Consider the following 57,671-nt stretch of genomic DNA (forward strand, 5'->3'; position numbering starts at 1 on the left):
TTTTTTGCTGAACGCCCACAGCAGATCGCTGATGTTGAGCTGCATCGTCAGCAGGATCAGTCCCGCCGCCAGAATCAGCAGACACACCGGCAGCGCGCGGATGAGATCGATCAATATTGCTTTCGGCGTATGCAGCTGGCTGTCATTGCGCAGCTGTCCCACTTCATGGGCGAGCTTAGCCTGGTATTTTTTAAGCCAGCCCAGACGCCAGCGGATCAGTCCCGCAATCAGCAACAACGGCAGACCGGCGAGAAACGCAATCATCACCGCAGGCCAGGCTTTCTCCCAGTTGACGGTGATTTTCATGCTTTTGATCTGGGATTTCAGCGTCTCCGGGAAGGATTTAATCCAGTCCCAGTCCATCGGTTTGTTGCTGTTTACCCAGAAGATTTGCTGGGTCAGAATTTCTTTCAGGCTTTTCGAGACGCTCACCAGCTGCTGCTGGTTGATTTGCAGGTTGATCGCCATCATCAGCTGATTACCCAACTGTTTGTTGAGCTGATCCAGCAGCTCGCGGCGCATATCCACCACCTGCAGCAGCGCGTCGTGGACTTCATCGTTCACTTCGCTGTTATGACCCTCTTCCACTTTGGCGACAAAGGCGTCGCTCTGGAAAAGCGCGTCGCGCTGTTGGTTGATCTCAAACTGCTCCAGACGCAGGTCCGCGATGCGGTTGGTCATGTCTTCCAGCTCGTCGGCGGACGGCAGCGTCTGCTGCTGCTGATACAGAATGCGCGACAGCAGCAGGCTGCCCTTCAGGACGGCAATCTGTTCTTTGATATTGCGCTCCGCCTGCAGGGCGCGATCCAGCCAGTTCTTCACTTTGATATTTTGCTGAACCAGTGAGTTACCGCTTTCGGTGGCCTGAATCAGACGCTGGCTGAGCTGATGGTTGATATCCAGCTCCTGCTTCACCAGCGGGTTACTCTGGATGCGGGTGGTTTCGTCCGGCGAGACGGCTTCCTGCGCCGTTTTCTCCGTCAGGGTCAGGCGTTTGCTGTTAACCGCCTCCTGCAGCAGCTGGAGCTGATGCTCCAGGCGATTAATATTGGCGGTGACATAATCCCGCTGTTTTTGCAGCGTATCCTGCAAAATGGTGTTGCCTTCGAGGCTCTTACGCTGCTGGTCGATCTGCGAATTGAGCAAGGTTTGCTGGGCCAGGAGCAGCGTTTGCTGCGTCGGACGCAGCGCGCCTTCGCCCACCGTGGTGCCATTCAGGCGGTTACGGATCTGCTGCAGCTGCTGCGAGGCCGAATACATGGCGTTCTGCACGCGTTCCGGCTGAGTTTGCAGGGAGACGAGCTGGCTGTTGTAGGTGGCGAGATCGCTCTGCCCGGTTTGCAGATCGTCCAGCACCTGGGTCATGCGGGATTCCAGCTGGCGCAGGGAGAGCGTCGCCAGAGTCTTGCGGGTCTCGTCGTCGTTATCGACGTCGCTCAGGGCGTTCAGCGCCGCCGTCGCCTGACGCATTTTGTCCGGCGCTTCGGTCACTTTCTGGCGCAGCTGCGTGGTTTCTGTTTTCACGCGCTCGATTTTATCCAGCGTCTCGATGGTCTCGGCCAGATCGGCCTGCACCAGCTTTTCCTGCGGCGTCAGCTCTTTTTGTTTGTTCAGGGTGTCCAGCTGAGACTGAATATCCGCCCGCGTCGGGCCGTCGCTGTTATTGTCAGCGCGGGCATGGACGGCGGGAGCCGTGGCGAAGAAAAACAGCACGGCGAAAATCAGGACAAAAACGGGGTTTTGCGAGCGTGTGTAGTGCAGCATAGTGATGATTTTGATGTCAGAAATGACCGGAAATAGTCTGGCGCGAAGAATATCACGGCAGGTGCAGGCAGAATAGCGCGAAGGCCAGCGTCCAGGAAAATTCCTGGCACCAGTCAGGCCGGAAGGGAATCAGGGTCGCCGCGCAGCGTCGGGCAGAACTGGCACATCTCCAGCAAAATGGCGACGTAGTTGCGCGCCTCCTGTCTCAGGTCGAACGACTCGGGGGCAAAGAGCCAGTTTTCCATCAGCCCGGAAATATAGCTGCGCATCAAAATAGCGGTACGACGAGTCAGCAAATTTGCCGGGAGCATGTTAGCCTGAATACATTGATTTAGCGTATATTCGATGCGATCGTAGCTTTCGAGGCACAGACTGCGCTGCGCCTGTTGTACAACGGCCATTTCGCCGACAAACTCGCATTTGTGGAAGATGATCTCCATCATCAGGCGGCGTCGTTCCTCAATCACTGTCGCCTCAAGAACATGAACCAAAATTTCTCTCAATACTGAGAGTGGATCGTCAGGGAATTTTGCCCGATACTCAGTCTCAAGATCGGCAATACTGGATTCTGATAACTCCCAAATTTCACTGAACAAATCTGACTTGTTTTTGAAATGCCAGTAAATCGCTCCCCGTGTGACGCCAGCGGCCTGAGCAATCTGCGCCAGAGAGGTCGAAGAGACCCCCTGCTGCGAAAACAGACGTAATGCCACATCCAGAATGTGTTGACGTGTCTCGAGCGCTTGTTGTTTGGTTTTTCGTGCCATACGTCAATGAATTTACAGGAGTCAGATTTACATACATTTATGAATGTATGTACCATAGCACGACGATAATATAAACGCAGCAATGGGTTTGCGGACTTTTGATCCATTGATCAATTTGAAATCGGACACTCGAGGTTTACATATGAACAAAAACAGAGGGTTAACGCCTCTGGCGATCGTTCTGATGCTCTCAGGCGGCTTAGCGCTTACAGGATGTGATGAGAAACAGGCTCAACAGGGAGCACAGCAGATGCCAGAAGTCGGTGTCGTTACGCTGAAAACTGAACCTCTTCAAATCACCACAGAATTACCAGGCCGTACAAGCGCTTACCGCGTTGCGGAAGTTCGTCCTCAGGTTAGCGGGATCATCCTGAAACGTAACTTCACCGAGGGTGGTGATATCGAAGCGGGTGTGTCTCTGTATCAGATTGATCCGGCAACCTATCAGGCCGCGTACGAAAGTGCGAAAGGCGATCTGGCAAAGGCCGAAGCAGCTGCCAAAATCTCCCAGCTGACGCTGAACCGTTATAAAAAGCTGCTCGGCACGCAGTACATCAGCCAACAGGATTACGACACGGCGCTGGCCGATTCTCAACAGGCGAACGCTGCGGTACTCGCGGCAAAAGCAGCGGTTGAAACGGCGCGCATTAACCTGGCGTACACCAAAGTGACCTCCCCTATCAGCGGTCGCATTGGCAAATCTTCCGTCACAGAAGGTGCGCTGGTTCAGAACGGACAGGCCACTGCGCTGGCTACCGTTCAGCAGCTTGATCCGATCTATGTGGATGTCACGCAGTCCAGTAACGATTTCCTGCGTCTGAAACAAGAGCTGGCAAGCGGTGCGCTGAAACAAGAAAACGGCAAAGCCAAAGTGGAGCTGGTCACCAATGATGGTATCAAGTTCCCACAGGCTGGCGCGCTGGAATTCTCTGACGTGACCGTCGACCAAACCACCGGTTCTATCACCTTACGCGCCATCTTCCCGAACCCTGACCACACGCTGTTGCCAGGTATGTTCGTGCGTGCCCGTCTGGAAGAAGGCACCAACCCAACCGCACTTTTGGTTCCACAGCAGGGCGTAACACGTACGCCGCGCGGTGATGCCAGCGCGCTGGTGGTGGGTAAAGATGACAAAGTCGAAACGCGTCAAATCACTGCTACGCAGGCGATTGGCGACAAATGGCTGGTGACGGACGGTTTGAAAGATGGCGATCGCGTGATTGTCTCTGGTTTGCAAAAAGTACGTCCTGGCGCGCAGGTGAAAGCCCAGGAAGTCAAATCTGACGATAAACAACAAGCCGCAGCCGGTGGCCAGTCAGAACAAACCAAGTCTTAACTTAAACAGGAGCCGTTAAGACATGCCTAATTTCTTTATCGATCGCCCCATATTCGCATGGGTGATCGCCATCATCATCATGCTTGCAGGGGGACTGGCGATCCTGAAGCTGCCCGTAGCGCAATATCCAACGATTGCGCCACCGGCCGTTTCGATCACCGCGACCTATCCTGGGGCTGATGCAAAAACGGTGCAGGACACCGTGACACAGGTTATCGAACAGAACATGAACGGTATCGATAACCTGATGTACATGTCCTCCAACAGTGACTCAACCGGTACGGTTCAGATCACGCTGACCTTCCAGTCTGGTACCGATGCGGATATCGCGCAGGTTCAGGTGCAGAACAAACTGCAGCTGGCGATGCCGTTACTGCCGCAAGAAGTCCAGCAGCAGGGCGTGAGCGTGGAGAAATCCTCCAGTAGCTTCCTGATGGTTGTCGGCGTTATCAACACCAACGGCACCATGACGCAGGAGGATATTTCCGACTACGTGGGCGCCAACATGAAGGACGCCATCAGCCGTACTTCTGGTGTGGGTGACGTGCAGCTGTTTGGTTCGCAGTACGCGATGCGTATCTGGATGGACCCGAACAAACTGAACAACTTCCAGCTGACCCCGGTGGACGTGATCAGCGCGATCAAAGCGCAGAACGCCCAGGTGGCAGCCGGTCAGTTAGGCGGCACGCCGCCGGTGAAAGGGCAGCAGTTGAACGCCTCGATCATCGCGCAGACCCGTCTGACCTCCGCCGATGAGTTCAGTAAAATTCTGCTGAAAGTGAATCAGGATGGTTCACAGGTTCGCCTGCGCGACGTGGCGAAGGTCGAACTGGGCGGTGAAAACTACGACATCGTGGCGAAGTTTAACGGCCAGCCGGCTTCCGGTCTGGGGATTAAACTGGCGACCGGCGCGAACGCGCTGGATACCGCAACCGCGATCCGTGCAGAACTGGCCAAAATGGAGCCGTTCTTCCCGTCAGGTCTGAAAATCGTTTACCCGTACGACACCACCCCGTTCGTTAAGATCTCGATTCACGAAGTGGTGAAAACGCTGGTCGAAGCGATCATCCTGGTGTTCCTGGTGATGTATCTGTTCCTGCAAAACTTCCGCGCGACGTTGATTCCAACCATCGCGGTACCGGTCGTTCTGTTGGGGACCTTTGCCATACTGGCGATATTCGGCTTCTCGATAAACACCCTGACGATGTTCGGGATGGTGCTCGCCATCGGCTTGCTCGTGGATGACGCCATCGTGGTGGTCGAAAACGTCGAGCGTGTGATGGCCGAAGAGGGGCTCCCGCCGAAGGAAGCGACGCGTAAGTCAATGGGCCAGATTCAGGGCGCACTGGTCGGTATCGCGATGGTTCTGTCGGCGGTATTTATCCCGATGGCCTTCTTCGGCGGGTCAACCGGTGCGATTTACCGTCAGTTCTCCATCACCATTGTGTCGGCGATGGCCCTGTCGGTTCTCGTGGCATTGATCCTGACGCCAGCCCTGTGTGCCACCATGCTGAAGCCCGTCGCGAAAGGCGATCACGGCGACAACAAGAAAGGCTTCTTCGGCTGGTTCAACCGCATGTTTGATAAGAGCACGCACCACTACACCGACAGCGTGGGCAACATCCTGCGCAGCACCGGTCGTTATCTGCTGCTCTATATCATCATCGTGGTCGGCATGGCGTTCCTGTTCGTTCGTCTGCCAAGCTCCTTCCTGCCAGACGAAGACCAGGGCGTGTTCCTGACCATGGCGCAGCTTCCGGCGGGTGCATCGCAAGAGCGTACCCAGAAAGTACTGGATGAAGTGACCGATTACTACCTCACCAAAGAGAAAGCGAACGTTGAATCCGTGTTTGCGGTTAACGGCTTTGGCTTTGCGGGTCGTGGTCAGAACACCGGTATTGCCTTCGTCTCTCTGAAAGACTGGAGCGAGCGTCCAGGCGAAGAGAACAAAGTCGAAGCGATCACCGGGCGTGCGATGGGCACCTTCTCGAAGATTAAAGATGCGATGGTGTTCGCCTTTAACCTGCCAGCGATCGTGGAACTGGGTACCGCGACCGGCTTCGACTTCCAGCTGATTGACCAGGGCGGTTTGGGTCACGAAAAACTGACTCAGGCGCGTAACCAGCTGTTTGGTGAAGTGGCGAAACACCCTGACCTGCTGGTCGGCGTGCGTCCTAACGGCCTGGAAGATACCCCGCAGTACAAGATTGACATCGACCAGGAAAAAGCACAGGCGCTGGGCGTTTCTATCAGTGACATCAATACCACGCTGGGCGCAGCCTGGGGCGGTAGCTACGTCAACGACTTCATCGACCGCGGTCGTGTGAAGAAAGTGTACGTGATGTCAGAAGCGCAATACCGTATGTTGCCGAACGATATCAACAACTGGTACGTGCGCGGCAGCGAAGGTCAGATGGTTCCGTTCTCCGCCTTCTCCACCTCACGTTGGGAATACGGTTCACCGCGTCTGGAGCGTTACAACGGCTTGCCGTCGATGGAAATCCTCGGTCAGGCAGCACCAGGCAGAAGTACCGGTGAAGCGATGAACCTGATGGAAGAGCTGGCGGCGAAACTGCCTTCCGGCATCGGCTACGACTGGACGGGGATGTCCTATCAGGAACGTCTGTCCGGTAACCAGGCCCCTGCCCTGTACGCCATCTCGCTGATTGTGGTGTTCTTGTGTCTGGCAGCCTTGTACGAGAGCTGGTCGATTCCGTTCTCGGTCATGCTGGTGGTGCCATTGGGGGTTATCGGTGCGCTGCTGGCCGCGACATTCCGTGGCCTGACCAACGACGTTTACTTCCAGGTGGGCCTGCTGACAACCATTGGCTTGTCGGCGAAGAACGCGATACTTATCGTCGAATTCGCCAAAGATCTGATGGATAAAGAAGGTAAGGGCCTGATTGAGGCAACGCTTGAAGCCGTACGTATGCGTCTGCGTCCAATTCTGATGACCTCCCTGGCGTTTATCCTCGGGGTAATGCCGCTGGTTATTAGCTCCGGTGCAGGCTCCGGCGCGCAGAACGCCGTCGGTACCGGTGTCATGGGCGGGATGATTACCGCAACCGTACTGGCTATCTTCTTCGTTCCGGTGTTCTTCGTGGTGGTTCGCCGCCGCTTCAGCCGTAAGAATGAAGACGTGGAACACAGTCACTCAGTAGATCATCACTGATACCGGTTTCACATGCTAAAAAGGCCGCAATTTGCGGCCTTTTTCTTTGTCTGAACAAAATCATAAATTACGCTTATTGTTGGTTTATTTATTTTACGTCAGCCTCATTACGCGTATGTTGTTTAATGAATTCGTGAATCAATGAAACGCCGAATTTTAATTTCATCTCCTGCGGAAGAATATTAGGATTATTCCTGGCTAAATTTGTCGTGTAATCAACAAGTCCGAATCCTGATTTCATGCGAAAGTTTAAGGTAACTTGATGAATCCTAAGGTAGCAGCCAAATTGCCAGCCTTGATTAGGCTAAAAATGGCCCCATTAATGATGGACAATCGCTCAACGTTTGGTGGCTTAAGTTTTAATTGTAATTTTTCGTAATAGCGCGGTGAAATCTTGATCAGGCTGGTTTATAGTTAAAGACATCAGGAAAAAGCACCCGTTAAGGTAAGCTAGTTGTATCCATCCCGACGTTGATGTTCGGTGAGTAAAGAATCACTCAAAAGGGGATGCGCTATGGACGAGTACTCGCCAAAAAGGCATGATATCGCGCAGTTGAAATTTCTCTGCGAATCCTTGTACCATGACTGCCTTGCCAATCTTGATGAAAGTAACCATGGCTGGGTTAATGATCCGACCTCCGCTATCAATTTGCAGCTCAATGAACTCATTGAGCATATAGCAACCTTCGCACTTAATTATAAAATTAAGTACAATGAAGATAATAAATTGATTGAGCAAATTGATGAATATCTGGACGACACCTTTATGTTGTTCAGCAGTTATGGCATTAACACACAGGATTTACAAAAATGGCGTAAATCGGGAAATCGCCTATTCCGTTGTTTCGTCAACGCGAGCAGAGCTAACCCGGTCAGTCACTCCTGTTAAAATTATTACAAATACTAAGGTGAATTTATGTCTGATAAACCATTAACAAAGACAGATTATTTGATGCGCTTGCGACGTTGCCAGTCACTGGACACCCTGGAACGTGTTATTGAAAAAAATAAATACGAGCTGCCCGATCATGAACTGGCTGTATTTTATTCAGCCGCCGACCACCGTCTGGCCGAGTTAACCATGAATAAGCTGTATGACAAAATCCCTGTTTCTGTGTGGAAATTTGTCCGTTAATTCCAGAACTCTGTTTTTAAGATTGTATTGTTACCTTCTTACGCTGAATTCACCTTTCGATTTACGATCCCTGTGTGACAGACAGACCCATCGTTCTAAATGTGCACGTCGGCAACAATGTTGTGACTATCATCACATCAGCCCAATGGGAACGTTCCCTTTCACGGTGAGGTTCTTTACGCTATGGCGCAAAGAGTATTCCAGTGAGGTGTCCCATGAGTGAAGAAAAACAAAAGATGATTGCCGGTGAGCTATATCGCCCCTCTGACGAAACATTGCGGGCAGATCGCCTGCGCGCTCGCCATCTGGTTCACCGCTACAACCACACCGGCCCCGATGCCAAAGCAGAACGCAGTACGCTGCTGACTGAACTCCTCGGCCAGGCCGAAGGCGCGTATATCGAGCCAAGTTTTCGCTGCGATTACGGCTATAACATTTTCCTCGGCAAAGCGTTCTACGCGAATTTCGACTGCGTGATGCTGGACGTCTGCCCGATTCATATCGGTGATAATTGTATGCTGGCGCCAGGCGTGCATATTTATACCGCCACCCATCCGCTCGATGCGACGGAACGCAATAGCGGCGTTGAATTGGGTAAACCGGTGACTATCGGTCATAATGTCTGGATTGGTGGCCGCGCGGTCATTAATCCCGGCGTAACTATCGGTGATAACGTGGTTGTGGCGTCCGGTGCTGTGGTCACGAAAGACGTTCCGGCGAACGTCGTCGTCGGCGGAAACCCGGCTAAGATCATCAAAACGCTTTAAGCCTGAAATCGGTAACTGTTATGGTTTTTATGCCCATAACTGTTACTTCTTTCACCTCCGCCGCTCCCCTAAAATGGGCAGATCCCCTGTATTTTGCAAAATTCATGAAGGTTATAAATGACAGAGATACAGCGCCTGCTTACTGAAACCATCGACGATCTGAACTCCCGCGAAAAGCGCGACAATCGCCCGCGCTTTAGCATCAGCTTTATCCGTAAACACCCTGGCCTGTTTTTAGCGATGTATGCCGCGCTGCTGGCGACGCTGGTCGTCATGCTGCTGTCTGAAACGCTGATCGACTCGGTCTGGCTGCTGGTGGTGTTATTCATCGTCTTCAACGCCTTTTTCTTCTTCGACATTAATCCTCGCTATCGCTACGAAGATATCGACGTGCTGGACTTCCGCGTCTGCTACAACGGCGAATGGTACAACACGCGCTATGTGCCGTCGGAACTGATCAGCAATATTTTGCATTCGCCGAACGTGGAAGAAGCGCAAAAAGCCAAACTGCAGAAGATGATCTCCACCAAAGGCGAACTGTCGTTCTACGACGTGTTTACCCTTTCTCGTCCTGCCACTGCGTAATCAGTCTCTGCAAGCGCCTGATCCCAGGCGCAAATTGCGACGCCGACGTATTCCCGTATCCCAGCACCAGACCGGTTTGCCCCCACTGCGTATCCAGGTAATAGCCGCTCAGGGCAGCCGGAGCCAGCTGATACTGTTTTGCCTGCTGCACAATCGCCGTATCATCCACGCCATCAATAGCAACGGTCAGATGCATCCCGCCCTCGCCGGCCAACACCCGGTGCGGAGTGTGCAGTTCTGCGGCCAGCGCCTCGCGTAATTGTCGGTAACGCTTGCGATACAGCCGACGCATCGCCGCCAGATGTCGCGCGTAATGCCCCTCTTCGATAAACAGCGCCAGCGTCCGCTGCTCAGCCCGATGCCCGCCGCGCAGCAGCGAACCAATCGCCGGATGTGCGGCGTGGGCCAGCGCCTTCGGCAGCACCATAAATCCTGTGCGCAGTGACGGAAACAGCGTTTTGCTGAAGGTCCCCAGATAGACCACCGGCGGGTTATCCTGCATGCCCATCATTGCCGGAACCAGCTCGCCGCTGTAGCGAAACTCGCTGTCGTAATCATCTTCGATAATCCACGCGTTATGCTGACGGGCAAACTCCAGCAGCGCCAGGCGACGGTTAATGCTCAGCACGCTTCCATAGGGGAACTGGTGCGAGGGTGAGGTAAAGATCAGTTTCGGCGAGAGCTCCTGCGTCTCCAGGCGCATACCCTCTTCATCGACCGGCATCCCGACCATCGTCAGGCCCGATTTGGCAAACACGCTTTTCGCCCCGGCATAACCCGGATCTTCGGTCCAGGCGATATCCCCCGCCTCGCTCAACAGCTGCGTGCAGAGGCTCACCCCTTCCAGCGCCCCTTCGGTGATCACAATCTGGCTGGCATCGCACTGAATCCCGCGCGACAGGGCAAGATGCCGCGCAATCGCCTCGCGCAAAGATAACTCCCCCGCCGGCGATCCGTACCCCAGCAGCGCGCTGCCCTCTTCCCGCAGCACGCGATCGTACAGTCGTCGCCAGAGCGGCAGCGGGAAATAGTTAATCGCCGGTGTCCCGGGCGTGAACGCGGGAACCGGAGTCCCGCGCGGTGTCGGTGCGGGAAGAGAGGCCATCCGGCTGGCGAGCGTCACATCCAGTGCGGGCGGCGACTGCCCGGTCGCGCGATGCCCCAGATGCGCCACCCGCGTCCCCTGGCGACTGCGAAGCAAATAGCCTTCGAGCGTCAGCTGTTCCAGCGCGGCGTTGACCGTATTGCGGGAAACCGCCAGCTGGGAGGCGATCAGCCGCGAGCCCGGCAGGCGACTATCGGCCTGCAATCTGCCGCTCAAAATCGCCTCGCGCAAGGTGCGATACAGCGAGCGCTGGAGCGTCCCGGACCCACGGCTTTGCAGCGCCTGAGTGATTAATGCGTAAAAGTCATCGCCTGGTATGTTCATCTCGTCCTCCGTGGTACCACCATAACACACTCAGGTGGACCTTTTTGCAGGACCACAATTTCCTTACTCTGAGCTTCTACTTAAGCCAACGAGAATCAACATGAACCAATTCAATCAGTTTGGGCAGCCCGTGGGCGAGGAACTACTCGACTGGCAGCCGCGACAGCATCCGGAGCGCGTGGAACTTAAGGGGCACTATTGCTCGCTGACGCCGTTACGCCCGGAGCACGCCGCCGCGCTGTTTGCCGCCTACCAGCTGGCGGAAGATACCCGGAGCTGGACGTGGCTGCTGCGCGAACCGGATGCGAACGCAGAAGCGTTTACCGCCTGGGTCGAGAGCGTTTGCGAGCTCGCCGATCCGATGCATTTCACGGTGATCGACAATCGCACCAACGCCCCCGTCGGCACGCTGGCGCTGATGCGTATCGACCCGAAAAATGGCGTGATTGAGGTGGGCCATGTGCATTTTTCCCCGCTGCTGAGCCGCACGCCGATGTCCACGGAGGCGCAGTATCTGCTGATGCGCTACGTGTTTGATGCGCTGGGCTATCGTCGCTTTGAGTGGAAATGTAACAGCCTGAATGAGCCGTCGCGCCGGGCGGCGCTGCGTTTAGGGTTCCAGTATGAAGGGCGTTTTCGTCAGGCACTGGTGGTCAAAGGCCACAACCGCGACACCGACTGGTTTTCAATTATTGATACGGAGTGGAAAGCCCTGGATCGCGCCTTCCAGAACTGGCTTGCCGCCGACAATTTCAGCGCCGACGGCAAGCAGTTAAGATCCCTGGAAAATTGGCGAAAGGAGTTCAGTTAACGTCTTTTCTTACGTCCCTGCACCGCTTTAAAGCGCGGGTTAGATTTGCAGATCACGTACAGGCGGCCTTTGCGTTTCACAATCTGACAGTCCGGGTGGCGCTGTTTGGCACTGCGCAGCGAGTTAAGTACCTGCATGATTAACCTCGCTTCGCATTAATGAAACCGCCAAAACGCTGACGGAAACGGGCCGCGCTGCCTTCGGTCGAGAAGGTTTTCTGCTTACCGGTGTAATAGGGATGCGATTTCGACGAGACCTCGATGGTGATGTACGGGAACGTCTCGCCGTCGAGTTCGATTTCGCGATCGGTCTTAATCGTCGAGCCTACTTTAAAATATTCGTTGGCACTGGTGTCGTGAAAAACGACGGTGCGGTAGTACGGATGGATATCTGCTTTCATGGTCAACTCATCATGTTTTGTTATAACATAACAGAATCGTATCCGAGTCCAGAACAAAAAACAACCCCCGCCACGAGGCGAGGGTTTCGCTTACTTTTCATGCGCCTGTTCTTTTCCCACCAGCATGGTTGTGAGGACAAACGACAGCACCAGCGCCATCACCACCCCCGCCAGGGCAAAGACAAAGTACGGACCGATATAGGCAGGCAGACTGAAAATACTCGACAGGATGTAGCCATAAAGACGCACGCCGAAGAAGGCAATGAACGCCGAGGCCAGCGAGCTGGCGATCGTCGCCGCGATGAACGCTTTTTTGTAGCGTGTGAGAACCCCAAACAGCGCCGGTTCCGTGATCCCGAGCAGGGCAGAGATCGCCGCTGACAGAGTGACCGTTCTCTCCTGGCGATCGCGGCTCAAACGCCAGATCGCAAAGGTCGCCCCGGCAATCGCCATGTTGGCCATAAACATCATCGGCATCAGCATGTCGTACCCGCGATCGCTAAAGTTTTGCAGCGCAATCGGCGTCATCGCGTGGTGCATCCCGGTGAGGATCGCCACCGGACGAATCGCGCCGACCACCAGCCCGGCAAAACTCGCCGATACGCCAAACAGCCCTTCGATAAACAGCGCCAGCCCTTTACCCAGCCAAATGCCAATCGGCCCGATCACCACCAGCGCCGCCAGCGCGCCGAGGAACAGCGTCAGCGTCGGGGTAAAGACCGTTTTCAGCACGTCGGGCATGATGCTGTCCACCCAGCGGTGAATGTAACTCAGCGCCAGAATGGAGAAGATCACCGGAATGACGCTGGAGGCGTAGTTAAAGACCGACACCGGGATCACATCCAGCAGCCAGATGGCGCTGACTGCGCCCTCCTGATGAGTCGCCAGCGCTTTCGCCGCCTCGATCAGCGTCGGATACATCAGGCAGGCCGCGACGGCTGCCGCCAGATATTCGTTAGTTTTGAAGATCTTCGCCGCCGACACCGCGAGGAAAAACGGCAGGAAGTAGAACACGCCGCTGGCGATAAGATCGATCACCATCACCGTGTCGCTTTTCGCCGAAACCACTTTCAGGGCGATAAGCCCGGCCAGCAGCCCTTTGATCATCCCCGCCCCGGCAATCGCCGGTACGATTGGGCCAAACACACCCGAGACCGTATCCATAAACAGCGATACCAGACTCTTACGCCCTTTGGTCGCCGCCGGAGCCGCCTCCTCGTGATTTCCCAGTACGTTCAGCATTTGCTCGTACCAGCTGTTCACCTTCGGCCCGATAATCACCTGAAACTGATCGCTTTGCAGCTGCGCGCCCAGCACGCCGGGCAGTTTTTTAATCTCCGTTTGATCCACTTTATTATCGTCAATCAGATCAAAGCGCAGGCGCGTCATGCAGTGCCAGACTTTATTGATATTCCCCTGGCCGCCGACCAGACGAATAATATTATTGATGGCTTCTTGCGTCCCCATAAAAACTCCTGCCGGGTGTTGTTGTCGTTTTAATGTTGCCACGAGGATAATTAAACCCTCACAACAAAACAAACCAATAAAATTTGATATCGCTCACAGTTAGCTATTTAAAAAGAGACAAACCCTGTGAAAATCTAAAATTGGTCTGGTTTTTAATTACTTTACCGTTAAATACCTGACCAAAATAAATAGTCAAAAAAACGGTTTACCCGTCAACATTTTTAGGGTGATGATATTCCCCATAACCTATTCCCACAGAGCCCCCAAGGAGTTATTTCGTGACGCCTGTGATGATTAAAAATATCGAATGTTTTATTACCCGACCGGACCGGCATAATCTGGTGACGGTGCGCGTGACCACCGACAAAGGCGTCACCGGGCACGGCTGCGCCACCTTTCAGCAGCGCCCGCTGGCGGTCAAAACCCTGGTGGATGAGTACCTGAAGCCGCTGCTCATCGGGCGCGATGCGAACAACATCGAAGATCTGTGGCAGATGATGAACGTCAACGCCTACTGGCGTAACGGCCCGCTGATGAACAACGCGATTTCGGGGGTCGATATGGCGCTGTGGGATATCAAAGGCCAGCTGGCGGGCATGCCGCTCTATCAGCTGCTCGGCGGCAAATCCCGTGATGCCATCCCCGCCTACAGCCACGCCAGCGGCGAAACGCTGGAAGAGCTGTTCGCTTCGGTGGATAAACTGCTGGCCCAGGGCTATCGCCATATTCGCTGTCAGCTCGGCTTCTACGGCGGCACGCCGTCGGCGTTACACGCTCCGGAGAACCCGACGCCCGGCGCCTGGTTCGATCAGCAGGAGTACATGGCGAATACCGTCGAGATGTTCCGCGCGCTGCGGGAAAAATACGGCTGGAAGCTGCATATTCTCCACGACGTTCACGAACGACTGTTCCCCCAGCAGGCCGTTCAGCTGGCGAAACAGCTTGAGCCGTTCCAGCCCTATTTCATCGAAGATATTTTACCGCCACAGCAAACCGCCTGGCTGGAGCAGATCCGCCAGCAAAGCTGCGTCCCGCTGGCGTTGGGCGAGCTGTTCAATAACCCGGCGGAATGGCACGACCTGATCGTCAATCGCCGCATCGACTTCATCCGCTGCCACGTCTCGCAAATCGGCGGCATCACCCCGGCCATCAAGCTGGCGCATCTGTGTCAGGCTTTTGGTGTGCGTCTGGCGTGGCACGGACCGGGCGACATGACCCCAATCGGCGTGGCGGTGAATACCCATCTGAATATTCATCTGCACAATGCGGCGATTCAGGAATTTATTCCCCGATCCGCCACCACGGACGCGGTTTTCCCGGGCGCCCCCGTCGCGAAAGAGGGATTTGTCTATCCGCCAGAGGCAGCGGGAATCGGCGTGGGCTTCGTTGAGGAGCTGGCGCTGGCCCATCCGGTGGTCTATCGCCCGCACGAGTGGACGCAAAGCCGCCTGCCCGATGGCGCGATTCACACGCCCTGATTCTGCCGCCAGGCTAAGTTGTCGCGGTTCCAGGGGATGACGTAGGTGCAGGTGTAGTTGATGTCGATAATATCGCTCACCTCAAACACGCGCCCCCCGTCCAGAATGCCGCGGTTGTTGATGTGCATCGCCGGGCTGCCCTTCTTGCAGCCCAGCATCACCGCCTGTTCACGGCTGACGCTTACCGCGCGATAGGTGGTCAGCATGTGAGAAATGGTGAAACCTTTGCTCAGAACGTACTGCTGGATGGAGCGTTCAATCGCCTGCTGATTGAGATCGGGAAAATCCGCCACCGGCATGCTGGACACTTCAAGCTGTACCGGCGCGTCATCCACGTAGCGCAGGCGGCAAAAATGCCAAATAAAGCTCTCCTCGTCGATGCCAAAAATCTGCTGCGCCGCGCGATCGGGCCGCGTTTTATGCAGGCTGATCATCCGGTATCGGATCTGATCGAAGCGTTTCTCGGTGATCGAGTTATAAACCAGAGGATTATTACGCGCTTGCTCGTTGATCCAGATCCCCGAACCCTGCACAATCCGCACCACCCCGATGCTGACCAGCTTTTCCAGCGCCTGACGAATGGTGAAGCGCGACACGCCGTACTCCTCGGCGAGCTGCCTTTCCGGAGACAATTTTCGGGGTCCGGGAGTCGTATCCTGGTAAATTTTGCTCAGCAGGTCTTGCGTCACAAACTCTTTTTTTTTCATTGGCCTTACCTGAATGAAATCAAACTCTGCCGCATACTATAAGATTATTATTCGGCGGTAATCTAAATCAGCGGATCAGAAAGGAAACCCAAGCATGACAACTCGCCAACTGGTCAGCCTGGTGACCGGTGTTCTGATCATTGCCGTGCTGATCCCCATCTGCCTGAGCGTCTGGCTGGCCCATCGCCAGGCGGAAGATACCTTTGTCGCCGCCCTTGACCGCTACTCCGAGCGCGTGCTGATCCGCGCAGAGCGCGTGGTGGGCCAGGGTAAAACAGCCCTCAACCAGCTCAACGAATTTCAGGATGTCCCCTGCAGCCACGAACATCTGCTGCAGATGCGCCGGGTGGCGTACTCCCTGCGCTACGTGCAGGAAGTGATGTATGTCGATGACCAAAAACCCGTCTGCTCGTCCCTCGAGCAGGTCAGCAACGCCGCCCGCTTCCCGCCACCGGCACGCGTCACCGTCGACGGCTACAGCGCCTGGCTGACGCAACAAAACGATCTGGGCTTTAAGCGGTTTATGCTGGTGCTGGGAAAGGGTCACTACATGGTGGTGATCGACCCGGCCTCCCTTATTGATGTGATCCCCTTTGGCTCCTGGCCGATTGAAGCGGCTCTGGTCGGTGAGGACAGCGGAGTGGTTTTCGCCAGCAGTAACCCACTGAATCAGGACGTCTGGAGTCAACTCCATGGCCAGCATCTCACGCAACTTCAGCACAAGGGTTCCATGTACGTGGTGAAGGATGTTCCGGAGCTGCGCTATGCCGTGGTCGCCTGGGCTTCTCTTGTCCCGTTAAAAGAGAGCTGGCACCAGCAGCTGCTGTTCTGGCTGCCCTTTGGCGCGTTAATCAGCATTGTGGCCGCCGCGTTTATCATGCGCGTGTTGCGCCGCCTGCAATCCCCGCGCTATCGCCTGCTGGATGCCATCAACGCCCGCGAGCTGGTGGTGCACTATCAGCCGATTGTGGCGCTGGATACCGGCAAAATCACCGGGGCCGAAGCCCTCGTGCGCTGGCCGCAGCCGGACGGCAGCATGCTGTCGCCGAACATCTTTATCCCACTGGCCGAGCAGACCGGGCTCACCACCCGCCTCACCCGGCTGGTGATCGAGAAAGTGTTTGAAGACATGGGGGAATGGCTGCGCCACTATCCGGATCAGCATATCTCCATCAACCTCTCGCCTGCGGATCTGTTCTGCGGCGAACTGCCGTCGCTGCTGAGCCGTCTCCTGAACCAGTGGCAAATCAAACCGCAGCAGATCGCGCTGGAACTGACCGAACGCGGCTTTGCCGACCCGAAAATCAGCGCCCCGGCCGTGGCCAGCCTGCGCCGTTCCGGCCATCCGGTCTATATCGACGACTTTGGTACAGGTTATTCGAGCCTCAGCTATTTGCAGGATCTGGACGTGGACACCCTCAAAATCGACAAGTCCTTCGTCGATGCGCTGGAGTACAAAAACGTGACCCCGCACATTATCGAGATGGCGAAGTCACTGAAGATGGCGATGGTCGCCGAAGGGATTGAAACGGAAGGACAGCTGGAGTGGCTGCGCCGTCACGGCGTGCAGTACGGCCAGGGGTGGCTCTACAGTAAAGCGATGCCAAAAGTGGAATTCATCATGTGGGCGGAAAACAATCTCGATCCCGAGTAAAAGCCCGGCCAGTCTCGCCGGGCGCAGCGATTACTCGTCCAGCAGCGGCGCGAACCCGCCGTAGATCATCCGTTTGCCGTCAAAGGGCATCGACTCGCCGAACTCTTTCATGCGCGGGTCGGACATCAGCTTTTTATTCGCCTCATCGCGAACGGCTTTCGAGGGATATTCAATCCAGCTAAAGACCACCTCTTCGCCCTCTTCGGCTTTCACCGCCATGCGAAAATCGGTCTGCTTCCCGTCCGGGACATCGTCAGCCCAGCACTCCACGATCCGTAACGCACCAAACTCTTTGAACAACGGGGCCGCTTTTGCTGCCATCTCGCGATAAGCCTCCTTATTTTCCGCGGGAACAGCGACCACAAAACCATCGACATACTTCATGAGTCAAACCTCCGAAGTGATGATGCGGCCACCGGTGTGACCGCATATAACGAGGTTAAGTTTAGTCCTGTCGCCAGCTAAACGCGTAACGCAGAGCGCGATGAGGCAGGATAAACTCCGGCGACACGCTCGGGCTCCACGAATCATCGCCGCCGACGCCCATATGGAAGGCGTCGATACTCAGCCAGCAGCCCGGCTCCGCTTCCAGCAGGTGATGATGGGTGGTGTCGCGCAGCTGCTGCTGACCGTAGCGGCTGAGGGAGAAGTGAAACTGCCCCTGCAGCAGGTGTGTGCCAAACGCCAGCTCGCGGGTGTCGCAGCGCAGGCCGTTTTCCGTCGGGAAGATGTACGGCGTATGCAGCGCATCGAGCGGCAGCGTCCAGCGGCCCTGGCGCGCGGCCAGTTTTCTGTCCGGGTAGTTCTCATCCGGCCCGAGACCAAGCCAGCTCGCGGAATCAGGCGCGTCTGCCAGCTGGCAGCTCAGGCCGATACGCGCAGGCTCCGGAATATCGCTCGCCACCTGAATCTGCACATCGCCGTGCAGCGCGCCGTGACTGTCGATAGTCCAGACCTTGTGGCTCAGGAACAGGGTTTTGCCGTTGAATTCCCAGGCATGACGCGTGGTGATGGCGACTTCGTGTGTGCGCTGCTCGCCTTCGCAGTGCAGCAGCCGCGGCGTCAGGCTATACATGCCCGCCGCTTTCCAGCGTTCCACCCACGCGTTCGGATCGATGCGCGTCGCCTCGCTGACGCCGATGTCGTTATCGAGCGGCGCGCGGGTAAAGTTGTCGGTCAGCGGCGAGCGCAGCGTTGCTGTGCCGTTATTCCACCACTGGTCGAGATCCCCGCTGGTTCGATCGAACTGCCAGCTCTGCCCCTGATGGGTCACTTCCAGAACCGCCTCTTTGACGGTCAGCGCCGGTTTCGCCGGGCCGACAACTGGCGTTGCCACGTAGAGCGGCGCAGGCAGCGGGAACTGATCCCAGGCGCAGCGATGATAGGCTGGCGACCAACGGGTGGCCGCCGTCTGGAAGACGTCGAGATTCAGCCAGACTTCCCCCGGAGCGGCGGTGATTTCCGGCAGGGCGATCTCGATACGCTGCGAGCCCTGCGGCGCAATCGACAGCACTACCTCGCCACTCGCCAGCGCCTCGCCGTCGCGCAGGATATTCCAGCGCAGAGATTCGTTGTCGCTGTGGCGGAACAGGTAATCGCTGTGGACCTCCACCACCAGCGGCGAAGTGCTCACCAGCGTAAAGGTGAAAAACTGCTGCGCGCGCTGGGCTTCAAACAGCGCCGGATGCGGCGTGCGGTCCGGGAACACTAGCCCGTTCAGGCAGAACTGGCGATCGTTGGGTGTATCGCCAAAATCACCGCCGTAGGCCCAGAATGGCTGGCCGTGGTCGTCTTTTTTGGTCAGCGCCTGATCGACCCAGTCCCAGACGAACCCGCCCTGCAGACGCGGATGGCTGCGGAACGCCTGCCAGTATTTGGCAAACCCGCCGAAGCTGTTGCCCATCGCGTGGGCGTACTCGCAGAGGATCAGCGGGCGCGTTTCGTCCGGCATGCCGATCCACTTTTTAATCGACCATTTAGGCACCGCCGGGAACGGCTGATCCTGATCGACGCGGGCGTACATCGGGCAGACGATATCCGTCGCCGCCGTGTTGGCCCCGCCGCCTTCGTACTGCACGGGGCGCGTCGGATCGGTGGTTTTGATCCAGCGATAAAGCGCATCGTGGTTCGCCCCGTGGCCGGACTCGTTGCCGAGCGACCAGATAATGATCGACGGATGATTGCGATCGCGCTGCACCATACGCGTCACGCGCTCGCTCATGGCGGGCAGCCAGCGCGGATCGTCCGCCAGACGGCTCATCGGCACCATGCCGTGGGTTTCGATATTCGCCTCGTCCACCACGTACAGGCCGTAACGGTCGCACAGGCGATACCACAGGGGATGGTTCGGGTAGTGCGAGCAGCGCACGGCGTTAAAGTTATGCTGCTTCATCAGCTCGATATCGCGGCGCATGGTGGCTTCGTCCATCACCTGCCCGTTTTCCGGATGATGCTCGTGACGATTCACCCCGCGGATCAGTAGCGGCTGACCGTTCACTTTCAGCAGGCCGTTGCTGATTTCGACGCGACGGAACCCAACGTCGCAGGCTTCCGCTTCCAGCAGGTTTCCCTTCCCGTCGCGCAGGACGAGGGTTAAACGGTAAAGCGTGGGTGTTTCGGCACTCCACAGCGCCGGGCGCTCGACCGCAAGTGTGACGTTTAACCGTTCAGCCCAGTTGCCGCGTTCGTCCACCACCGCCGAGCCCGGACGAGCCGTCGCGGTGGCGATCGATTCGTCGCCCTGCCAGAGTGTCAGCGCCACTTCGCACTCGGCAAACGCCTCGCCGCCAAGGGCCACTTCCACCTGCAATTTTGCACGATCGTAATCCGCATTCAGCTCGGTGACGTAGTGGTAATCGGCGATGTGCGTGGCGGGTTTATGCTGAAGCGACACGTCGCGGAAAATCCCGCTCATGCGCCACATATCCTGATCTTCGAGATAGCTGCCGTCGCACCAGCGCAGTACCAGCACCGCCAGACGGTTACTGCCCGGCTTCAGCACCGCGGTGAGATCAAACTCCGCAGGCAGGCGGCTGTCCTGGGAATACCCGATCCACTCCCCGTTACACCAGAGATAAAACGCCGAGTTCACGCCATCAAAAACAATGCGCGTCTGCCCGCTCTCCAGCCACTGGTCATCCACCTCAAATGTGAGCGAGTAACAACCCGTTGGGTTCTCGGCTGGCACAAACGGCGGGTTAACCATAATCGGGTAGGTGACGTTGGTGTAGATCGGCGTATCGAAGCCCTGCATCTGCCAGTTGGATGGCACAGGCGTAACGACCGCATCCGAACACTCCTGGGTTATCCAGCTCTCGGGAACCTGCTCCGGCGCGCTGAAAAAGCGGAACTGCCAGTCGCCGTTCAGCACTTTCTTGTGCGAAGGACCCTCCTCCTCGCGGGCCTGATTTTCATCGCGCCAGCTATGAAACGGCGCGTGGGCAGGCAGACGGTGCCATTGGGTGACGCCGGGGTTTTCCCAGTCGCGACGAGCTAAAACAGATTTCACAGAGTGTGGGGATGCGACAGACATAATGACCTCTTTTGCGAAGCGCTCACAATTTTAGTCACAATGCCCTGGAGGGAAGATCCGGTAAAGGATCTGACGGCGGCAAAGCGAGCCAGATCACAAAAGGATTATTGCCGGGCCAGCTGCTCGGCCATCAGCGCCAGGGATTTCAGCTGCCGGGCCAGCGCTTCGCGGTCGGCCTGCTGCGGGGCGTGACGGGCGCTGGAGTGGCGCTCCACCAGCGTGACCGGGAGCTGCGTTTGCCAGAGTGCATCCGTTGATCCCGACAGCAGCCACTCGACGCTGCGCTCTCCGGCAACACGAAAGGCCTGGCGGACGGTGGTCAGCGGCGGAGAGAACCAGGCGCTGTCGGCCGTATCATCAAACCCCACGACCGAAATCTGCCCCGGAACCGCCACTCCTTTTTCCGCGCAGGCGCGCATCACGCCGAGCGCCATCTGATCGTTCGCCACCAGAATGGCATCAGGAAGCGTGCTACCCGCCAGCAGCTGATGGCCTTTTTCATACCCGGATGCCGCGCTCCAGTCGCCATGAGCAATCGCGCACGGCACAAGATTGTCCTGCGCCAGCCGCGCCTGCCAGCCCGCGAGACGCGCGCGCGACGAGACCGAGCTTTCTGGCCCGCTGAGCAAGGCTATCCGCCGGTGCCCGAGCGAAAGCAGATGCTCCGCGCCGAGCGTCGCGCCCTGCTCCGCATCAAACGCCAGACGATGCACTTTCGCTTCGGGGGAGACATCAAAGAATAAAACCGGCACCGGCGCGGCCAGCTGACGAATGTGCTCAGCTTGCGGATCGTCGAGCGGAACGTTGACCAGCAACCCTTCCACGCGCTGGGCCAGCAGTTCTTGCAGGGCCGCCTGACAGCGTTCGGGATGCTCCACCATCGAAATCAGCACGCTGGCTCCGCACTCGCCCGCGCGGGATTTCACCGCCGAGGCAATTTGCGACGGCGCATGCAGCGCCAGGTCGGTGGTGATCAGCCCCAGCGTGCGGGTGCGTTTCCCGGCGAGCTGCTGTGCGCCACGGTTGGGGACGTAGTGCAGTTCCGCCATCGCCTGCTGCACCTTTTCCCGGGTGCGGGCGGAGACGTGCTCCGCATCGTTAATCACGCGGGAGACGGTCTGATAGGAAACGCCCGCCAGGCGGGCAACGTCATAGAGAGTGATGGCTTTCATGCTTTCAGTATCGCAACGGAAGATGCCGGTATTCTGGCACAGCGCGGCTGTTAAAGCATGTGAGCGCTTCGCAAATTAAACAATTCGCTCCGGCTCTGGCGCGAGTATCACCTGTGGCTTCTGACGAAACCACGGCAGGCAGATCTGGATCAGTGGCCCGATGGCGAGGGCGTAGAGCACGGTTCCCACGCCGAAGGTGCCGCCGAGCACGCAGCCAATCAGCAGGACGGACACTTCAATCGCGGTACGCACGCTGCGCACCGACCAGCCGGTGCGGGCGTTGATCCCGGTCATCAGGCCGTCGCGCGGGCCGGAGCCAAAGCCGGCGCCAATGTACATTCCGGTCGCCAGGGCGTTCACCACCACGGCGGAGATCAGCAGCGCACTGCGCGCCACCAGCGAGCTCATCTCAGGCAGCAGCGACAGCGATGCATCGGCGGCCAGACCAATGACAATCACGTTACTGATGGTGCCCAGCCCCGGACGCTGGCGCAGGGGGATCCAGAACAGCAGCACGGCTGCGCCGGTCAAAATCATCACCGTGCCGATGTCCATCGCCAGCAGGCGGGCGACGCCCAGGTGAAACACGTTCCACGGGTCAGCACCGAGATCGGCGCGGACGAACATCGCGGTAGAAAGGCCGTAAAATCCCAGTCCGACGTAAAGTTGCAGTAAGCGACGCAGCATTATTTTTCTCCAGCAGGTTATGCTTTCATCCTGGCGGAAAATGGCTCTATGATTAATGTCCAGTTTTCAAATAGTGGACTGCATATGTCATCACGTCGTTTCGGTAGTCAGTCTCTGGTGCGCCTGTTAGGCCACTGGCAACAGCCCTCTTCCCGCACTCCGCTCTGGCGTCAGCTGGCGGACGCGCTGCGCCTGCTGATCCTTGATGGACGGCTGGCCCTGGATACGCGTCTGCCCGGCGAACGTGAGCTGGCGGCAGCGCTTACGGTGAGTCGCACGACCGTCAGCAGCGCGCTGGCGCATCTGCGCGACGCCGGGTATCTGGAGAGTCGCCACGGCAGCGGTTCGCGCATTATTCTCCCGGACAGCCATGCCGTCCCGACGCGGGCGGCGGCAAGCGTAGCGCTGGATCTCTCAACCGCCGCCCTCAGCGCCGGGCCGGAAATTCACCAGGCCTACACCCACGCGCTCACCGCCATGACCCAGCATCTCTCGCAGACGGGTTATGACCAGTTGGGCTTGCCGGAGCTGCGTGAAACCATCGCCGCACGCTACTGCTCGCGCGGGCTGCCGACGCGGGCCGATGAAATCATGGTGGTCAACGGCGCGGTCAGCGGGCTGGCGCTAGTGCTGCGGATGTTGACCGGACCGGGCGATCGGGTGGTGGTAGATCATCCCACTTACCCGCTGGCGATTGCGGCGATCCAGGGCGCGTCCTGCCGCCCCGTCGGCGTGGCGCTCCCGGAATCGGGCTGGGACACGGACGGATTTGCCGCCACGCTGGCGCAAACCGCGCCGCGTCTGGCCTATCTGATGCCAGATTTTCATAATCCGACCGGACGCTGCATGGACGTTGCCACCCGCCAGATCATCGCTGATATCGCCGCGCAAACTCGTACTACGCTGGTGGTGGACGAAACCATGGTCGATCTGTGGTTTGATGCCCCGCCGCCCCCGCCGCTGGCGGCGTTTAACCCGCAGGCCAACATTATTACCCTCGGTTCGGCGGGGAAAAGCTTTTGGGGTGGCCTGCGGCTGGGGTGGATCCGCGCCTCATCGCGCACCATTGCGACGCTTGCCCAGACGCGCGATACCCTCGATTTGGGCTCGCCGATGCTGGAACAGCTGGCGACGCTGTGGTTGATTGAACACTCAGACGCGTTTCTGCCCGCAAGAAGACAGATGCTGACGGAACGCCGCGACCGCTGCGGCGCGTTAATGCGCGAGCATTTTCCTGAATGGCGTTTTCATGAGCCACAAGGGGGACTGTCGTATTGGGTGGAGCTGCCGGGCAGGGTCGCCACACAGTTTGGCGCACGAGCGGAGACGCTGGGGATTCATCTGGGAACCGGAACGCGATTTGGTCTTTCAGGGGCCTTTGACCGCTATCTGCGGATGCCTTTCTCAATGGATTCGGCAGAGCTGGAAAATGCGCTGCTGCGAATTAAACCCTTATGGACCACATTGAATAAAAGCGACAGTTTTTTAAAACGCGGCGTTATATAACCGGGTGAGAAATAAAAACTGCTGGCTGCAACATTGCAGTCAGCAGTTTTCACAGGTTTGTCATCAGTGCTGAGGAGGGATCGGGAAACCTTTCAGAGAAATAACGAAATTTTCTCCTTCTTTCTTTATTTTTGCGCCCGTATCACACCAGTCAGACGCTATGCGAAAGAACTCATCACTTCCTACATTCCAGCCAAGACGTACGTGTTTCACATAGCCTGAACGCAGCAGGTCGCAGGCCTCTTTGTAGTCATTGGCGGTAGACAGTTGTTGTTTCATTTTCTCTTCTTCAGAAGTTTGCGTAGAGCTTTGATTTCTTTAGGAGTAAAAGGAGAAACACTCTCTTCTTCCGTATGCTGATTATCAATATCCTCTTCCGATACTCCCGCCTCTTCTGCTGCTTCAAACGCCAGCAGCAGCAGTTTTTCTGTCGTGACGCTTAAATTCTCATTATTCACTTCAGCATAATGGCGAAGTCTTTCTTTTAGCGCTTCATCAATTTTTACGTTTAAGACTGCAGTTGCCATGTTTGTGACTTCCCTTCGGAATAAGTTATTTATTTAATACACGAAGTTAGGGATGCAATCCACTGATATATTTTTTGCTTATGACCGAATAAAAACACCCCGACATTAATTTGCCAGTCTATTATTACAGGTTTATGACAATATTATTTCAGTGCAATGAAGGATATATTACATATCCCTTTTAAATTCAGGGATAATATTTTTTTGAGGGAGAGAATTTTTCAGGGAGGCAGAAATGGGTGGGGGCCCTGCCAGCTACATCCCGGCACACACGTCATCTGCCTTGGCTGCTTCCTTCCGGATCTGACCTGGTAAACAGAGTAGTGTTGCGGGAGAACCAACAGAGCCCCCATTGAGAGCGTTGGCTGTTACCCAACGCGCTGGCGCATTATCACTGCACAGGATCGCAATTGCAAGTTAACCGCGACCGGATGCTGGTTTATTGCGCAAACCGTGAAAATAATCAGGTATTATACCTCTCCTTTTAGACCCGACATTCCCGCGCATGTTCCTTAACGTTCAATCGCGATCTCTTCAACAGGAGTTCTCCCATGGATGAACACGACTCTTTCCCCCAGCGGGTGTGGCAGATTATCGCCTCGATTCCGGAAGGCTATGTCACCACCTACGGCGATGTGGCCCGGCTGGCGGGTTCTCCGCGCGCGGCGCGACAGGTGGGCGGCGTGCTGAAACGTCTGCCGGAAGGCAGTACCCTGCCGTGGTATCGGGTGGTGAATCGTCATGGCGAGATTTCTCTGACGGGCCCGGACTTGCAGCGTCAGCGGCAGGCATTACTCTCAGAAGGCGTTCAGGTATCGGGAAAGGGCAAGATTGATATGCAGAAGTATCGCTGGATTTATTAACTGCCCTCCCCGGTGAGGAGAGGGCAAAGGTCAGGCTTAGTATTTTGTTGGAGCCGGAACGGCAGAAGACGGGTTAACCTGCGTTGGTGAGGTTGACGGAACCGTCGTCGCGGCACCACCGCCCTGCTGCATCGGCACGGCAGTCTGCTGTACCGGAACCAGCGTCAGATCGGCTTTGGTCCCACCTTCGTTGATCACCGGCTGTACCGTATCGGTGATAAACACCAGTTTGTCATTCACGGTAATCGCCGCACTCAGCAAGATGCGCGCCTTAGGCTGGATATCTGCCGGGTTAAACGGCAGCACGAAGCTGAACGGTGACTGTTTCCCTTCGGTACGGACCGCTTTCTGCGACAGTACTTTAGACGGCGCATCCGCCAGTGAGGCATCAGACAGCGTCACGGTTAACACCGCATCCGGCGGCAGGGCCACTTTCTGGCGGATCCAAACGGTACCGGAAACGTTAGGTTGCTGCATGGTTGGCTGTGTCGTCGCCCCAGCTGCATTTGGGTTTGGCGCTGGCGTCTGGATATCTGCACTTTTATCCGCGCAGGCAGACAGAGCAACGGCTACCGCTAAACCACTTAACATGTGCACGAGTTTCATTGAGTTCTCCTTATCATCAATGCACCAGCGGGATCGATCCCGCCAGGGGGTCGTTAACAAAAACATAACGTGACTAAGTGTGGCACAAATCACTTATATATGCCTGGATTCCACCGATTATTCAGATTATTGCACCCATCGGACCACTTTCCTTTTTACGTTATAATGACTCTATCTTTCGCTGTGGCGCTTTATTGAGGACGACTATGAGTCAAGCACTGAACAATCTGCTGACATTACTGAATCTGGAAAAAATTGAAGAAGGACTCTTCCGCGGACAGAGCGAAGACCTCGGCTTACGCCAGGTTTTCGGCGGTCAGGTGGTCGGCCAGGCGCTGTATGCCGCCAAAGAGACCGTGCCCGCAGACCGTCTGGTGCATTCGTTTCACAGCTATTTCTTACGCCCTGGCGACAGCGCGAAACCGATTATCTATGACGTCGAAGTACTGCGCGACGGCAACAGCTTTAGCGCCCGTCGCGTCGCGGCCATTCAGAACGGTAAGCCGATTTTTTATATGACGGCCTCGTTCCAGGCACCGGAAAGCGGGTATGAGCATCAAAAAACGATGCCGCCAGCCCCGGCACCGGACGATCTGAAATCTGAAACCGATATCGCCCGCGCGCTGGCGCATCTGTTGCCGCCGCAGGTGAAAGAAAAATTCCTCTGCGATAAGCCGCTGGAGATCCGCCCGGTCGAGTTCCATAACCCGATGAAGGGTCACATCGCCGAGCCAAAACGTCAGGTGTGGATCCGTGCCAACGGTACGATGCCGCAGGATCTTCGCGTCCATCAGTATTTGCTGGGCTACGCGTCCGATTTCAACTTCCTGCCGGTGGCGCTGCAGCCGCACGGCGTCGGCTTCCTTGAAAAAGGGATGCAGGTCGCGACCATCGATCATTCCATGTGGTTCCACCGTCCGTTCGACATGAACGAGTGGCTGCTGTACAGCGTGGAAAGCACCTCGGCGTCGAGTGCGCGCGGGTTTGTGCGCGGGGAGTTTTATACTCAGGATGGCGTATTGGTGGCGTCGACGGTGCAGGAAGGGGTGATGCGCAATCGGGGGTGATTTGTGCGGTCTGATGCCCTCTCCAACTGGGAGAGGGAGAAAACACTAAAAACGGCAACTCTCGTTGCCGTTTTGCTTTTACCTTAGGCGTTATACGCATTCTCGCCGTGGCTGTTCACATCCAGACCTTCGCGCTCCTGCTCTTCCGGTACGCGCAGGCCCACGGTCAGGTCAGCCAGTTTGTAGCCGATGAAGGCCACGACACCCGACCAGACGATGGTGAGGCCGATGCTTTCCAGCTGAACCAGCAGCTGATGACCCATGGTCACGCCTTCTGCGTAGCCCACACCGCCGAGCGACGTGGCCGCAAAGATACCGGTCATGATGCAGCCTACGATCCCGCACACGCCGTGGACACCGAACACATCGCAAGGGTCATCCACGCGCAGAATACGTTTCAGCGCCGTGACGCCCCACAGACCCGCGAGACCGGAGACGAGACCAATCAGCAGCGCGCCGCCCACACCGACGTAACCGCACGCCGGGGTGATGCCAACCAGACCGGCAATCGCGCCGGAACAGGCACCCAGCAGAGAAGGCTTACCGCGCACCACCCACTCACCAAACACCCAGGAGAGGATTGCGCCAGCGGTTGCCACCACGGTGTTCACAAAGGCCAGCGCTGCGATTTCGTTAGCGGCACTCGCGGAACCAGCGTTGAAGCCGAACCAGCCAAAGTAAAGGATTGCCGTACCGGTGAAGACCATCGGCAGGTTGTGCGGTTTGAACGCCTCTTTACCAAAGCCCACGCGTTTGCCAATCAGGTATGCCCCGACCAGGCCCGCGACAGCCGCGTTAATGTGCACCACAGTACCGCCCGCGAAGTCCAGCGCGCCGTGTGACGCCAGCAGACCACCGCCCCAGACCATGTGCGCGATGGGCACATAGGAGAGCGTCAGCCACACCACCACAAAAATCAGCACCGCGGAGAAGCGAATACGTTCTGCCAGCGCACCGACAATCAGACCGACGGTGATACAGGCGAACGAGCCCTGGAACGCGACGTGAATGTACTGATAGAAGCTGCCCATCAGTGCGGTCAGCTGAATATTTTTCAGCATCGCCCAGTTAAAGTTGCCGAAGAAGGCGTTGCCCTCGCCGAAGGCCAGCGAGTAGCCATACACCACCCACAGGACGCACACCAGCGCGAAGGTCACCGCGACCTGCGTCAGCATGGACAGCACGTTCTTACCGCGGATCAGGCCGCCGTAAAACAGCGCGATGCCCGGAATGGTCATGAACAGCACCAGCGCGGTGCAGATCATCATAAAGGCGTTGTCTGCTTTGTCGGCCACCGCAGGAGCCGCCATCGCCAGGCCCGGCAGCAGTGCCAGAGACCCCAGAGCTGTTTTGATTGTTGATGTCTTCATTTTCTCGATCCCTATCACTGTGTGCCAGGAGTTACTTACAGTGCCGCTTCGTCAGATTCGCCCGTACGGATGCGAATGACGCGCTGCAATTCGGCAACGAAAATTTTGCCGTCGCCAATTTTTCCGGTGTAAGCCGCTTTGCTCACGACATCGATCACCTCGTCGAGCTGGTCGTCAGCGATAGCCACATCAATCTTCACTTTCGGCAGGAAGTTGACGCTGTATTCGGCCCCGCGATACAGCTCCGCATGGCCCTTCTGACGTCCAAAGCCTTTGACTTCGGTAACCGTCAGTCCCTGAATCCCCATTGAAGACAGTGCTTCACGAACGTCTTCGAGTTTGAATGGTTTAATGACAACCGTAACCAGCTTCATAGTTCCTCTCCAGTCAGAATTCATAATGGCCCGCGTTTACAACAGAGGTATTGCAAGGGATGTGCCAGAGTTTAAAACCGGCGGGAAATCAGGCGGGAAAGGCAGAAAATGGCGATTGCGCAGAAATGGATAAAAAAAACGCACCATGACAGTGCAGGGTGCGTTTCATTTTTGCACCAACAGAAATCCCTGTTAGCGGCTTGCGGTATTTTGGTGCATCAGGCGCTAAGAGACTCTTCTTCGCGCGTACTGGCGGCCAGCTCTTCCCCGGCCAGCTGCAGCTGATACATCTGCCAGTAGCGACCTTTCGCTTCCAGCAGCTCACGGTGCGTGCCGCGCTCGACGGCCTGCCCGCGATGCAGCACCAGGATGGTATCGGCTTCGACGATTGTCGACAGGCGGTGAGCGATCACTACCAGCGTCGTGTGCTCGCGCACCTCCGCCAGTGCCTGCTGGATGGCCTGCTCCGTGCCGGAGTCGATGCTGGCCGTGGCTTCATCAAGGATCAGCACCTGCGGCGTTTCAATCAGAACGCGCGCCAGCGCCAGCAGCTGCTTCTGCCCGACGGAGAGATTGTTCCCCTGCTCGCCGAGTTTGGTGTAGATCCCGTCGCTCATTTCACGCGCCAGTTCCGCGAGCTGGACTTTCTCCAGCACGTCCCAGACCTGCGCCTCGCTGAACGGACGGCCCAGCGTGACGTTGGCAAAGAAGGAGTCGGCCATGACGACAGGATCCTGCTGGACCATCGCAACCCCTTTGCGCAGCACGCCGTGGCTCAACGTCGAGAGCGGACGCCCGTCGAGGCGGATTTCACCCTGCGTCAGCGGGTAGTAACCCATCAGCAGACTGGCGAGAGTACTTTTCCCGCTCCCCGTGTGCCCGACCAGGGCGACAAAACTGCGCGACGGAATATCAAGATCAATATCCTGCAGCACCAGGCGATCTTCGCGATAGGCAAAGGAGACATGATCGATCGCGATTGACCCGCTCTGCAGTTCGCGCTCATCGTTGCCGTAGGTCTGGCGCGGCCTGTCCATCAGCTCGAAGACGCGCTCACCAGCGACCACCGCCTGTTGCAGCATCGACTGCTGGGTCGTCAGTTCGATCAGCGGCTCGTTCAGACGCCCGAGGTAGCTGATAAACGCATACAGCACGCCCACTTCCATCGTGCCGCCCGAACCGAAACCAAACAGCATCAGCAGACCGCACAGCACCAGCGCCGAGAACAGGCTCAGCAGCGGACGCAGCAGGAAACCATCCAGACGCAGGGTTTGCATGCGCGCCATATAGTGCGAGCGGCTCGCCTCGCCCATGCGTTCACCAAACCGTGCCTGCTGGCGGAACTGCTGGATAACGCTCATGCCGTTGATGACTTCGTTAAAGCCGTCGTTGATATCCGCCAGATAACCGCGAACCCGACGCACAATCGGCGTGCTGTAGCGCTGGTAAATGATCATCACGATCATCACCGCCGGGAAAATGGTGATCGCCACCAGCGCCATCCGCCAGTCGAGGCTGAACATCGCCACCAGCATCGCGCCGACCAGCGCCGCACTGCGCAGCACCGTCGCCACCACGGTGACGTACAGATCGCGGATCACTTCCGTATCGTTGGTGACGCGAGAGATCACCTGGCCGACAGGCTGGGTATCAAATTCGCTCAACGGCTGACGCAGGGCCGCATCCATCACGTCGGTGCGCAGCTGCTGCACCACGCCGACCGCCGCCTGGTTAAACAGCAGCGACTGAGCGTAATGCAGAGACGCCGCCAGTAGCTGAAGCCCGACATAGGCCGCGCCCAGCCCGGCCACCAGGCCGAGCGGAAGATAGCTTTTCGCCACCATGTTGTCGATGAAATAGCTGATCAGCAGCGGGCCGCTGACTTCTGCGATCGCCGCCACCCACAGCATCACCACCGCAATCGACAGCGGTTTGCGCCACGGCGAACCGTAGGCCAGCAGGCGTTTCAGGGTCGGCCACAGCTGGGTAAACTTACGCATGGGTGGCCTCCTCGTTCAGGTCCGGCGCGTCATCCAGCGCCGCCTCCAGCTGTTGATAGCGATACATGTCGCGATACCACCCGGACTGTTCCGCCAGCTGGTCGTGATGCCCGCGCTGGGCAACATGCCCGTGCTGCATCACCAGAATTTCATTCGCTTCCGTCAGGGCCGACAGACGGTGGGCGCTGATAATGACCGTGCGTCCCTCGCCCCACTGGCGCAGGTTGTGCAGGATCTGGTGCTCGGTACGCCCGTCGACGGCGGAGAGCGCGTCGTCAAGGATCAGAATTTCGGCGTTGAGCAGCAGCGCGCGGGCAATGGAGATACGCTGTTTCTGTCCGCCCGAGAGCATCACGCCGCGCTCGCCCACTTCGGTGGCGTAACCCTGCGGCAGACGCAGAATATCGTCATGAACGCTGGCCAGACGCGCCACGTGCTCGATCTCTTCCTGCGTCGCCGCCGGATGGCCCAGCGCGATGTTATTGGCGACCGTATCGGAGAACAGGAACGGCGTCTGGCTGACCACCGCCAGGCGGCTGCGCCAGGCGTCCAGCTGTAAGCGGGTCAGGGGAATGTCGTGGAAACGGATATCGCCTTTGGTGACATCAAAGTGACGCTGAATCAGTGACAGTACCGTGCTCTTGCCCGCGCCCGTCGGGCCGCAGATACCGAGCATCTGCCCCGGAAGCAGTTCAAAATTGACGTTTTCCAGCGTCGGGCGCTCGGTTTGCGGATAGGAAAATTCAGTCACCGCCACCTTCAGCACCCCGCGCCCTTCCGGCACGGATTCGGTGCCGTCGTTCACCACCGGCGCTTCCGCCAGCATCGAGCGAATACGGCTGTACGCCGCGCTGCCGCGCTCGACGATGTTAAACATCCAGGCCAGGGCCAGCATCGGCCAGATCATCAGCCCAAGGTACATGGCGAAACTGGTCAGTTGCCCAAGAGTCATGGAGCCATTGACTACCATCCAGCTCCCGCCGCCGATGGCGAGCAGGTTGGCGGTGCCAATGGCGATGTAAATCGTCGGGTCGAAGCGCGCGTCGATGCGCGCCACGCGCAGGTTTTTGGCTCCCGTATCGGCGGCGTCGGCGGCGAACTGCGCCGACTGGCGATCTTCCAGACCGAAGGCTTTGATCATGCGGATACTGGTCATGCTCTCCTGGGTTCTGTCGTTCAGGGAGGAGAACGCCGCCTGAGCCAGCTTGAAACGCTCGTGCAGCTGCTCGCCAAAGCGGTTGATCGCCAGCGCCATCAGCGGCATAGGCAGCAGCGCCAGCAGGGTTAACTGCCAGCTGATCTGCGTCGACATCACGATCAGCACCGCGCAGCCCATCACCAGCGAATCGACCAGAGTTAACACCCCTTCCCCGGCGGCGAACACCACGCGATCCACGTCGTTGGTGGCGCGCGCGATCAGATCGCCCGTGCGGTGGCGCAAGTAGAATTCAGGATGCTGGCGGCTGAGCTGGCGGTAAAAATCTTCGCGCAGTTCGACGGCGAGCTGATAGGACGCTCCGAACAGCAGCACGCGCCAGACGTAGCGCAGCAGATAGACAATCACCGCGGTCAGGACCAGCGTGCCTACCCACATCATCACCCGTGCGGTGGTGTAATGTTGTTCCGTGACGCCGTCCACCACATAGCCCACCACTTTCGGCGGGATCAGCTGGAGGATGGCAATGATAATAAGCAGGGCCACTGCGCCGAGATAGCGTCGCCACTCCCGGCGGAAGTACCAGCTTAACTGAGCAAATAATCGCACGCGGTCAATTCCTGAAGGTATTGTTTGAGTTATTCAATGGGTAACGCTGTGGTGTATTTAATCTGTTCCATGGCGAAACTGGAGGTGACGTCCGACAGACCCGGCACGCTGTTCACCAGCCGCTTGTAGAAGTCGTCGTAGCGTTTCATGTCCGCCACCTGGACGCGCATCAGATAGTCGTATTCCCCGGCCATGCGCCAGAAGCCAAGCACTTCGGGCATCTCGGAGACTTCGGTGACAAACCGGCAGTACCAGTCGCTGCTGTGGTGCTGCGTTTTTATCAGAACAAACGCGGTCAATCCAAGCCCCAGTTTTTCGGGATCGAGCAGCGCCACGCGCCCGAGCAAAACCCCGTCGTCTTCCAGTCTTTTAAGGCGTTTCCAGCACGGCGTGGTGGTCAGATTAACGGCATCGGCGAGTGCCTGCAAAGAGAGGGTGCAGTCCTTTTGCAGTAAGGAGAGCAGCTTGCGGTCAATTTTATCTAACATACCCCACCTCTCAGAGAATAATTTTCTCCTGACATTCTATTTTAAAGGCCAGATAGCAACAATTTTTTCTGTGCTTTTCGCTATGCTGGGCACAAAATGACAAACGGATAGACACGATGAATAGCACCTGGGTCAAACACGCGATCAGCGAAATCAATGCCGACTATCAACGCTCGGCGGACACGCACCTCATCCGCCTGGCGCTGCCGGGTTTTCCCGGCATTCAGCTGTACCTCAAAGATGAAAGCACCCATCCGACCGGCAGCCTGAAGCACCGTCTGGCGCGCTCCCTGTTCCTGTACGGGTTGTGCAACGGCTGGATCAAAGAAGGCACCACCATCATTGAATCCTCGTCGGGTTCAACCGCCGTCTCCGAGGCCTATTTCGCCCGTCTGCTTGGCCTGCCGTTTATCGCCGTCATGCCCTCCTGCACCGCGAAACGCAAAATCGAGCAGATCGAGTTTTACGGCGGACGCTGCCACTTCGTTGAGAGCGCCTGCGAAATCTACGCCGCTTCGGAGATGCTCGCTCGCGAGCTGAACGGCCATTATATGGACCAGTTTACCTTCGCCGAACGCGCAACCGACTGGCGCGGGAATAACAACATCGCCGACAGCATTTTCCGCCAGATGAACAATGAACCGCACCCGGAGCCGTCGTACATCGTGATGAGTGCGGGGACCGGCGGGACGTCCGCCACCATTGGCCGCTATATTCGCTGCCAGGGTTACGACACCAAACTGATGGTCGTGGATCCGCAGAACTCGGTATTCCTCGACTACTGGCAACACCGCGACGCCAGCCTGCGCAGCCCGGTGGGCAGTAAAATCGAAGGGATTGGACGCCCCCGTGTGGAGCCGTCCTTCATTCCCGATGTGGTCGATGAGATGCTGCGCGTGCCGGATGCGGCCAGCGTTGCCACGGCGCACTGGCTGGAAACGCAGCTGGGCCGCAAAGTGGGCGCATCTACGGGCACCAATATGTGGGGCGCGTTACAGCTGGCGGTGCGGATGCGCGAAGAGGGCCGGACCGGTTCTATCGTCACCCTGCTGTGCGACAGCGGCGAGCGCTATCTGGACACCTATTACAATGCAGAATGGGTCAGAGCGAATATCGGCGATATTGAGCCGTGGAAAGCGCAGATTGCGCAGATGACAAAATAAAAAAAAGCCAGGCTATGTGCCTGGCTTGCTGGAAGGGTCTCACTATTCGGGGGAATACGGGAGGTTTGGTTTATCCAGCCAATGAGTCAAAAAGTGGGACACCGCTTCGTTACGGCAATGCCCAATAACCGGGAGATGCGAAAGCTCAGCCTTCAGCTGTGGCATCGCATTTCCCATAATCACACCGCGGCCGACGCTGCCCAGCATCTCGCGGTCGTTCATGGCATCGCCAAATGCCATACAATCCTGCATCGTCAGACCTAAGTGGTCGCTCAGCACCGCCAGCGCGGAACCTTTGTTACATCCCACCGGCAGCACTTCGAGGCACTCTACCGCCGAAAACGTCAGATGCGCCCGGTCGCCCAATACGTCATTGAGCTGAATACGCAGACGGCACAGATCGTCGTGATCGCCGCAGAAACAGATCTTGGTCACCGAGTGCGCAGGAAGACGGCGCAGATCCGTGAGCTGGTAGCGAAAGCCGCTGTAGACGTGGGCTTTCAGCAGTTCCGGGATCTCTTCGCCCGTGAGCCAGCCGGTATCATTGAAAACATGAATGCTGGCCTGGGTATCCCAGGTGCTGTGCAGGACCAGGTCCGCCACTTCCGGGTCGAGATCCTGACGGTGTAAGACGTCGCCTTCGACAGAGTGAATGCGCGTCCCGTTGCCGGTGATCAGAAACGCATCCATCGACAGTTTGCCGAGCAGGTGACACATCTCCAGCACGTGACGGCCGGTGGCAAACGTCAGGGTGATATCACGCTCATGCAGCCGCTTCAGCGTACTCAGGGTTTTGTCTCCCAAGCGGTGATCCGGCATTAAGAGCGTGCCGTCCATATCAAATGCTGCAAGCCGCGCCATGATGACTCCAAAAAGGTGGTGGGGTTAATCTGGGGATCAGTATTGCCCGCAATATACGGAAGTAATAGTGAATAGATGAGGATTATTGTTCCGGGTTTATACAAAAACGCTGCCGGGGCAGCGTTTTTAAAGGAGTGAAAATCAGGCCTGATTAATTAACAGGTGCTGAATAAAACCGACATGGAGTTTGACGCCAATCTGCAGCGCCGCCTCATCCAGGCGGAATCGTGGATTGTGCACCCCGTAAGTCGCGGAGATACTTTCATTCCCGCTGCCAATAAACAGGAAGCAGCCGGGCACTTTTTGCTGGTATGACGAAAAATCTTCGCCGCCAAACAGCGGGTGAGGCATCTCGCGTAGCGCCTGCTCGCCCAGCGCATCGCTCACCACCTTGCGGGCTATCGCACAGGCATCCGGGTGGTTGTTGCCGCTGGCATAACCTCGCGTCCAGTTCAGGGTAAAGCGCGCCCCGTGGGCGGCGGTGATCCCGGCGATCATCTGCTCCATCTGCTGCGGCACCTGCTGGCGCACGCTGGCGTGATGGGTGCGCAGGGTTCCCGCCAGTTTGACGCGCTCCGGAATGACGTTATAGCTCTCTCCGCTCTGGAAGGTGGCGATGGTCAGGACCGGCACCTGCAGCGGATCGGTGCGGCGTGAAACCACATTTTGCAGGGCCATCACCACTTCCGCGCCGATGGTCACCGGATCGATACACAGATGCGGCATCGAGCCGTGGCCGCCTTTGCCCTCAATGGTGATATCGAAGTTATCCGTCGAGGCGCAGAAGACGCCCTCTTTCAGCGCCACTTCGCCGGTCGGGAAATTCGGCATCACGTGCAGGCCGAAGATTTTCTCTACACCGTCGAGCACGCCGAGATCCACCAGCTCCTGCGCACCGCCTGGCGGCACCTCTTCCGCATGCTGGAAGATAAAGCGCACCGAACCGTGCAGCATCGACTGACACTGGCTCAGCACTTTCGCGGCGCCGAGCAACATCGCGGCATGAGCGTCATGGCCACAGGCGTGCATCACGCCCGGCACCGTCGAGCAAAAGGCTTCGTCGTTCTCTTCCTGAATCGGCAGGGCGTCAATATCGGCCCGCAGCGCGTAGCGCGGCCCGTCATGTGCGCCTTTCATATCGGCAATCACGCTGTTGGGCGTCAGGCGCGTCAGCGTCAGACCGCCAAAACCGGACAGTTCCCCGGCAATATAATCCGCGGTGTTATGCTCCTGAAATGAGAGTTCAGGATGAGCATGAATGTGTCTGCGCCAGCGTAAAACATCGTCTTTGACTTCAGCCAGCATCGCTTCAAAATTAAATGCCATCACACTTCTCCTCAGTTAATGCGTGGCGCGTTTTCAGCGCCAGCGGCAACATGGCAAGCCCGGCAACCACCATTGCCAGCGCCAGAAAAACAAACGTCGACAGGTAGCCCTGGCTGACGGTGATCAGATAGCCCATCGCAATCGGGGCGACAAACCCGCCCAGCGTCCCGCCGGTATTGATAATCCCCATCGCCGCGCCCATCACCTCTGGCGGCAGGCGTTTCATGGGTAAGGTGAAGACGGTCACGAAAGCCGCCATCAGGAAAACGTAGCCGAGGAAAAGCAGTAGCCCGGCGGTCAGCGCCGACGTTGAGGTGTAGACCAGCCAGATGCACAGCGCACTGAGCAGCGCGCTGCAGAAAATCACTTTCGGCTCTTTACCCTGCATATAGCGCCCCACCAGCCAGCCGGTGGCGAGGGACGAGATCCAGATACCCAGGCCTCCCGCGGCGACCACCAGCCCGGAAACGTCGAGCGTCATTCCGCGCTGCTGCACCAGATATTTCGGCAGCCACGCCATCAGGCCGTAGGACGGAATGTTGATGCAGAAGATCGAGATGAAGAGCAGGACCACAATGGGGTTTTTCAGCAACGTGCGATAGCCGGTCACGGCTCCGGCACGCGCTTTCACCGGCGCCGGATTCGGCACCCACAGCATAATCGCGATAGCAATCGCAAAGGCCAGCAGACCGAGGATCGAAAAGGAGCCGCGCCAGCCCAGCGAATTCAGGCTATACACCGCAACCAGCGGCCCGGCGGTCATTGCCAGACCAGCCGACGAGAGCAAGATCGACTGGGCAAAGGTGCGCTTTTCAAGGGGGAAATTAGAGACAACGGCTTTGGCACAGGAGCACGGATAGCCGGAATGGCCGACGCCGGATAAAAAGCGGAACGTGACCAGCAGCCCCAGGCCGAAGCCCAGCATGCCGAAGCAGAGCGCGAAGCCGCCGAGCAGGCACAGGGACATGCTCAGCACTTTCTTGTAGCCGAACTTATCGTTTAGCCAGCCAGCGGGAATTTGAAACAGCGAATAGGCGAGGAAGAATATCCCGGTGATATACCCGAGCTGTTCAGGACGAAGGTCAAATTCACGTTCGATGGGCAGGAGCGCAAAGCCCATCACCGTTTTGTCGAGATACACCACCACATAGCCGACAAAGAGCAGGAAAATCATCAGGAAACGATTCTTCATAGCCGATATCTCTTTTGTTATCACCTCGCCGGAGGGGGATCGACAGGTGAAGGTAAAATGCGACATGCATCACATAACAGACTGAACAACAACGTTTTATGTTTTATCTTCATCGACGTTAGCAGCTTTACCACCCCGCCATAAGATACAATTTTTGTACAGGTGATACTTTTTACTGATAGGGGCTGGCGTTGCGTTATTTGCCAAAGTTGCAGCAACTGAAGGTGTTTCAGCAGGTTATCCGCAGCGGCAGTATTCGCGGCGCGGCCAGGGCGCTCGGGCTATCTCAACCGGCGGTCAGCAGAACCTTGCGTGAACTGGAGCAGACGCTAGAGACCCGGCTGATCGTGCGCGGGAATCAGGGGATGACGTTAACGGAAACCGGGCGGGCCTTTTCCCAGCGCATGCAGTTTATTCTTGAGGAGCTGGAGCGGGCGGCCGATGAGATCCGTCAGATCGACCAGTTCTCGCAGGGCGCGGTGGCGATGGGATTCTCCTCCCTCCTCGCGGTAACGGTTTTTCCGGCGCTCAACGACGCCTTCAAAGCGCAGTTTCCCCAATCCACGCTGCTGGTGAAAGAGGGACAGCTGTCGATGCTGTTACCAGCCCTGCGTGAAGGACGACTGGATTTTGCCGTCGGTACCGCCGGGCCAGGGTTCCCGCTGGACGATCTGGTGCGCGAGCCGCTGTTCAATGCCTCGTTCGGGATTATTGCTCGCAAAGGACATCCGCTGGCGGAGGCAACCACCTTCGACGCGCTGCAAAATGCACGCTGGGTGCTGCCGGAGACCGATATGGGGTATTACCAGCAGCTGGCGGTGAATGAGCTTCTGCCGCCGCTGGCGCAAACGCCCCTTCGCACGGACTCGATGATCTCCGGGCTGAGTCTGGTATTAGCGTCGGATTATCTGACCATCGTGGCGCGCGCGATGCAGGCCCCGTTTGGTTTGCAGGACCAGCTGTGTATGCTGAATATCGACAGCCTGCCGCAGGCGGAATATCACGTGCTGTATTCGCAAAAATCGCCGCTGACCTTTGCTGCGCGGCGGCTGCTGGATCTGCTGCGTCAACACTGTCAGGCGTACCACTGGCATTAACTTTTCATCCTCAGGGCAGCGACGATGCGTCAACTCAACAGACTGAATCAGTTTCAACGCCTCTGGCAACCCTCTGCCGGTGAGCCTCAGCAGATTACCGTGGCGGAACTGGCGGAACGCTGCTTTTGCAGCGAGCGGCACGTGCGTACGCTGTTGCGCCAGGCGCAGGAGGCGGGCTGGCTGAGCTGGCAAGCGCAATCCGGACGCGGCAAACGCGGCACCTTAACTTTTCACGTCACGCCCGACAGCCTGCGCAATGAGATGATGGAGCAGGCGCTGACGCGCGGGCTGCAACACGATGCCTTAGAGCTGGCGCAGCTCGACGCCCCGGAACTGCGCGCATTGCTTCACCCTTTCCTCGGCGGGCAGTGGCAGAACGACACGCCGACGCTGCGCATCCCCTACTATCGCTCCCTCGATCCGCTCCATTCGGGCTTTTTACCGGGGCGCGCGGAGCAGCACCTGGTCGGGCAGGTATTCTCCGGGCTGACGCGGTTTGACGGCGACAGCCGCGAACCGGCTGGCGATCTTGCCCATCACTGGAAGGTGTCTGCCGATGGCTTGCGCTGGCACTTTTACATTCGCTCGACGCTGCACTGGCATAACGGTGATAAGGTCGAAACCGCGCAACTGCGCGCCAGTCTGCTGGAACTCTTTGCCCTTCCCGCCCTGCGACGGCTGTTTAGCAGCGTGCTGCACGTTGAGGTGACCCACCCTCAGTGCCTGACCTTCGTGTTGCACCAGCCGGATTACTGGCTGGCGCATCGCCTGGCAAGCTACTGCAGCCGTCTGGCCCATCCCGAGCAGCCGTTGATCGGCAGCGGCCCGTTTCGTCTCGCCGTGTTTGATCCCGATCTGGTGCGGCTGGAGTGTCATGAGCAGTACCATCTCAGCCACCCGTTGCTCAAGGCCATCGAATTCTGGATCACCCCGCAACTGTTCGAGCAGGATTTAGGCACCAGCTGTCGCCATCCGGTACAGATCGCCATCGGCGAGCCTGATGAACTGGCGAATCTGCGGCTGGTCAGCAGCAGTACCAGCCTCGGGTTTTGCTATCTCACCCTGAAACAGAGCGGACGCCTGAGTAAACGGCAGGCGCAGCGGCTCATCAATATCATCCATCACACCACGCTTCTGCACACGCTGCCGCTGGATGAAAACCTGATCACGCCTGCGCATGAGTTACTGCCGGGCTGGACGATCCCTGACTGGCCGGAGCTGAAAGATGTCGCGCTCCCCGAAGCGCTGACCCTGATTTACCATCTGCCGGTCGAGTTACACACTATGGCCGAGCAGCTCAAACAGTACCTGGCAAAAGCGGGCTGCACGCTGACGGTCATTTTCCACGACGCGAAAACCTGGGACGGCTGTAGCTATTTTGCACAAGCCGATCTGATGATGGGCGACAGGCTGATCGGTGAAGCGCCGGGGTATACGCTGGAGCAGTGGTTGCGCTGCGACACGCTGTGGCCGCATCTGCTGACTGCGCCGCAGTTTGCGCACCTGCAGGCGACGCTGGATGCGGTGCAGATGCAGGTCAGCGAGCAGGCCAGGCACTCGGGCCTGCAGTCGATTTTCACCCATCTGATGGAAAACGCGGTGCTGACCCCGCTGTTTAACTATCAGTATCAGATCAGCGCCCCGCCGGGGGTGAACGGCATTCGCCTCAATACTCGCGGCTGGTTTGATTTTTCGCAGGCCTGGCTTCCGGCCCCGAGCGCGTGAAGAAGCTGGTCGCCACGCGTGCCAGACGTTACCATATTGTTTTTACCGATACTGTTGAGACTTATTTATGAAACGTGCCGTCGTCGTGTTCAGCGGAGGACAGGATTCCACCACCTGTCTGGTTCAGGCCCTGCATCAGTATGATGAAGTGCATTGCGTGACGTTTGATTATGGTCAGCGCCATCGCGCTGAAATCGACGTTGCCCGCGAACTGGCGCTGAAACTGGGCGCACGCGCGCACAAGGTGCTGGACGTCACGCTGTTAAACGAACTGGCCGTCAGCAGCCTGACGCGCGACAGTATTCCCGTTCCCGACTATGAGCCGGATTCGAGCGGCATTCCGAATACCTTCGTGCCTGGCCGCAATATTCTGTTCCTGACGCTGACCGCCATTTACGCCTACCAGGTGAAAGCCGAAGCGGTGATCACCGGCGTGTGTGAAACGGATTTCTCCGGCTACCCGGACTGCCGCGACGAGTTCGTGAAAGCGCTCAATCACGCCGTCGATCTGGGTATGGCAAAAGAGACCCGCTTTGAAACGCCGCTGATGTGGCTCGATAAAGCTGAGACCTGGGCGCTGGCCGATTACTGGGGCAAACTGGATCTGGTTCGCAACGAAACCCTGACCTGCTACAACGGCATCAAAGGTGACGGCTGTGGTCAATGCGCCGCCTGTAACCTGCGCGCCAACGGCCTGAATCACTACCTGGCCGATAAGCCTGGGGTGATGGCGCTGATGAAGAAAAAGACCGGGTTGAAGTAAGCCGCTGTTTGACCGGGTGAACAACCTTCACCCGGCCATAAATTATTCAATTAACAGATCAAGCTTCTCGCGTAATTCCCCTTCCAGCGGCAGCGCTTTCTGCGTTTTCAAATCGATACAGACAAAGGTAATCAGCGCATCAGCGACAACCTGCCCTTCCGGGTCGAGCGTTACCACCTGGCTCAACACGCCGCTTTTCCCGTTTAACTGTTGCAACTGGCTGGTCACCGTCAGGCGATCGCCGAGCACGGCCGGACGGCGGTAGTTGATGTTGATATTGGCAACCACAAAAGCGATGTTGTGCGCCGTGAGCCACTGGAAGCTTTCGCTGTTTTCCAGCCCGTCCCAGCGAGCCTCTTCGAGGAATTCGAGATAACGAGCATTGTTCACGTGCTGGTAAACGTCGAGATGGTATCCGCGTACTTTGATCTGAGTCTGCATAGCGCACAAGCCTTGAAGTTGTTATAGGGTAAGAGGTCATAACTGGTATGACCTCTTTATCCTGGCAAAATTTTGCCACTGTGCAAGTTATTGTGTGATTAGAGTGTCAGGTGTGCGAGGTTGCGCTCAACCAGTGCGCTGCCAATCCCCGGCACCTGCTTGAGATCGTCGAGCGTTTTGAACGGGCCGTATTCGTCGCGATAGCCGACAATGGCCTGCGCCTTTTTAAGCCCCACGCCGTTCATGGCGCGCGCCAGATCTTCTGCCGACGCCGAGTTGATACTGACCCGGGTACTTTCGTCATCGGCCGCTTTGTTGCTCACCGTTGCCTTCGGCTGTGAAGCGGTAGCGTCCGGACTGGTGACTTCCGCCGTTGTCGCAACGGTAGGGGCCTTCGCCGCCGGTGTCGCCGCCAGTGCGCTACAACTCATCCCCGTAGTGGCGATCGCAAGAGTGATAAAGAGTGCTTTGATTCCACGTTTCATGCTGTTTTCTCCTTGTTTGTTGACAGCGAAGGAACGATATCGCCCCGGCAAAACAAGCACAAACAGCAGATTTCAAAAATGGAAAAGGCCGCGAAAGCGGCCTTTGAATGTTGCAGAGCGTTGCGAAAATCTGCGAGCAGCGCCGTAATTATTGCTGCTGCGTGATGATATCGCCCAGCTTGATTTTGGCGTCTTTGCGCAGGTTGCTCATCAGTGCTTCGAAAGCGATCTGGGCGTTGTTCTGGGTGATCCCCTGAACCATCGCCTTTTTCTGCTCTTCCGGCATGGTGCCTGCTTTCACTTCGTCCAGCGCCAGCAGAACAATGTTGCCCTGCATATCAGACGCCGTACCGAAGCTCGGTTTGTCTTTCGCTGGCAGGCTCAGACCAAACGCCGCCTGGCTTACCGGATCCTGACCAGTACGGCTCAGGGTTTTCGCCTCACCGAAGCTCAGACCCGCCGCTTTTAGCGCCGCGTCACCTTTGCCTGCTTTCAGCTCAGCCAGCAGTTTTTCTGCATCCAGCTTCGCCTGCTGTTCCGCTTTGGTGTGTTTCACCAGCGTTGCAATCTGATCTTTCACAGCGTCCAGCGGCTTGATCGCTTCTGGTTTGTGTTCTGCTACGCGCACCACAAATGCACGATCGCCGTCCACGGTAATGATGTCAGAGTTGCTGCCCGGCGTGCCGTTCTCACCCACAAGGCCACCGTTGAAGATCGCGTCAGCAACCGGCTTGAAGTTCAGCTCTTCTGGCAGGTTATCGTGACCGAACCAGCCTGTTTCAACAGCTTTCACACCAGCGGCCTGTTCTGCGCCCGCCAGGGATTCGTTGTCATTGCTTGCCGCGTCACTCACTTTCTGCTGCAGAGCGTAGTAAGCATCCAGCGCTTTTTCCTGCTTCACTTTCGCTGCGATATCATCGCGAACGTCAGCCAGCGGTTTGGTTTTGGCAGGCTGGACATCATCCAGACGCGCCACCAGGAAGCCAACGGAAGATTTGATCACACCGGACAATTGACCTTTCTCTTTCAGGCCCGCGTTTTTCAGCTCATCTGGGGTAGTCGCATCTTCCAGCCAGCCCATATCCCCGCCGTTTTTCGCAGAGATGATGTCGGTGGATTTTTCTTTCGCCAGTGCGGCAAAATCAGCGCCTTTGGCCAGCTCGTCAACAATCGCCTTAGCATCCGCCTCGGTTTTGGTCTGAATCACGCTGTAGCGGTTACGCTGAGCCTGAGTGAACTGATCCTGATGCTGGTCGTAGTAAGACTGGATTTCGCTGTCAGACGCGGTTTCCTGCATCGCAGCGGCATCCAGCTTGATGTAGCTGACGCGGAACTGCTCAGGAGCGGTGAAGTTGTTTTTGTTCTGCTCGTAGTAGGCTTTGATTTCGTCGTCGCTGACCGACTGTTTTGCCGCCAGGGCGTTGACGTCAATCGTGGCCGTGCGAACCACACGCTGCTGCGCCACCAGGGCTGCCAGCTCGTCAGTCTCGCCTTTCAGCATGAAATCGGTACCGACGACCGCGTTGATCAGCTGCTGTGTCGTCAGCTGGTTGCGCAGCGCCTGAGCGTACTGGTCCGGGGTCATGCCCATCTGATTGACGATAGAGGTGTAGCGCGTGTTGTCGAATTTGCCGTTGTTCTGGAAAGCCTGAGTCGCAAAGATGGCTTTCTTAACCTGATCGTCGCTGATGCCGAGGCCCAGGTGTCTGGCATACTGGTCCAGCAGCGCTTCGTCGATAAGACGGTTTACGGTCTGCTGACGTAAGGTTTTCATGTAGCCTTCGTTCGCTGCAAGCTCAGAGAACTGATCGCCCAGCTGTTGCTGCATGCGATTACGTTCCCCGGCAAAGGCATTTTCAAACTGCCCGCGGCTGATTTCCTGGCCATTTACTTTGGCGGCGTAGTTGCTGCTTCCGCCAATCAGGTATCCACTCACGCCGGTCAGAATGAACGACACGATAATGATACCGAAAATAATCTTGAGCACGAGACTGTTAGCAGCCGTGCGTAAGTTGTCCATCATGGTGAAACCACACTCCGCTGTAGGTGACTTGTGACCTCACGCTGGGAAATATCCTGACCGCAGCGCGTAAGGGTCGTATTGTGACAAGAAACCGGGGTAAATGTCAGCCCACAACTCGCATAAAGTCGCATAAAGTCGCCCGGGACAAACAAAAAAGGCACATCAAATGATGCGCCCTTGTACTTTTCAACTTCCCTTGAACGAGAAAGCGATCAGTTTACTGCGTCTTTCAGTGCTTTACCTGCACGGAAACCTGGCACTTTAGCGGCAGCGATGGTGATCTCTTTACCGGTCTGAGGGTTGCGGCCAGTACGGGCAGCACGCTCTTTAACAGCAAAAGTACCAAAACCTACCAGCGCAACGTCATCCCCGGATTGCAGAGATTCAGTTACAGAGGCAATTAATGCATCTAACGCACGTCCAGCCGCAGCTTTAGAGATATCAGCACCCGCAGCAATTTTGTCAATCAGTTGAGATTTATTCACTGTTCTCTTCCTCTCTTTATAATTTATATCGCGCCTGAATCCTTCACGACGCGACCGCGCAGCAGTTATATCAGGCCTGCCATGACCTTACAACACCCGTTGTTGATGGCTAACCCAATCAGCAATCTAAATTAGCTATACAAAAAAAGGCTGGCAAGTGAGAAATCACCTGTCAGCCTTGTTTTTCTTAACGCTCTTTGCGCGAGGTCACTATTTTGCGGTTACAACCTGCATTCCAGAGGGCTCATTCTGCAGCGCAAGGCTCAGAACCTCCTCAATGCGTTTCACCGGATGGATATCGAGATCGGCGATAACATTGTCAGGAATCTCTTCCAGATCACGTTTGTTCTCATGCGGGATCAATACGGTTTTAATACCACCGCGGTGCGCAGCCAGCAGTTTTTCTTTCAAACCACCGATTGGCAGCACCAGACCACGCAGGGTGATCTCACCGGTCATCGCCACATCAGCGCGAACCGGGTTACCCGTCAGACAGGAAACCAGCGCGGTACACATGGCGATACCCGCACTTGGACCGTCTTTCGGCGTTGCCCCTTCCGGAACGTGAACGTGAATGTCGCGTTTTTCGTAGAAGTCCGGATTAATACCCAGCTTCTCCGCACGCGCACGGACCACGGTCAGCGCAGCCTGGATGGACTCCTGCATGACTTCGCCCAGAGAACCGGTGTAGGTCAGCTTGCCTTTGCCTGGCACACAGGCGGTTTCAATGGTCAGCAGATCGCCGCCCACTTCCGTCCATGCCAGACCGGTCACCTGGCCCACGCGGTTTTCGTTATCGGCACGACCATAATCGAAGCGCTGTACGCCCAGATATTCGTGCAGATTGTCGCCGTTAATCTCAATGTGTTTCAGGGATTTATCCAGCAGCAGCTGTTTCACCGCCTTACGGCACAGTTTCGAGATTTCACGCTCAAGGCTACGCACGCCCGCTTCGCGAGTGTAGTAACGAATAATGCTGATAATGGCACTATCGTCGACCGTAATTTCGCTCTCTTTCAGCGCGTTACGCTCAATCTGTTTTGACAGCAAATGACGTTTAGCGATGTTCAGCTTTTCGTCTTCCGTGTAACCGGACAGACGGATCACTTCCATACGATCCAGCAGCGGAGCCGGAATGTTCATGGAGTTAGAGGTTGCCACGAACATCACATCGCTGAGATCGTAGTCCACTTCCAGGTAGTGATCGCTGAACGCCACGTTCTGTTCTGGATCTAACACTTCCAGCAGCGCGGACGCCGGATCGCCACGCATGTCCGAAGACATTTTGTCGATCTCATCGAGCAGGAACAGCGGGTTTTTAACGCCCACTTTCGCCATTTTCTGAATCAGTTTACCCGGCATAGAGCCGATGTAAGTCCGACGGTGACCGCGAATTTCCGCTTCGTCACGCACGCCGCCGAGCGCCATACGGATGTATTTACGTCCGGTGGCTTTGGCGATGGACTGACCCAGAGAGGTTTTACCCACACCAGGAGGCCCTACCAGGCACAGAATCGGGCCCTTCAGCTTGTTCACACGGCTCTGAACCGCAAGATACTCAAGGATGCGGTCTTTGACGCGCTCGAGGCCGTAATGGTCGGTGTCGAGGATCTCTTGCGCCTGACGCAGGTCTTTTTTCACCTTGCTGCGGGCGTTCCAGGGTACCTGAACCATCCATTCGATATAGCCGCGAACCACGGTCGCTTCAGCCGACATCGGAGACATCATTTTCAGCTTCTGCAGTTCTGCTTCGGCTTTCTCTTTTGCCTCTTTCGGCATTTTCGCCGCGTCGATCTTACGCTTCAGCGCTTCGTTTTCGTCCGGCGCGTCGTCCATCTCGCCGAGCTCTTTCTGAATGGCTTTCATTTGCTCGTTCAGATAGTACTCGCGCTGAGATTTTTCCATCTGCTTTTTGACGCGGTTGCGAATGCGTTTCTCAACCTGCAGCAGATCGATTTCAGATTCCATCATCGCCATCAGATATTCCAGACGTTCGTTCACGTCGGACATCTCCAGCACAGACTGTTTGTCAGCCAGCTTAAGCGGCATGTGTGCAGCGATGGTATCCGCCAGACGCGCAGGATCGTCGATGCTGTTGAGCGACGTCAGCACTTCTGGTGGGATTTTTTTGTTCAGCTTGATGTAGCCTTCGAACTGGCTAATCGCGGTGCGCACCAGCACTTCCTGCTCGCGCTCGTCGAGCGCAGGAGACTCAAGGTACTCCGCTTTCGCAGAGAAGTGCTCGCCGTCGTCAGAAAGGGTGGTGATACGCGCACGCTGCAAGCCTTCTACCAGCACCTTCACGGTGCCGTCAGGCAGCTTCAGCATTTGTAAAATAGAGGCCACGGTCCCGACGGTGAAAAGATCGTTTACACCCGGCTCATCCGTTGATGCTTCTTTCTGCGCAACCAGCATGATTTTTTTATCATGATCCATGGCGGCTTCAAGGCAACGGATAGATTTTTCCCGCCCTACAAATAAGGGTATGACCATGTGCGGATAAACCACCACATCGCGCAGCGGCAATACGGGGATTTCAATGCGTTCAGAACGCTCAGGATTCATAGAGCTCTCTCTTAGTTTAGTGTCCGCCAGGTAAGCAGGTCATGTCACTGTGTTACACAACCATAAACATGTAACCAGTATATGGGGATGTTTCCCACACATTCAACGCTATGAATACGGAAAAATAAAAGGGGAGATAAAATCCCCCCTTTTTGATTAACTGCTTGTATGATTTGGCTAATTATTCGCCAGATGCCTGCTGCGCTTCCGGCTTGCCATACATCAGCATTGGCTTAGACTGGCCGCTAATCACAGACTCGTCGATCACCACTTTTTCGACATCTTCCATGGACGGTAAATCGTACATGGTGTCGAGCAGCGCGGCTTCAACGATAGAGCGCAGACCACGCGCACCCGTTTTACGGACCATCGCTTTCTTGGCGATAGCGACCAGCGCTTCGTCACGGAATTCCAGATCCACGCCTTCCAGATTGAACAATGCCTGATACTGCTTGGTCAGCGCATTTTTCGGCTCTTTCAGGATCTGAATCAGCGCATCTTCGCTCAGCTCATTCAGCGTTGCCACGACAGGCAGACGACCGATGAACTCAGGGATCAGACCAAACTTGATCAAATCTTCTGGCTCAACCTGCGACAGCAGTTCGCCTTCGTTCGCTTTCTCGGACTTGGCTTTCACCGTCGCGCCAAAACCAATGCCGGAGCCGGTTTCTACGCGGTTCGCGATCACTTTATCCAGGCCTGCAAACGCACCGCCACAGATGAACAGGATCTTGGAGGTATCAACCTGCAAGAACTCCTGCTGAGGGTGCTTACGTCCGCCCTGCGGCGGAACAGCGGCAACCGTACCTTCGATCAGCTTCAGCAGAGCCTGCTGAACGCCTTCGCCCGAGACGTCACGGGTGATAGACGGGTTATCGGATTTACGGGAGATCTTGTCGATCTCATCGATGTACACGATCCCGCGCTGTGCTTTCTGTACGTCGTAGTCGCACTTCTGCAGCAGTTTCTGAATGATGTTTTCAACGTCTTCACCCACGTAACCGGCTTCGGTCAGGGTGGTGGCATCCGCCATGGTGAACGGAACGTCCAGCAGGCGTGCCAGCGTTTCAGCCAGCAGCGTTTTACCGGAACCCGTTGGGCCGATCAGCAGAATGTTACTTTTGCCGAGTTCAACACCATTGCTGGTGTCGCCGTTACGCAGACGTTTGTAGTGGTTGTACACCGCAACGGCCAGCACTTTTTTTGCCGGTTCCTGGCCGATAACGTAATCATCAAGATGATGACGGATCTCGTGTGGAGTCGGCAATGCGCTGCGCTCACGGTGAGGCGCTACTTCTTTAATCTCTTCGCGGATGATGTCGTTACATAAATCGACACATTCGTCGCAGATATACACGGACGGCCCGGCAATCAGTTTACGCACTTCATGCTGGCTTTTGCCGCAAAAAGAGCAGTACAGCAGTTTGCCCGAACCATCTTTGCGTTTATCTGTCATGAGTCCAAACCTCTTATTAAGTTCTTTGTGCCGCACATGACGACGCAAATGCCATTCTCAGACGCAAGTCGCTATGAAGCAAAGTGCCGCCTACCTTAGTATAGCGGCACACTCGCGCCGTGGGCATCAATTACGATGGGTCAAAATGGAGTCGACTAAGCCGTACTCAACTGCCTCTGATGCGGAGAGGAAGCGATCGCGCTCGGTATCACGCTCGATCTGCTCAAGTGATTGACCCGTGTGGTGCGCCATAAGTTCATTCATGCGCCCTTTCACTTTCAGAATTTCACGCGCATGAATTTCAATATCTGTCGCCTGACCCTGGTATCCGCCCAGCGGCTGGTGAATCATCACGCGGGAATTTGGCAGACAGAAACGTTTGCCCTTCGCGCCTGCCGTCAGCAGGAACGCCCCCATGGATGCCGCCTGCCCCATACAAATGGTGCTGACGTCAGGCTTGATGAACTGCATGGTGTCATAGATGGACATCCCGGCAGTGATAACGCCGCCTGGGGAGTTAATATACAGGTAAATGTCTTTTTCCGGGTTTTCCGCTTCCAGGAACAGCATCTGCGCCACAATCAGGTTCGCCATGTGGTCTTCCACCTGGCCGGTCAGAAAGATAACGCGTTCCTTGAGCAGACGGGAATAGATATCAAAAGAACGTTCCCCGCGAGAGGTCTGTTCGATAACCATAGGCACCAGAGCCATATGGGGTGCAAAGTTATCTCGTTCGCCACTGTATGACATTTCCGTCTCCTGGATAAAAATTGGAAAATACCTGCTGTACTGATTGTAACCTTATGGACGGATTATCAGCCAGTCTCATTCATCGTGATTACACACTTATGGGGACGGCATCGCCATATTTCAAGCATAACAATCTTTTGCTGTAACGCTAACACTGAAAGGGCGTTTTAGCACTCTTCCTGGGCTATTACTGCGATAAAAAAACCCGTCACCAGAAGGCAACGGGTTTTTGTTCAAACTTTAAACCGTTGGGGCTGAATTACGCCTGCTGGTTCATCAGTTCGTTGAAAGAAGTGGCTTTTTCAGACACTTTAGCTTTAGCCAGCACCGCTTCAACAGCCTGCTCTTCCAGGGCTACGTTGCGCATGTTGTCCATCAGCTCTTTATTGCTGCCGTAGAACTCAACCACTTCACGTGGATCTTCGTAAGCAGAAGCCATCTCTTCGATCAGGCCTTTCACGCGGTCTTCGTCAGCTTTCAGCTCGTGGGTACGAATCACTTCGCCCAGCAGCAGACCGACAACAACGCGGCGTTTAGCCTGCTCTTCGAACAGTTCACGAGGCAGTTCCAGCGCTTGCTGCTGGTTGCCACCGAAGCGCTGTGCAGCCTGGCGACGCAGAACGTCAATTTCGCTGTCAATCAGTGCTGCAGGAACGTCGATTTCGTTCGCTTTCACCAGACCTTCGATAGCCTGAGATTTCACACGGTTACGCACGGCGCCGTTCAGCTCGCGCTCCATGTTTTTACGCACTTCTGCACGCAGACCGGCTACGGAACCATCTTCAACGCCGAAACGTTTGATGAATTCTTCAGTCAGTTCTGGCAGTTCGCGCTCTTCAACTTTCTTCAGGTTGATGACGAACTTCGCTGCTTTACCTTTCAGGTTTTCAGCGTGGTACTCTTCAGGGAAGGTCACGTCGATGGTGAACTCTTCGCCCGCTTTGTGGCCTTTGATACCGTCTTCGAAGCCTGGGATCATACGACCCTGGCCCATCGCCAGTACGAAGTCAGACGCTTTGCCACCTTCGAACTCTTCGCCATCTACAGAGCCGGAGAAGTCGATGGTGACACGGTCTTCTGCATCAACAGCGCCGTCTTTGTCTTTCCAGTTCGCCTGCTGCTTACGCAGAGTGTCCAGCATGCCATCAACGTCAGCGTCGGTCACTTCGACAACAGGTTTTTCAACTTCGATGGTTTCCAGACCTTTCAGCTCAACTTCCGGGTACACTTCGAACTCTACGGAGTAGGTGAAGTCTTCGCCCAGTTTGTATTCGCCCGGAACGTAGTTCGGTGCGCCAGCTGGATTGATTTTTTCTTTGATGATGGCATCAATGAAGTTGCGGCTCATCAGGTCACCCAGCACGTCCTGGCGAACAGAAGCGCCATAACGCTGAGCAACGACATTCATCGGTACTTTACCCTTACGGAAGCCGTCAATACGTACTTTTTTTGCTACGTTGACCAGCTCGCTTTTCACAGCAGTTTCGATGCTGTCAGCAGCGATAGTAATCGTTACACGGCGGCCAAGGCCTTGAGTGGTTTCAACTGAAACTTGCATCTTGTTACCTCAAAAAAATCACAGTGCTCGGTCAACTCTGAATTTGTCTCGCAATACCGGGATGCTCACTATTTAGCAGATTCACATTCCCTGTCGCCAGAATCATCCCGAAGACATTCATTAAGACGCGGCATTATAGCGGCATCACTTGGGTGAGTCGAGAACGGTTGGGGCTTCTTGCTGCGGCTTTTTTCACAATTTAAGGCTGTTTTTGGCCTAAAATTCGCCCCACACGTTCAAAACGCAGACAAAACAAAACGGCCCGCAGGCCGTCTTGACATCATTCTGTATGCAACATACTGGAAAAACTCCAGCGGTTGCAAATCGGATTTATCAGGCGATGCTTCCCGCCCCTCGACATGGCGGTGAGGCGAAGATCGTATCCTGCAATCCTTCCCACTCTTTTATGGTGTAAGTATGCAGTGCCAGCGCATGCACGGTGGTGGAGAGTTCTTCCGTCAGCGTTCCGTAGATCATACGGTGACGATTGAGAAAGCGTTCTCCCGCGAAGCGGTCGCTCACTAACACCACTTTGAAATGGCTTTCAGAACCGGCCGGCACATTATGACGGTAGCTCTCATCGACAACTTCGAGGAACACGGGATTAAACGCTGTCCTTAGTTTTTCTTCGATCTGTTCACGTATCATCATGATATTACTCCTCTGACAACGCTGAGATGTCACCCATCCCTTTAAATGTTAGCCGCTTTTACCGCTTCCATTACATCAAGACAACAAATATTTAGCTTTCGTCTGATTTCCTCATTCAAACGGATGAAGTTCACTGTCTCACTCATACGTTTTGTCACCGGTGAGGTGAGGAAAATGTCAGTGGTGGTCAGATTTCAGACAAGACGATGAATTTACATGCGTTGACCACTTCCCCTCGCCGTTGGCGATGTTATGATGGCGACAATTTTTCTCTTTATATGCTAACGATCCGTTGAGAACCTGAAATGTTAAAAAAACTCTTCTTTCCGCTGGTAGCGCTCTTCATGCTGGCTGGTTGTGCCACTCCGCCAACCACCATTGACGTTTCGCCGAAAATCACCCTGCCACAGCAGGACCCTAGCCTGATGGGCGTGACCGTGAGTATCAACGGTGCCGATCAGCGTCAGGATCAAGCGCTGGCGAAAGTGACTCGTGATAACCAGCAAGTCACCCTGACCGCTTCCCGCGACCTGCGCTTCCTGCTGCAGGAAGTGCTGGAAAAACAGATGACCGCTCGCGGTTACATGGTTGGCCCAAGCGGTGCCGTTGATCTGCAGATCATTGTGAACAATCTGTATGCCGACGTTTCTCAGGGCAACGTGCGTTACAACATCTCCACCAAAGCCGATATCGCCATCATCGCCACCGCGAAGAACGGCAATAAGATGAACAAAAACTATCGCGCAAGCTACTCTGTTGAAGGCGCCTTCCAGGCATCCAACCAGAACATTGCTAACGCGGTAAACAGCGTGCTGACCGACACCATCGCCGATATGGCGCAGGACACCAGCATTCACGAATTCATCAAGCAGAACGCGCGCTAATCCCGCACACTGACCCGGCGCTACGCCGGGTCAGTCATATAGAAACATGTCCAGTCATTACTTGCGCATTTTCCAGCAACCTAAATCAGCCATTCTGCTGATCCTTGGTTTCGCCTCCGGTTTACCTCTCGCCCTCACCTCCGGCACGCTTCAGGCCTGGATGACGGTCGAGAATATCGATCTCAAAACCATCGGTTTCTTCTCCCTTGTCGGCCAGGCCTACGTCTTTAAGTTTTTATGGTCGCCGGTGATGGACCGCTATACCCCGCCATTCCTCGGCCGTCGCCGCGGCTGGCTGGTGATGACTCAGGTTCTGCTGTTGCTGGCCATTGCCGCAATGGGGTTCCTCGAGCCGTCAACGCAATTGCGCTGGATGGCCGCGCTGGCGGTGGTGATCGCCTTCTGCTCAGCCTCGCAGGATATCGTTTTTGATGCCTGGAAAACGGACGTATTACCGGCTGAAGAGCGCGGAACCGGTGCCGCGATCAGCGTGCTGGGCTATCGCCTGGGGATGCTGGTCTCCGGCGGGTTAGCCCTGTGGCTGGCCGACCGCTATCTCGGCTGGCAGGGGATGTACTGGCTGATGGCCGCCCTGCTGATCCCATGCATCATTGCCACCTTTTTTGCCCCGGAGCCGAGCGACGTTATTCCGGTTCCTCGTACGCTCGAGCAGGCTGTCGCCGAACCGCTGCGTGACTTCTTCGGGCGCAACAACGCATGGCTGATTTTACTGCTGATCGTCCTTTATAAGCTCGGCGATGCTTTCGCCATGAGCCTCACCACCACTTTCCTGATCCGTGGCGTGGGTTTCGATGCCGGTGAAGTCGGCGTGGTGAATAAAACCCTCGGCCTGTTTGCGACCATTCTTGGCGCACTTTACGGCGGCGTGTTGATGCAGCGTCTGTCGCTGTTCCGCGCTCTGCTGATCTTCGGCATTTTGCAGGGAGTATCCAACGCCGGTTACTGGCTTCTCTCCATCACCGATAAGAATATGGTCAGCATGGCCGCCGCCGTGTTCTTCGAAAACCTGTGCGGCGGGATGGGAACAGCGGCGTTTGTCGCGCTGCTGATGACCCTGTGCAATAAATCGTTTTCCGCGACGCAGTTTGCCCTGCTCTCTGCCCTTTCTGCCGTAGGTCGTGTGTATGTTGGCCCGATTGCCGGCTGGTTTGTCGAAGCCCACGGCTGGCCGACGTTTTATCTTTTCTCGGTCTTTGCGGCGGTGCCAGGAATATTACTCCTGCTGGTTTGTCGACAGACCCTGGAATATACCCAGCAAACGGATCACTTTATGCCGCGCACGGAATATCAGCGCGCGTATCGCTTTGCCTTGCGGCTGTTAATGGTCGGCTGTGCGATGCTGGCCCTGTGGCTGATCGTGTTGATAATCAATGCATCCACCCCGCTTACCCTGCCGTTTGAGGCGATCCTGCTGGACGTCGGCGGTCTGCTTGCGGTCGTCGGGATTGTCACCGGCGGTGTCCTTGATTTCATGGCGCTGCGTAAAACCCGGCTGACCTGAAGCAAAAACCGAAAGGTTATTTCCCGTGGTAATAACGCCAGGTAATTATAACGGTGAAATAACCGACGTCCGCTGAAAAAATATTTGTTGTTTTGTGCGGGATAGTTTTCGGAAATTACAGGAACCCTTAGCGTTTCGCTATTTTTCATTAAACGATTCAGCTTTGGGGAGTTTAAATTTTCGTATTTCAATTGTCTTTTTATTGATGCTTTTTTGTTAATTTATTGTTTATTTTTAACAATGGTTATACCAATTGCCCTGTTTGGGGTATCCTTAAGGGCCCTTTCGTTATAACTCCCGTCCTGTCGGGCTTTTGTCTTAAAAGTAGACATAATTTGCAACACATGTGACACGTGCGGCAGAACCCGGTAACACCTTCCTGACACAGGGCTAATGATGTTTACAGTAATGTAACCTTCCCGTAAAATGCCCCCACACTTTAAACGCCACCAGGTCCCCGTGGAATTGAGGTCGTTAAATGACACTTAGGAAATACAATAAAAGTTTGGGATGGTTGTCGTTATTTGCAGGCACTGTTTTACTCAGTGGCTGTGATTCTGCGCTTCTCGACCCCAAAGGACAGATTGGACTGGAACAACGTTCCCTGATTCTGACGGCCTTCGGCCTGATGATGATCGTCGTTATTCCTGCCATTTTGATGGCAGTTGGTTTCGCCTGGAAGTACCGTGCGAGCAATAAAGATGCGAAGTATAGCCCTAACTGGTCACACTCCAACAAAGTGGAAGCTGTGGTCTGGACGGTCCCTATTCTGATCATCCTGTTCCTTGCCGTGCTGACATGGAAAACCACTCACGCGCTTGAGCCGAGCAAACCGCTGGTTCACGATGAAAAACCGATTACCATTGAAGTGGTCTCCATGGACTGGAAATGGTTCTTCATCTATCCGGAACAGGGTATTGCCACCGTGAATGAAATCGCCTTCCCGGCGAACACTCCGGTACAGTTCAAAGTCACCTCTAACTCCGTGATGAACTCCTTCTTTATTCCGCGTCTGGGCAGCCAGATTTACGCGATGGCCGGTATGCAGACTAACCTGCACCTGATCGCGAATGAAGCAGGCACCTACGATGGTATCTCCGCCAGCTACAGTGGCCCGGGCTTCTCAGGTATGAAGTTCAAAGCTATCGCAACGCCGGACCGTGCCGCTTTTGACCAGTGGGTCGAAAAAGCGAAACAGTCTACCAACACCATGTCTGACATGGCGGCATTCGATAAAGTGGCGACACCTAGCGAATACAACAAGGTGGAATACTTCTCTAACGTGAAACCTGATTTGTTTAAAGACGTTGTGAACAAATTTATGGACCACGGGAAGAGCATGAACATGACTCAGCCAGAAGGTGAGCACAGCTCGCACGAAGGTATGGAAGGCATGGACATGAGCCACGCGGAAACCTCTCACTAAGGGGCCGAGGAAGAAAATGTTCGGAAAATTGACACTGGATGCAGTGCCGTACCATGAACCGATTATCGTGGTTACGATTGCTGCAATTATCATTGGTGGCGCGGCCTTACTGGGCCTGATCACTTACTTCGGTAAGTGGAGCTACCTGTGGAATGAGTGGCTGACTTCGGTTGACCACAAAAAACTCGGTATCATGTACTGCATCGTCGGTATCGTCATGTTAATTCGTGGCTTTGCCGATGCAATCATGATGCGTAGCCAGCAGGCACTTGCTTCGGCAGGTGAGGCCGGCTTCCTGCCACCGCACCACTACGACCAGATCTTTACCGCGCACGGCGTGATTATGATCTTCTTCGTGGCGATGCCGCTGGTTATCGGTCTGATGAACGTGGTTGTGCCGCTGCAAATCGGCGCGCGCGACGTGGCGTTCCCGTTCCTGAACAACCTGAGCTTCTGGTTCACGGTTGTCGGTGTAATCCTGGTTAACCTGTCACTGGGTGTGGGCGAATTCGCACAGACCGGCTGGCTGGCATACCCACCGCTTTCGGGAATTGAGTACAGTCCTGGTGTTGGCGTCGATTACTGGATTTGGGCGATTCAGCTCTCCGGTATCGGTACGACCCTGACCGGTATTAACTTCTTCGTGACCATTATCAAGATGCGTGCCCCTGGCATGACCATGTTCAAGATGCCGGTATTTACCTGGGCATCTCTGTGCGCCAACATCCTGATTATCGCGTCCTTCCCAATTCTGACGGTTACCGTCGCGTTGCTGACCCTGGATCGCTATCTGGGCACCCATTTCTTCACCAATGATATGGGCGGCAACATGATGATGTACATCAACCTGATTTGGGCATGGGGTCACCCTGAAGTGTACATCCTGGTTCTGCCGGTCTTCGGTGTGTTCTCCGAAATCGCAGCGACCTTCTCGCGTAAACGTCTGTTTGGTTACACCTCACTGGTGTGGGCAACCGTGTGTATTACCGTCCTGTCGTTCATCGTTTGGCTGCACCACTTCTTCACCATGGGTGCGGGCGCGAACGTAAACGCCTTCTTCGGTATTACCACCATGATTATCGCCATCCCGACCGGGGTGAAGATCTTCAACTGGCTGTTCACCATGTACCAGGGCCGTATCGTGTTCCACTCAGCAATGCTGTGGACCATCGGCTTCATCGTCACCTTCTCTGTGGGTGGCATGACCGGCGTACTGCTGGCGGTACCGGGTGCTGACTTTGTTCTGCACAACAGTCTGTTCCTGATTGCGCACTTCCATAACGTTATCATCGGCGGCGTCGTCTTCGGCTGCTTCGCTGGCGTAACCTACTGGTGGCCAAAAGCCTTCGGCTTCACGCTGAACGAAACCTGGGGCAAACGTGCGTTCTGGCTCTGGATTGTGGGCTTCTTCGTGGCATTCATGCCGCTGTATGTGCTGGGCTTCATGGGTATGACCCGTCGCCTGAGCCAGCAGATTGATCCGCAGTTCCACCCAATGCTGGTTGTTGCAGCTTGTGGTGCAGTGCTGATCGCAATGGGTATCGCATGTCAGCTGATTCAGTTCTACGTCTCTATTCGCGACCGCGAGCAGAACCGTGACCTGACCGGTGACCCATGGGGTGGCCGTACGCTGGAGTGGGCAACCTCTTCCCCGCCTCCGTTCTATAACTTTGCCATTGTGCCGCAGATCCATGAGCGCGACGCATTCTGGGAAATGAAAGAAAAAGGCGAAGCGTACAAGCAACCTGCTCATTACGAAGAGATCCACATGCCGAAAAACAGCGGCGCGGGCATTGTGATTGCCGCCTTCGCAACGGTATTTGGCTTCGCCATGATCTGGCATATCTGGTGGCTGGCCATCGCGAGCTT

51 protein-coding genes and 1 other RNA gene (2 of these 52 running past the window's edge) are annotated in these 57,671 nt (G+C 56.2%); 20 read left to right on the forward strand and 32 right to left on the reverse strand.

Going from position 1 to position 57,671, the window contains the following annotated elements:
* Positions 1–1,770: the 5' portion of a mechanosensitive channel MscK gene (mscK, locus tag QQF33_RS17125; RefSeq protein WP_285158360.1), read on the reverse strand. Its footprint begins 1,584 nt before the window's first position; the window shows 1,770 of its 3,354 coding nt (coding positions 1–1,770); it begins with the start codon at positions 1,768–1,770; the stop codon falls past the left edge of the window.
* Positions 1,771–1,877: 107 nt separating this feature from the next.
* A complete protein-coding gene (acrR, locus tag QQF33_RS17130; RefSeq protein ID WP_285145186.1) occupies positions 1,878–2,531 on the reverse strand; it encodes a multidrug efflux transporter transcriptional repressor AcrR in 654 nt (217 codons plus the stop codon).
* A gap of 142 nt (positions 2,532–2,673) precedes the next feature.
* Here acrR and acrA point away from each other — a divergent pair, with 142 nt between their 5' ends.
* The 6 genes from acrA to QQF33_RS17160 all read left to right on the forward strand — a co-directional run bounded on the left by acrA (position 2,674) and on the right by QQF33_RS17160 (position 9,526).
* The gene (gene acrA / locus QQF33_RS17135; protein WP_282492593.1) at positions 2,674–3,867 is read left to right on the forward strand and encodes a multidrug efflux RND transporter periplasmic adaptor subunit AcrA; all 1,194 of its coding nucleotides are present in this window, start codon (positions 2,674–2,676) and stop codon (positions 3,865–3,867) included.
* A gap of 22 nt (positions 3,868–3,889) precedes the next feature.
* A complete protein-coding gene (gene acrB / locus QQF33_RS17140) occupies positions 3,890–7,039 on the forward strand; it encodes a multidrug efflux RND transporter permease subunit AcrB (RefSeq protein WP_282492594.1) in 3,150 nt (1,049 codons plus the stop codon).
* Between the two features lie 514 nt (positions 7,040–7,553).
* Complete coding sequence (gene tomB, locus QQF33_RS17145) at positions 7,554–7,928, forward strand: Hha toxicity modulator TomB (RefSeq protein ID WP_282492595.1); 375 nt, start codon at positions 7,554–7,556, stop codon at positions 7,926–7,928.
* A 27-nt stretch (positions 7,929–7,955) separates the two neighbouring features.
* Positions 7,956–8,174 (forward strand): HHA domain-containing protein, encoded by a 219-nt coding sequence (locus QQF33_RS17150; protein WP_012016344.1) that lies wholly within the window; start codon positions 7,956–7,958, stop codon positions 8,172–8,174.
* Positions 8,175–8,389: 215 nt separating this feature from the next.
* The gene (maa, locus tag QQF33_RS17155; protein WP_282492596.1) at positions 8,390–8,941 is read left to right on the forward strand and encodes a maltose O-acetyltransferase; all 552 of its coding nucleotides are present in this window, start codon (positions 8,390–8,392) and stop codon (positions 8,939–8,941) included.
* 117 nt (positions 8,942–9,058) lie between these two features.
* Positions 9,059–9,526 (forward strand): YlaC family protein, encoded by a 468-nt coding sequence (locus tag QQF33_RS17160; RefSeq protein WP_285158295.1) that lies wholly within the window; start codon positions 9,059–9,061, stop codon positions 9,524–9,526.
* Here QQF33_RS17160 and pdxR read toward each other — a convergent pair.
* Positions 9,498–10,955 (reverse strand): MocR-like pyridoxine biosynthesis transcription factor PdxR, encoded by a 1,458-nt coding sequence (gene pdxR, locus QQF33_RS17165; RefSeq protein WP_285158296.1) that lies wholly within the window; start codon positions 10,953–10,955, stop codon positions 9,498–9,500. The two genes, QQF33_RS17160 and pdxR, sit on opposite strands and share 29 nt — an antisense overlap.
* A gap of 100 nt (positions 10,956–11,055) precedes the next feature.
* On the opposite strand from pdxR, the gene QQF33_RS17170 reads away from it, so the two are divergent.
* A complete protein-coding gene (locus QQF33_RS17170) occupies positions 11,056–11,766 on the forward strand; it encodes a GNAT family N-acetyltransferase (protein ID WP_285150546.1) in 711 nt (236 codons plus the stop codon).
* Here QQF33_RS17170 and ykgO read toward each other — a convergent pair.
* The 3 genes from ykgO to QQF33_RS17185 form a co-directional block, all read right to left on the reverse strand.
* Positions 11,763–11,903, reverse strand: a complete 141-nt coding sequence (gene ykgO, locus QQF33_RS17175) for a type B 50S ribosomal protein L36 (RefSeq protein ID WP_003859006.1) — start codon at positions 11,901–11,903, stop codon at positions 11,763–11,765. The genes QQF33_RS17170 and ykgO overlap by 4 nt on opposite strands.
* Before the next feature lie 2 nt (positions 11,904–11,905).
* Positions 11,906–12,166, reverse strand: coding sequence for a type B 50S ribosomal protein L31 (locus tag QQF33_RS17180; protein WP_095281030.1), 261 nt, complete (start codon positions 12,164–12,166; stop codon positions 11,906–11,908).
* A 90-nt stretch (positions 12,167–12,256) separates the two neighbouring features.
* Positions 12,257–13,633, reverse strand: coding sequence for a PTS transporter subunit EIIC (locus QQF33_RS17185; RefSeq protein WP_285158297.1), 1,377 nt, complete (start codon positions 13,631–13,633; stop codon positions 12,257–12,259).
* A 278-nt stretch (positions 13,634–13,911) separates the two neighbouring features.
* On the opposite strand from QQF33_RS17185, the gene QQF33_RS17190 reads away from it, so the two are divergent.
* Positions 13,912–15,111: an enolase C-terminal domain-like protein gene (locus tag QQF33_RS17190; RefSeq protein WP_285158298.1), complete on the forward strand. Its 1,200-nt coding sequence runs from the start codon at positions 13,912–13,914 to the stop codon at positions 15,109–15,111.
* Here the strand turns inward: QQF33_RS17190 and QQF33_RS17195 are convergent.
* A complete protein-coding gene (locus QQF33_RS17195) occupies positions 15,099–15,818 on the reverse strand; it encodes a GntR family transcriptional regulator (RefSeq protein WP_282492602.1) in 720 nt (239 codons plus the stop codon). The two genes, QQF33_RS17190 and QQF33_RS17195, sit on opposite strands and share 13 nt — an antisense overlap.
* A gap of 94 nt (positions 15,819–15,912) precedes the next feature.
* Between QQF33_RS17195 and QQF33_RS17200 the strand changes: the two genes are divergently transcribed.
* Positions 15,913–17,472 carry an EAL domain-containing protein gene (locus tag QQF33_RS17200; RefSeq protein ID WP_285153367.1) on the forward strand — a complete coding sequence of 520 codons (1,560 nt, stop codon included), beginning with the start codon at positions 15,913–15,915 and terminating at the stop codon, positions 17,470–17,472.
* A 30-nt stretch (positions 17,473–17,502) separates the two neighbouring features.
* Here the strand turns inward: QQF33_RS17200 and QQF33_RS17205 are convergent, their stop codons facing one another.
* The 4 genes from QQF33_RS17205 to yczE form a co-directional block, all read right to left on the reverse strand.
* Positions 17,503–17,856 carry a DUF1428 domain-containing protein gene (locus QQF33_RS17205; RefSeq protein ID WP_282492604.1) on the reverse strand — a complete coding sequence of 118 codons (354 nt, stop codon included), beginning with the start codon at positions 17,854–17,856 and terminating at the stop codon, positions 17,503–17,505.
* A gap of 61 nt (positions 17,857–17,917) precedes the next feature.
* Entirely contained in the window at positions 17,918–21,004 is a 3,087-nt protein-coding gene (locus QQF33_RS17210) for a beta-galactosidase (protein WP_285158299.1), read from the reverse strand.
* A 104-nt stretch (positions 21,005–21,108) separates the two neighbouring features.
* A complete protein-coding gene (locus QQF33_RS17215; RefSeq protein WP_285158300.1) occupies positions 21,109–22,176 on the reverse strand; it encodes a LacI family DNA-binding transcriptional regulator in 1,068 nt (355 codons plus the stop codon).
* A gap of 75 nt (positions 22,177–22,251) precedes the next feature.
* Positions 22,252–22,863 (reverse strand): membrane protein YczE, encoded by a 612-nt coding sequence (gene yczE, locus QQF33_RS17220; RefSeq protein ID WP_285145195.1) that lies wholly within the window; start codon positions 22,861–22,863, stop codon positions 22,252–22,254.
* A gap of 84 nt (positions 22,864–22,947) precedes the next feature.
* Between yczE and yczR the strand changes: the two genes are divergently transcribed.
* Complete coding sequence (gene yczR / locus QQF33_RS17225) at positions 22,948–24,369, forward strand: MocR-like transcription factor YczR (RefSeq protein ID WP_285158301.1); 1,422 nt, start codon at positions 22,948–22,950, stop codon at positions 24,367–24,369.
* A gap of 63 nt (positions 24,370–24,432) precedes the next feature.
* Here yczR and QQF33_RS17230 read toward each other — a convergent pair whose 3' ends face one another.
* The 3 genes from QQF33_RS17230 to ffs form a co-directional block, all read right to left on the reverse strand.
* Entirely contained in the window at positions 24,433–24,648 is a 216-nt protein-coding gene (locus QQF33_RS17230) for a hypothetical protein (RefSeq protein ID WP_014069144.1), read from the reverse strand.
* Positions 24,645–24,896, reverse strand: a complete 252-nt coding sequence (locus tag QQF33_RS17235) for a hypothetical protein (RefSeq protein WP_014830890.1) — start codon at positions 24,894–24,896, stop codon at positions 24,645–24,647. The genes QQF33_RS17230 and QQF33_RS17235 overlap by 4 nt, the downstream gene beginning before the upstream one ends.
* A 246-nt stretch (positions 24,897–25,142) precedes the next feature.
* Positions 25,143–25,239, reverse strand: an RNA gene (gene ffs / locus QQF33_RS17240) — signal recognition particle sRNA small type.
* A 208-nt stretch (positions 25,240–25,447) separates the two neighbouring features.
* Between ffs and QQF33_RS17245 the strand changes: the two genes are divergently transcribed.
* Complete coding sequence (locus QQF33_RS17245; RefSeq protein ID WP_285158302.1) at positions 25,448–25,759, forward strand: MGMT family protein; 312 nt, start codon at positions 25,448–25,450, stop codon at positions 25,757–25,759.
* A 36-nt stretch (positions 25,760–25,795) separates the two neighbouring features.
* Here QQF33_RS17245 and QQF33_RS17250 read toward each other — a convergent pair whose 3' ends face one another.
* Positions 25,796–26,365, reverse strand: a complete 570-nt coding sequence (locus tag QQF33_RS17250) for a YbaY family lipoprotein (RefSeq protein ID WP_282492610.1) — start codon at positions 26,363–26,365, stop codon at positions 25,796–25,798.
* A 206-nt stretch (positions 26,366–26,571) separates the two neighbouring features.
* On the opposite strand from QQF33_RS17250, the gene tesB reads away from it, so the two are divergent.
* Positions 26,572–27,432, forward strand: coding sequence for an acyl-CoA thioesterase II (gene tesB / locus QQF33_RS17255; RefSeq protein ID WP_282492611.1), 861 nt, complete (start codon positions 26,572–26,574; stop codon positions 27,430–27,432).
* A gap of 83 nt (positions 27,433–27,515) precedes the next feature.
* Here tesB and amtB read toward each other — a convergent pair whose 3' ends face one another.
* From amtB to QQF33_RS17280, 5 genes are all read right to left on the reverse strand, one after another.
* The gene (gene amtB / locus QQF33_RS17260) at positions 27,516–28,802 is read right to left on the reverse strand and encodes an ammonium transporter AmtB (RefSeq protein ID WP_285145199.1); all 1,287 of its coding nucleotides are present in this window, start codon (positions 28,800–28,802) and stop codon (positions 27,516–27,518) included.
* A gap of 35 nt (positions 28,803–28,837) precedes the next feature.
* The gene (gene glnK, locus QQF33_RS17265; protein ID WP_006809867.1) at positions 28,838–29,176 is read right to left on the reverse strand and encodes a P-II family nitrogen regulator; all 339 of its coding nucleotides are present in this window, start codon (positions 29,174–29,176) and stop codon (positions 28,838–28,840) included.
* A 218-nt stretch (positions 29,177–29,394) separates the two neighbouring features.
* Positions 29,395–31,176, reverse strand: coding sequence for a SmdB family multidrug efflux ABC transporter permease/ATP-binding protein (locus tag QQF33_RS17270; RefSeq protein ID WP_285145201.1), 1,782 nt, complete (start codon positions 31,174–31,176; stop codon positions 29,395–29,397).
* Complete coding sequence (locus tag QQF33_RS17275) at positions 31,169–32,941, reverse strand: SmdA family multidrug ABC transporter permease/ATP-binding protein (protein ID WP_285158303.1); 1,773 nt, start codon at positions 32,939–32,941, stop codon at positions 31,169–31,171. Before QQF33_RS17275 ends, QQF33_RS17270 begins: the two co-directional genes overlap by 8 nt.
* 29 nt (positions 32,942–32,970) lie before the next feature.
* Entirely contained in the window at positions 32,971–33,429 is a 459-nt protein-coding gene (locus QQF33_RS17280) for an Lrp/AsnC family transcriptional regulator (protein WP_012016320.1), read from the reverse strand.
* A gap of 116 nt (positions 33,430–33,545) precedes the next feature.
* Here QQF33_RS17280 and QQF33_RS17285 point away from each other — a divergent pair, with 116 nt between their 5' ends.
* Entirely contained in the window at positions 33,546–34,592 is a 1,047-nt protein-coding gene (locus QQF33_RS17285) for a PLP-dependent cysteine synthase family protein (RefSeq protein ID WP_282492615.1), read from the forward strand.
* A gap of 42 nt (positions 34,593–34,634) precedes the next feature.
* Here the strand turns inward: QQF33_RS17285 and cof are convergent, their stop codons facing one another.
* From cof to QQF33_RS17300, 3 genes are all read right to left on the reverse strand, one after another.
* Complete coding sequence (gene cof, locus QQF33_RS17290; protein WP_285158304.1) at positions 34,635–35,453, reverse strand: HMP-PP phosphatase; 819 nt, start codon at positions 35,451–35,453, stop codon at positions 34,635–34,637.
* 141 nt (positions 35,454–35,594) lie between these two features.
* Positions 35,595–36,779 carry an amidohydrolase gene (locus tag QQF33_RS17295; protein ID WP_285158305.1) on the reverse strand — a complete coding sequence of 395 codons (1,185 nt, stop codon included), beginning with the start codon at positions 36,777–36,779 and terminating at the stop codon, positions 35,595–35,597.
* Positions 36,769–37,971 (reverse strand): MFS transporter, encoded by a 1,203-nt coding sequence (locus tag QQF33_RS17300; RefSeq protein WP_285158306.1) that lies wholly within the window; start codon positions 37,969–37,971, stop codon positions 36,769–36,771. The genes QQF33_RS17295 and QQF33_RS17300 overlap by 11 nt, the downstream gene beginning before the upstream one ends.
* Positions 37,972–38,162: 191 nt before the next feature.
* On the opposite strand from QQF33_RS17300, the gene QQF33_RS17305 reads away from it, so the two are divergent.
* The 3 genes from QQF33_RS17305 to queC all read left to right on the forward strand — a co-directional run bounded on the left by QQF33_RS17305 (position 38,163) and on the right by queC (position 41,556).
* Positions 38,163–39,068 (forward strand): LysR substrate-binding domain-containing protein, encoded by a 906-nt coding sequence (locus QQF33_RS17305; RefSeq protein ID WP_282492619.1) that lies wholly within the window; start codon positions 38,163–38,165, stop codon positions 39,066–39,068.
* Between the two features lie 24 nt (positions 39,069–39,092).
* Positions 39,093–40,793 carry an SgrR family transcriptional regulator gene (locus QQF33_RS17310; RefSeq protein WP_285158307.1) on the forward strand — a complete coding sequence of 567 codons (1,701 nt, stop codon included), beginning with the start codon at positions 39,093–39,095 and terminating at the stop codon, positions 40,791–40,793.
* Positions 40,794–40,860: 67 nt separating this feature from the next.
* Positions 40,861–41,556 carry a 7-cyano-7-deazaguanine synthase QueC gene (gene queC / locus QQF33_RS17315; protein WP_282492621.1) on the forward strand — a complete coding sequence of 232 codons (696 nt, stop codon included), beginning with the start codon at positions 40,861–40,863 and terminating at the stop codon, positions 41,554–41,556.
* A gap of 42 nt (positions 41,557–41,598) precedes the next feature.
* Here the strand turns inward: queC and QQF33_RS17320 are convergent, their stop codons facing one another.
* From QQF33_RS17320 to bolA, 9 genes are all read right to left on the reverse strand, one after another.
* On the reverse strand, positions 41,599–41,997 hold the full coding sequence (locus tag QQF33_RS17320) for a YbgC/FadM family acyl-CoA thioesterase (protein ID WP_095281007.1): 399 nt from the start codon (positions 41,995–41,997) through the stop codon (positions 41,599–41,601).
* A gap of 98 nt (positions 41,998–42,095) precedes the next feature.
* Entirely contained in the window at positions 42,096–42,482 is a 387-nt protein-coding gene (locus tag QQF33_RS17325) for a helix-hairpin-helix domain-containing protein (RefSeq protein WP_285150559.1), read from the reverse strand.
* A gap of 148 nt (positions 42,483–42,630) precedes the next feature.
* Complete coding sequence (gene ppiD, locus QQF33_RS17330; RefSeq protein WP_285150560.1) at positions 42,631–44,505, reverse strand: peptidylprolyl isomerase; 1,875 nt, start codon at positions 44,503–44,505, stop codon at positions 42,631–42,633.
* A 212-nt stretch (positions 44,506–44,717) separates the two neighbouring features.
* Complete coding sequence (hupB, locus tag QQF33_RS17335) at positions 44,718–44,990, reverse strand: nucleoid-associated protein HU-beta (RefSeq protein ID WP_010428111.1); 273 nt, start codon at positions 44,988–44,990, stop codon at positions 44,718–44,720.
* A gap of 210 nt (positions 44,991–45,200) precedes the next feature.
* Positions 45,201–47,555 (reverse strand): endopeptidase La, encoded by a 2,355-nt coding sequence (gene lon, locus QQF33_RS17340; protein WP_282492624.1) that lies wholly within the window; start codon positions 47,553–47,555, stop codon positions 45,201–45,203.
* Between the two features lie 181 nt (positions 47,556–47,736).
* Entirely contained in the window at positions 47,737–49,011 is a 1,275-nt protein-coding gene (clpX, locus tag QQF33_RS17345; protein WP_095281003.1) for an ATP-dependent protease ATP-binding subunit ClpX, read from the reverse strand.
* Between the two features lie 126 nt (positions 49,012–49,137).
* Entirely contained in the window at positions 49,138–49,761 is a 624-nt protein-coding gene (clpP, locus tag QQF33_RS17350; RefSeq protein ID WP_003021624.1) for an ATP-dependent Clp endopeptidase proteolytic subunit ClpP, read from the reverse strand.
* Positions 49,762–50,020: 259 nt separating this feature from the next.
* Positions 50,021–51,319 (reverse strand): trigger factor, encoded by a 1,299-nt coding sequence (tig, locus tag QQF33_RS17355; RefSeq protein ID WP_095281002.1) that lies wholly within the window; start codon positions 51,317–51,319, stop codon positions 50,021–50,023.
* Between the two features lie 333 nt (positions 51,320–51,652).
* Positions 51,653–51,970, reverse strand: coding sequence for a transcriptional regulator BolA (bolA, locus tag QQF33_RS17360; RefSeq protein WP_012016307.1), 318 nt, complete (start codon positions 51,968–51,970; stop codon positions 51,653–51,655).
* Between the two features lie 305 nt (positions 51,971–52,275).
* Between bolA and QQF33_RS17365 the strand changes: the two genes are divergently transcribed.
* The 4 genes from QQF33_RS17365 to cyoB all read left to right on the forward strand — a co-directional run.
* A complete protein-coding gene (locus tag QQF33_RS17365) occupies positions 52,276–52,854 on the forward strand; it encodes a lipoprotein (protein ID WP_100777406.1) in 579 nt (192 codons plus the stop codon).
* 46 nt (positions 52,855–52,900) lie between these two features.
* Positions 52,901–54,376: a muropeptide MFS transporter AmpG gene (gene ampG, locus QQF33_RS17370; protein ID WP_285158308.1), complete on the forward strand. Its 1,476-nt coding sequence runs from the start codon at positions 52,901–52,903 to the stop codon at positions 54,374–54,376.
* A 478-nt stretch (positions 54,377–54,854) separates the two neighbouring features.
* A complete protein-coding gene (cyoA, locus tag QQF33_RS17375; protein WP_095280998.1) occupies positions 54,855–55,802 on the forward strand; it encodes a cytochrome o ubiquinol oxidase subunit II in 948 nt (315 codons plus the stop codon).
* 16 nt (positions 55,803–55,818) lie between these two features.
* Positions 55,819–57,671, forward strand: the 5' portion of a protein-coding gene (cyoB, locus tag QQF33_RS17380; RefSeq protein ID WP_282492627.1) for a cytochrome o ubiquinol oxidase subunit I. Its footprint extends 139 nt past the window's final position; 1,853 of the gene's 1,992 nt are visible here — the first part of the coding sequence; it begins with the start codon at positions 55,819–55,821; its stop codon lies off the right edge, out of view.

The organism is Lelliottia wanjuensis, from assembly GCF_030238365.1.
Classification (GTDB): Bacteria; Pseudomonadota; Gammaproteobacteria; order Enterobacterales; family Enterobacteriaceae; genus Enterobacter; species Enterobacter wanjuensis.

Coding starts and splice junctions, on each gene's coding strand:
- acrR (WP_285145186.1), bottom strand. CDS start 2,531: ATGGCACGAAAAACCAAACAACAAGCGCTCGAGACACGTCAACACATT.
- acrA (WP_282492593.1), top strand. CDS start 2,674: ATGAACAAAAACAGAGGGTTAACGCCTCTGGCGATCGTTCTGATGCTC.
- acrB (WP_282492594.1), top strand. CDS start 3,890: ATGCCTAATTTCTTTATCGATCGCCCCATATTCGCATGGGTGATCGCC.
- tomB (WP_282492595.1), top strand. CDS start 7,554: ATGGACGAGTACTCGCCAAAAAGGCATGATATCGCGCAGTTGAAATTT.
- QQF33_RS17150 (WP_012016344.1), top strand. CDS start 7,956: ATGTCTGATAAACCATTAACAAAGACAGATTATTTGATGCGCTTGCGA.
- maa (WP_282492596.1), top strand. CDS start 8,390: ATGAGTGAAGAAAAACAAAAGATGATTGCCGGTGAGCTATATCGCCCC.
- QQF33_RS17160 (WP_285158295.1), top strand. CDS start 9,059: ATGACAGAGATACAGCGCCTGCTTACTGAAACCATCGACGATCTGAAC.
- pdxR (WP_285158296.1), bottom strand. CDS start 10,955: ATGAACATACCAGGCGATGACTTTTACGCATTAATCACTCAGGCGCTG.
- QQF33_RS17170 (WP_285150546.1), top strand. CDS start 11,056: ATGAACCAATTCAATCAGTTTGGGCAGCCCGTGGGCGAGGAACTACTC.
- ykgO (WP_003859006.1), bottom strand. CDS start 11,903: ATGCAGGTACTTAACTCGCTGCGCAGTGCCAAACAGCGCCACCCGGAC.
- QQF33_RS17180 (WP_095281030.1), bottom strand. CDS start 12,166: ATGAAAGCAGATATCCATCCGTACTACCGCACCGTCGTTTTTCACGAC.
- QQF33_RS17185 (WP_285158297.1), bottom strand. CDS start 13,633: ATGGGGACGCAAGAAGCCATCAATAATATTATTCGTCTGGTCGGCGGC.
- QQF33_RS17195 (WP_282492602.1), bottom strand. CDS start 15,818: ATGAAAAAAAAAGAGTTTGTGACGCAAGACCTGCTGAGCAAAATTTAC.
- QQF33_RS17200 (WP_285153367.1), top strand. CDS start 15,913: ATGACAACTCGCCAACTGGTCAGCCTGGTGACCGGTGTTCTGATCATT.
- QQF33_RS17205 (WP_282492604.1), bottom strand. CDS start 17,856: ATGAAGTATGTCGATGGTTTTGTGGTCGCTGTTCCCGCGGAAAATAAG.
- QQF33_RS17210 (WP_285158299.1), bottom strand. CDS start 21,004: ATGTCTGTCGCATCCCCACACTCTGTGAAATCTGTTTTAGCTCGTCGC.
- QQF33_RS17215 (WP_285158300.1), bottom strand. CDS start 22,176: ATGAAAGCCATCACTCTCTATGACGTTGCCCGCCTGGCGGGCGTTTCC.
- yczE (WP_285145195.1), bottom strand. CDS start 22,863: ATGCTGCGTCGCTTACTGCAACTTTACGTCGGACTGGGATTTTACGGC.
- yczR (WP_285158301.1), top strand. CDS start 22,948: ATGTCATCACGTCGTTTCGGTAGTCAGTCTCTGGTGCGCCTGTTAGGC.
- QQF33_RS17230 (WP_014069144.1), bottom strand. CDS start 24,648: ATGAAACAACAACTGTCTACCGCCAATGACTACAAAGAGGCCTGCGAC.
- QQF33_RS17235 (WP_014830890.1), bottom strand. CDS start 24,896: ATGGCAACTGCAGTCTTAAACGTAAAAATTGATGAAGCGCTAAAAGAA.
- QQF33_RS17245 (WP_285158302.1), top strand. CDS start 25,448: ATGGATGAACACGACTCTTTCCCCCAGCGGGTGTGGCAGATTATCGCC.
- QQF33_RS17250 (WP_282492610.1), bottom strand. CDS start 26,365: ATGAAACTCGTGCACATGTTAAGTGGTTTAGCGGTAGCCGTTGCTCTG.
- tesB (WP_282492611.1), top strand. CDS start 26,572: ATGAGTCAAGCACTGAACAATCTGCTGACATTACTGAATCTGGAAAAA.
- amtB (WP_285145199.1), bottom strand. CDS start 28,802: ATGAAGACATCAACAATCAAAACAGCTCTGGGGTCTCTGGCACTGCTG.
- glnK (WP_006809867.1), bottom strand. CDS start 29,176: ATGAAGCTGGTTACGGTTGTCATTAAACCATTCAAACTCGAAGACGTT.
- QQF33_RS17270 (WP_285145201.1), bottom strand. CDS start 31,176: ATGCGTAAGTTTACCCAGCTGTGGCCGACCCTGAAACGCCTGCTGGCC.
- QQF33_RS17280 (WP_012016320.1), bottom strand. CDS start 33,429: ATGTTAGATAAAATTGACCGCAAGCTGCTCTCCTTACTGCAAAAGGAC.
- QQF33_RS17285 (WP_282492615.1), top strand. CDS start 33,546: ATGAATAGCACCTGGGTCAAACACGCGATCAGCGAAATCAATGCCGAC.
- cof (WP_285158304.1), bottom strand. CDS start 35,453: ATGGCGCGGCTTGCAGCATTTGATATGGACGGCACGCTCTTAATGCCG.
- QQF33_RS17295 (WP_285158305.1), bottom strand. CDS start 36,779: ATGGCATTTAATTTTGAAGCGATGCTGGCTGAAGTCAAAGACGATGTT.
- QQF33_RS17300 (WP_285158306.1), bottom strand. CDS start 37,971: ATGAAGAATCGTTTCCTGATGATTTTCCTGCTCTTTGTCGGCTATGTG.
- QQF33_RS17310 (WP_285158307.1), top strand. CDS start 39,093: ATGCGTCAACTCAACAGACTGAATCAGTTTCAACGCCTCTGGCAACCC.
- queC (WP_282492621.1), top strand. CDS start 40,861: ATGAAACGTGCCGTCGTCGTGTTCAGCGGAGGACAGGATTCCACCACC.
- QQF33_RS17320 (WP_095281007.1), bottom strand. CDS start 41,997: ATGCAGACTCAGATCAAAGTACGCGGATACCATCTCGACGTTTACCAG.
- QQF33_RS17325 (WP_285150559.1), bottom strand. CDS start 42,482: ATGAAACGTGGAATCAAAGCACTCTTTATCACTCTTGCGATCGCCACT.
- ppiD (WP_285150560.1), bottom strand. CDS start 44,505: ATGATGGACAACTTACGCACGGCTGCTAACAGTCTCGTGCTCAAGATT.
- lon (WP_282492624.1), bottom strand. CDS start 47,555: ATGAATCCTGAGCGTTCTGAACGCATTGAAATCCCCGTATTGCCGCTG.
- clpX (WP_095281003.1), bottom strand. CDS start 49,011: ATGACAGATAAACGCAAAGATGGTTCGGGCAAACTGCTGTACTGCTCT.
- clpP (WP_003021624.1), bottom strand. CDS start 49,761: ATGTCATACAGTGGCGAACGAGATAACTTTGCACCCCATATGGCTCTG.
- tig (WP_095281002.1), bottom strand. CDS start 51,319: ATGCAAGTTTCAGTTGAAACCACTCAAGGCCTTGGCCGCCGTGTAACG.
- bolA (WP_012016307.1), bottom strand. CDS start 51,970: ATGATGATACGTGAACAGATCGAAGAAAAACTAAGGACAGCGTTTAAT.
- QQF33_RS17365 (WP_100777406.1), top strand. CDS start 52,276: ATGTTAAAAAAACTCTTCTTTCCGCTGGTAGCGCTCTTCATGCTGGCT.
- ampG (WP_285158308.1), top strand. CDS start 52,901: ATGTCCAGTCATTACTTGCGCATTTTCCAGCAACCTAAATCAGCCATT.
- cyoA (WP_095280998.1), top strand. CDS start 54,855: ATGACACTTAGGAAATACAATAAAAGTTTGGGATGGTTGTCGTTATTT.